Genomic DNA, 56,651 nt, shown 5'->3' with positions numbered 1-56,651 from the left:
CGTAGGAAACGCAACCTGAGACGTGCCACGTTCACTCAGTCCTCGCCCGACGAGCGCCTGACGAACGTTGCATTTCGCTCAGAGGCGGCCTGACAGTTTCGAGAACTCGCCACATCCTAGCTTCCGTACACCACAAATGACCACCTCGACAGACACGCGCAGGGAACTGGAAGCGCTGCTGAAAAGCCGCGTGCCGCTCATCGTCATCGAAACGCGCGACGAGCCGCGCGCAGTCGCCCTGCTCGCCTCGCTGGCGCCGACGCTGGTCAGTAACGCGCACACGCCGGTGTTCCAGTGGACTGTCACGGAAGGTTTGCGCCGGCTAGACATTAGTTTGGCCGGCGCTCAGCAACACAATGCCGAGCCGGACATGGTGCTGAAATCCATGCGCTCCACGCCGACGGCAGGCGTGTACATCCTGCTCGACTTCCATCCATTTCTCGCCGATCCGGTCAACGTGCGCTTGCTGAAGGACATCTGTCAGGACTACGACCGCGTCGCTCGCACCGTCGTGCTGATCAGCCACGAGATCCAGCTGCCGCGCGAGCTCGACCATCTGTGCGCTCGGCTGCGCCTGGCATTTCCAGATCGGAACGAACGTCTCGGCATCGTCGAGCGCGTCGCTTCGGAGTGGTCGCGAACTTACGGTCAACGTGTAAAGACAGATCGCAAGTCTCTGGAACTGCTCGTAGAAAATCTCGGCGGACTGTCCACCGGCGACACCGAGCGTCTGGCGCGCAAAGTGATCTTCGACGACGGCGCGCTGCTGCCCACCGATCTGCCGGCGGTGATGCAGGCGAAATATGAATTGTTAAACCGCGGCGGCGTGCTCGCGTTCGAGTACGACACGGCGCAATTCGCCGACCTCGGCGGCATGACGCGGCTGAAGGAATGGCTGCGATTGCGGAAACCGGCCTTCGACGGCAGCGCGCCGAACCTCGAAGCGCCGAAGGGCGTGCTGCTGCTCGGCGTCCAGGGCTGCGGCAAGAGTGTCGCGGCGAAGGCTGCCGCCGGCATCTTCGGCGTACCCCTACTCCGCCTGGACTTCGCAGCCATCCACAACAAGTACATCGGCGAGTCGGAGCGCAATCTGCGCGAGTCGCTGAACACCGCAGACACGATGTCGCCGTGCGTGCTGTGGATCGACGAGATCGAGAAAGGCGTCTCCATTGGCGACGGCGACAACGGCACCTCGCGCCGTCTCCTCGGCACGTTCCTCACCTGGCTCGCGGAGAAAGAAAATGTCGCGAGTGTTCGTGGTAGCCACCGCGAACGACATCTCCTCGCTGCCGCCCGAGCTGGTACGAAAGGGACGTCTGGACGAGATTTTCTTCGTCGACCTCCCAAGCGCCGCGATCCGGGAAGACATTCTGCGAATCCACGCGAAGAAGCGGAGCCTCACAGTCGCCGACAACCATGTGCGGCAACTGGCCACGGCCTGCGACGGTTTCTCGGGCGCGGAGATCGAACAGGCCGTTGTGTCGGCTGTGTACGCCGCTCACGCCAGCGGCGCACCCGCCTCTGCCCAGCACATCCTCCAGGAGATCCGCGCCACGCGCCCGCTCTCCGTCACCATGGCGGAAAAGATCGCCGAACTGCGCTCGTGGGCCGCCGAGCGCACTGTGCCGGCGGACTAGGCCCTAGTAGCTGATCTCGCGCGCGCAGCGAACAAGATGAACACTCAGCTTCGTAACATCGGAGATGCCGGTGTCCGTGGCGACCAGCTGGCCAAAGAGTATTGGGTCAAAGGGGGTCTCGGTCGAAGACCAGTAAGACCCATGGCTGAGAAATCCCAAAGCGGCTAACGAATGGGCTGTGCCGACGCCGGCGATGCACGTGCCGGTGGGCGCGTCGAGCTGACAAGCCGCTGGCAGGTACCAGGTCCCGGCGGAGACGCCGCCACGAGTGCTGCTCGCGCACGAGCTCGCCGCGTAAGGGCCGTGGCCCAGGGCATTGACGATGGCGTCCGTATTGGCAGCGCCATTTATCAGGGATTGAGCCGCATACCCGACAGCGGTCCCGAACCCGCCCCACGGGGCGTCGGCCAGATTCGCGCTATCCAGAACAGTGGCCTCGGCCACCCCCACGACGAACACCAGATAGCCATCGACGGAAAACGCCAGCGCTGTGCTCGCGCCGGAAGAAACATTGTTGCCGACGATCTCGATCCCGCCTTGCGCGACATAAGGCTGCGTCGATGTGAAGGTCAACGTGCAGCTGCCCAACGGCGCCACCGACGTGCAGTTGCTAGCGTCCTGCGTCACCGCTGTCCATCCCGATGGCAAGGAAGCGCTCACGTTCTGAGCTGTGGTCGTGGTGCTGGTATTAGTCACGGTGAGCGAGACAGAGCCGCTGTTCACTGGGACGATCGCCCTCGCGTCCGCGGAGACCGTGGCCATCTGCGTCGTGCAGCTGACGCTGACGTTGGTGACATTCGACGTGCCCATGATGCCCGTGCCGTTGGAGACAACGCACGTTTGTCCGCCCGGCTGCGACGCTACGGTCACGTTGTAGGGGGCGCCGGCGGCGGTTGGCGTCGAGAACGTGAAGCTGCCGTCCGTGTTAAGGGTGAGACTGTCGGCGCCGTTGTTTTGCAACGTGGCTGAGCCTGACAGACCGGAGAGGGTGCCGCCCACGGTGTACGCGTTGGTCGCGCAGGTCACCGACACATTGGTGACGTTGCCAGCGCCGACCGTGCCGGAGCCGTTGCCAACAGTACACGTCTGAGTCGCTGGCTGAGCCAGCAAGGTGACCGAATACGGACTGCCGTGCGCGAGCGCTGTCGGGAACTGGAACGGGCCGTCGACGTTGAGGGTGAGCGTGTCGCCGCCGTTTACCTGCAGCTGGACGCTTCCGATCAAGCCGGCAACTGTGCCGCCGACGCGGTAAGTATTGGTCGAACAAACGACAGTGACGTTAGTGACATCGGCCGCGCCCATCGTGCCGACGCCGTTGCTGACGCTGCAGGTCTGCGTCGCCGGCTGAGTCTGCACGTTCACTGCAAACGTGGCGCCCGCCGCGACCGGCTTTGGGAATGTGAATGTGCCGTCGGTGCTGGTGGTAATCGTGTCGGTGCCGTTGCTCAGGACCAGCGTACCGATCAGGCCGGTGATGCCGCCGCCAACCAGATGCGTATTCGCTTCGCAGTTGACCGCGATATTCGTTACGTCGGCCGCACCGACGATCCCGCCGCCATCGCTCACCACGCAAGTGGAGCCCGCCGGCTGGCGATGCACGCTCACGTTGTAAGGCTGCCCGGCGCTCAGACGCGTTGGAAAAGCAAACGAACCGTCAGTTGTGACCTCGATGATTTCACCGCCGCTGCCTTGCAGCTCCACCGAGCCCACGAGGCCGGAAACCGTGCCGCCAATGGCGTGCGCGTCCGTCGCGCAGTTGACGAGGACGTTGTAGACCGTAGACGCGCCAACCGTGCCGGCGCCGTTCACGACAACGCACGTCTGCCGAACCGGCTGCGTGACGACGGTGACGGAATAGGACTGGCCCTCAGCCAGGCGCTGGTTGAAAACGAACGGACCGTTACTGGAAATTTGTTGGCGCTCTTCGCCGAGCGCGACAGTCACTGTGCCTGCGAGTCCGGCGACCGTACCGCCGACCGTGGTGATGAAGGGACCGGAACTGTATGAGCTCGAGGAGTCGAAACACCCGCTCAGCCCAAGCGCGAGCGCGCACACCGCCGAAAAACGAACCAACCGCATGACGACTCCGCCTAGACGCGAACGTCGCCACGCCTGAGTTCAAAGAATTTCCTGGGCGCGATTGTGCATAGCACTCGCCCGCGGGAATGTGAACGGAAGCGGATTATTCGTAGCGCGCGGCAGAAACGCCCCGCGCGCTGAGCTTACGTCGGCCCGCCCTCTTCGCCGAAGTCGGCGACCCAGGCGGCGATGTCTTGATCGTAGGTCACAATGTTTTCCGCGCTGGCCGAGCGGCGCAGGCGATCTCGCACGGCGTCCCACTTCTCACCTTCGGGGACTTCTTCGACCAGGATGATCTTCGCCGACGCCTTATCGAGCGTACGCAGATTCGCGTAGAGATTGCGCGCGTAAATCTCCGGCCGGATGCCCGCGTTGATCCACGTCATGAACGGGTTCGCCGTTCCCGGCGGGCGCTGGGCCAGCACCGCGACCTTCTCGTGGTTCGCCGTGAACTCGTTCATCACCGTTTCGAGCCGGCGGCTCGGCACGACGTTGACCGGTGTGGTCGGCGAATAATGTCGCGACGTTGAACCCGGCACGCGCGGCGCGCTCGGATTCGGGCCCATCTGAATCGTCGGCACCACCGCCTTGAGCTGCGAGAGGCTGATGCTTCCCGGGCGCAACACGCGCGGACCATCCGCGAGACAGCTGATGATCGTGGACTCGAGACCGACCTTGCAGTCGCCGCCATCGAGCACAAACTTCACATCGTCGCCGAACTCTTCCCGCACATGTTCCGCCCGCGTCGGGCTGACATGGCCATATTTGTTTGCCGACGGCGCAGCGATGCCGCCGCCGAACGCGTTGAGCAGTTGCTGCGCGACCGGATGATTCGGCACGCGAATCGCGACCGTATCCTGCCCGCCAGTAATCACATCGTTGACCGCCGGTGCCCGTTTCGCGACCAGCGTGAGCGGCCCCGGCCAGAATGCATCGGCGAGCTTCTTCGCCTCCGGCGTCATGTCGCGCACCCAGCGCTGCAGATAGCGCGGGTGATCGATGTGCACGATCACCGGGTGTGTCGACGGCCGACCTTTGACGCGGAAAATCTTACGCACCGCGTCCGGATTGTTGGCGTTCGCGCCCAGGCCGTACACCGTCTCGGTAGGAAACGCCACCAGCTCGCCGGCGCGCAGCGCTTCGACGGCTTCCTGGATCTCCTGTTGTAGAACTCGTCCTATAGCCATGGGGGGAATGATAGCAAGAGGGGCCCAGCCCGTTGGGCACACGCGACGGACGGTCTCATTCGAGCGCCGTCCGGATCCAGCCCTGCGCCGTCCGGCGCAGCTCGTAAGTCGGCCAGAAGCGCTTGTCGAGCTTCAGTGTCATGACTTCGACCGAGCCGTTCCAGGTCACAGTCCGCAGTCTGAGCGAACTGCGATCTTCGCGCCCGCTGACCGCCTGGATGAACTGATCCAAATCGGCGACAGGTTTGCCATCCACCTCGACGATGCGGCGGCCGGCCCACAGCTGATAACGCGTCGCTGGCGAGCCGTACGAGAAGTAGGCGACGAACACGCCGTTCGGATCGATGCCACGCTGCGCAGCGAGCGCACGGTGCGGCTTCTGCAGCACTGCGCCCGCCCACACCACGATGCGATCCAGGTCCCGGCCGCCGAGCGCCACCGTCGGCACCTCGATGACCTGCACGGCCTTGTCACGCCAGACGGTGACCCGCACCGACGGCTTCTGCACGCTTCGCTCCACCTCGCGGAAGCGATTCACGATGGTGCCATCGACATCCAGAATCAGATCGCCCGAGCGCAGCAGCCCGTCCGCGGGCGAGCCGCCGACCGTGCGCACCACACTCAGCACCTGACGGCGCTCGGGGCTGTGTTGTTCCAAACGACGGATCCAGTCGTCCGGCAGATCCTGCTTGCGGGCCGCGGCCAGCGGCACGGGCTGGAGCTCGGCTTCGAGCGAATGCAGGGGCCGGCCATCGCGCACTAGCGGCAACATTTCTTGCGCGAGTTCGGCAGAAATGCCGCGGTTCTCCTGCGCGATCTCACGACCCGCTTCGTACGCGAAGCTGGCCCACGTCGCGATCACGGCGCCGCTCTTGTCGACCAGCACGCCGTCGTAGTCCGACGGTCCATTCACCAGGGAAATGGTTTCCAGGTTCGACTCCCGGAACTGCAGGGTGCGCGACAGCGGGAACCCCACCGGGTCCACCGACGCGACCGTCGCCGAGCGCGACTGCACCTTGCCATCGACGCGCATGCCGACAGCCCACACCTCCTGGCCCGGCTGCACATCGACCGTTTTCAAGGTCGCCGCCTTGGCGGGCGTCGCGCCGATCAGCTTCGGGTCATACGAGATGACGGCGAGATTGTGCAACGGATGGATGTACTCGACGCGCCCCGGCACTTCGATCGAGCCGGCGAACGTGATGCGCACATCGCCCAACGGCGCCGGCACGGTGTTGCGATCGACGATCACCAGGCCGCGTTCCGCATCGACGATCAGGCCGGTGCCGTAATAGCTGCGCTCGGTGATACCCGACACCGAATACGGCATATCGAAGTTCACCAGCACCAGCGACGGCGCGAGCTTGTTGATCAGCGGATCGGAAGTCTTTGCAAAGGTCGTCGTGGCGGGCTCCGGGTTCTTCGCCAGGCCATCCTCACCCCACCGCGTGCACGGCCAGGTGCCCTGCTTGTCGTCGCGTTTGCAGACGCGTGCCGGGAACCAGCGGCGATCCATGCGAACGCTCCGCCACTGCGCGGTCTTGGGATCGTCGATCGTGAAGAAACGCAGCGTGACGCGCTGGCCGCCGCTGAGCTTTGACAGCACTTCCTCCAGATCGCCGAGACCGTTGATGGGCGTACCGCCGGCTTCACTGATGACGGCGCCGCGAGGCACGCCGGCTGCACCGAGCACGTAGCCCGGGTTGGCGACGTACACGCCTTTGATCGGAACATTGATGTGACGCGCCTGCTGCCAGGACAGGTTGTGAACGATGGCGTCGCCGAACTCGAGGAACTCATCCGGCATGACTTCATACATGTCCTGGATCGGCAGCTCGCGCTCCAATGTCTCGCCGCCGCGCTCGATGGACAGCTTCACGGTCTTGCCGACGTTGTCGTCGAGCGTTTTGGCGAGCAGCGAGAAATCCGCGGTGAGCTGGCCATTGATCCGCACCAGTACATCGCCCGGCTCGAGCACGTTCTCGGCGGCCGAGCCCCGCTGCACTTCGGACACGACCAGCATGCCCACAGTGTTCGGAAACTTCTTACGCACCTCGATCTCGGATTCATTACGCAGCCCCAGGCGACGCACTTCATCGAACGGCGTGTAACCAAACACCGTCTGCAGAGTGCCGCGAGCCACCGGCTTGCCCTTCTGAATCGCGTCCAGCGCGCGCGTCACGCGATCCAACGGCAGATAGAAACTCGATGCCGCAGCGTTGCTGCCGCCCGCGTTGAGCGCGAGCACGCGACCGTCGATATCGATCACTGGCGAGCCGGACGAACCGCCCGAGGTGCTCGACGCTGCCTGGAAATAGAAGGTGTTGAAGTCGTTGTACTTGCCGAGACCGTAGTTCGGCGCCTCGCGATCCAGGCGCGCGAGCGTGCCGGCGAGAATCGACAGCTGTTCACCGGCGTCGTTGCCGATGACCCGAATCTCACGACCGACCTGAGCACCCTGCGGGTACAGCTTCAATTCGGTCGGCTTGATGAAACGCAGCTTGGACGGGTCGTACCGATAGAAGCCGAAGTCGTGCACCGGGTCGCGATACACCGGATACAGCGTGACTTCCTCACGATTCAGAAACACCGCGGTGGCCGTCACCGGCCCCGGCGTTACAACGTGACGATTGGTGAGAATCAGACCACGCTCGGCGTCGACGACGAAGCCGGTCGCCTGGCTCGACATATTCCACTCGGTGTCGAACGCGCGGGTTAAATCGACCTGGATGGTGACGACACCGCTGGCGACGCGCTCCAGCGTCCGGGTCCAGCGTGAATCTTCGACATCGGCAACCGGGACGGCGGCCGATGGCACCGGCGCAACCCCTGAGGGGGATCCCGCCTCCTGGGAATGCGAAGGCAGGCAAGCAAGCAGCAGCAGTCCGGCAACGGCAAGAGTTCTATGCATGAGTGAACCGCGTTCGAGGCTGTAAGGAGCCGCGAGCGAGGATTCACGGGAGCGGGCCGGTCAGCCCAGCAGCAGGAACCCCCAGATCACGACCAGGACGCCGAAGGATAGCAGTACGGCGGTCGAGCCGACGTCTTTGGCCAGGCCGGATAGCTCGTGGCGCTCCAGGCCGATGCGGTCGACGACGGTCTCGATGCCAGTGTTCAGCAGTTCCACTACCAGCACTATGAGCACCGAGCTGATCAGCAGGGCCTTTTCTACTGGGTTCTTACCGAGGTAAGCCCCTAGCGGCAGTAAGACCACCGCCAGGGCCACCTCTTGTCTGAATGCCGCCTCAGAGCGGAATGCGCCCCGAAAACCCTTCCATGAATTGACGAATGCGAGCAGGAGCCGGCGCATGCCGGCCAGCTTGGGGCGCTCAGTCGGACTCATTCAGTGTTTCTCATTCCGTAGGTCAGATCGAGTTGCTTGGCGGCGCGCACGTCGTCGAGACGGCGAACCGGCAAATTATAAGGAGCGCCCTTGACCTTGGCTGCATCCTGCTCGGCCTCGGCCTGGATCGCGATCAAGGCGTCGACGAAGCCATCCAGCTCCTCCTTGGCCTCGGTCTCGGTGGGCTCGATCAGCAGGCACTCCGGCACCAGCAGGGGGAAGTACGTGGTCGGTGCATGGTAGCCGTAGTCGAGCAGGCGCTTGGCAAAGTCCATCGCATTCACGCCCAGCTCCTTGGCCTGGCGCTTCATGGTGATGATGAACTCGTGGCTGGCGCGACGCTCCGGATACGCCGCATCGAAGCCCGCCTTCTTCAATCGGGCCAACAGATAGTTGGCGTTGAGCGCCGAGAATTCCGCGACGCGATGCATGCCTTCGCGGCCGAGCATGCGCATATAAACATACGCACGCAGCAGCACGCCGGCGTTGCCCATGAACGCGGACAGACGGCCGATGGTCTGCGGCACGTCCTTTTCATCCAGCCAGCGATAGCTATCGCCTTCCTTGCCCACGGTAGGAATGGGCAGGAACGGCAGCAGACGCTGACCCACGCCGACCGCACCCGAGCCCGGACCGCCGCCGCCGTGCGGCGTCGAGAAGGTCTTGTGCAGGTTCATGTGGATCACGTCGAAGCCCATGTCGCCCGGACGCACCTTGCCGAGAATGGCGTTGAGGTTGGCGCCGTCGTAATACAGCAGGCCGCCGGCGTCGTGCACCAGCTTGGCGACCTCTTGAATGCGACGTTCGAACACGCCCAGGGTCGACGGATTGGTCAACATGATGCCCGCCGTCTTCGGACCGAGCGCCGCCTTCAATGCATCGATATCGATGTCGCCATTCGGCAGCGACGGAATTTCGACCACCGTGCAGCCACACATGGTCGCGGTCGCCGGATTGGTACCGTGCGCAGCGTCCGGAACGATGATCTCGGTACGCTCCAGATCATTTCGTGCGCGGTGATACGCACGAATCATCGCCACGCCGGCGAATTCACCTTGCGCGCCCGCCATCGGCGTGAGCGACACGCCTTTCATGCCCGTCACTTCCTTCAACATCTCCTGCAATTCATACATGCAGGAGAGGAAGCCCTGGCTGGCCGAATTCGGCGCCAGCGGATGACGGCCGAGGAACTCGGGCAACATCGCGAACGCATTACACGCGCGCGGGTTGTACTTCATCGTGCACGAGCCGAGCGGATAGAAATGCGTGTCGATGGAAAAGTTCAGCTGCGACAGCCGGGTGAAGTGACGCACCGCCTGCAGCTCGGATACTTCCGGCAGCGCCGCGCGCTTGCGACGACGAAACTTCTCCGGCACCTCGGCGGTAGCTCCTTGCGGATACTGACCGACAGCGCTGCGCCCGGCGCGCGAATGTTTGAAGATCAACGGTTCGGTGATGTGGCTCACGGCTTGCGCTCCAGGACGTCGGCCAAAATATCGGCAAGAGCTGCGGCATACTGATCCAAGTCCGCATCGGTGCGCATCTCCGTCGCACACACCAGCAGCGCATTGCCCAGCTCGGGATAGAGTTTCGACAAATCCAATCCACCGACGATATTGCGTTTGGCCAAGGCGTCGAGCACATCGCTCACCTTGGTCGGCAGCTGTAACACAGCTTCATGAAAACGGTAACCGTCGAACACGATTTTCACGCCGGGTATGCGTGCGAGCCGTTCGACCAGCTTGCTCGTCTGCCGTTGTGAAGTCGCCGCCACGGATTCCAGGCCCGCCGCGCCGAGCAGCGACATATGGATCGTTGCCGCCGTCACCAGCAGACCCTGGTTGGTGCAGATGTTGGAAGTCGCCTTGCTGCGGCGAATATGCTGTTCGCGCGCCTGCAGCGTCAGCGTGAAGCCCTGCTTGCCATCGAGATCGACGGTGCGACCGATGATTCGTCCCGGCATCTGACGCACATGCTCCATGCGCGTGGTCATGAAGCCGAAGTACGGACCGCCCGAAGACAGCGGCACACCCAGCGGCTGACCGTCACCGACGACGATGTCGACACCCTTCGTGCCCCACTCGCCCGGTGGCTTGAACAACGCCAGCGACAACGGATTCACGACCGCGATCACCAGCGCGTTGTTGGCATGCGCCCAGTCGGTGATCGCATCGACGTCTTCCATCAAGCCGAAGAAATTCGGCTGCTGGATCACAACGGCGGTGATGTCCTCGCCCTTGAGCGCTTCCAGCTTCGAGAACTGCAGCGTGCCCTTGCCCGGCTCATACGGCAGCACCGTGAAGTTGAGGTTCTGACCTTCGACGACCGCGCGCGACACGGACAGATACGTCGGATTCAATGTCGACGGCACGACGATGCGAGCCGACTTCGATCTGCGATGCGCACGCACCGACATCAAGCAAGCCTCGGCCAGTGCCGATGCGCCGTCATAGAGCGACGCGTTCGAGACTTCCATGCCCGTCAGGCTGCTCATCATGGTCTGGTATTCGTACAGCAGCTGCAGCGTGCCCTGGCTCGCTTCCGCCTGATACGGCGTGTACGCGCTGTAGAACTCGCCACGCGTGACGATCGCCCAGACCGCCGCGGGAATGTGATGCTCATAAGCGCCGGCGCCCAGGAAGTTCAGCGGGCGACCGTCTTGCGACGCGCGCTGCTGCATGAGGCGCCCGACTTCCATCTCGCTCAGTGCGTCAGGAATCGCGGCGAGCGATTTGATCCGCAGCGCCGCCGGGATTTCGTCGAACAGCGCATCGATGCTCGGCGCGCCGATGGCGGCCAGCATTTCGCTGATCTCTGTTTCGGTGTGAGGAATGAACGGCATGGCGGCACTCAGTGGGCGGCGTCAGCGACGACCTTCTCGTAGGCCTTGGCATCGAGCAGCTGTTGCAGCTCGCTGTCGTTGCTCGGCTTGAGCTTGAACAACCAGCCGGCGCCATACGGATCGCTGTTGACCAGCTCGGGCGAGCCGCTCAACGCATCGTTCGCGGCGATCACTTCGCCGGACAGCGGGCTGTAGACGTCGGAGGCGGCCTTGACCGACTCGACCACGGCGGCGGCGCCGCCCTTGCTCAGCGACTTGCCCACTTCCGGCACCTCGACGAACACCAGATCGCCCAGCGCGCCCTGCGCATGATCGGAAATGCCGATGGTGACGGTGCCGTCGCTCTCAACGCGCGCCCACTCGTGGGAGTCCAGATATTTCAGGTCGGCAGGAATGTTCGACATGGCGGAAATCCTAGAAGTGACTGATGAATGTTGACTGATGACTGGAGGAATCAGGAAACCAGCGGCTTGCCGTTGCGCACGAACGGATATTTCACGACGCGTGCGGGCAGCAACTTGCCGCGAATGTCGACTTCGACGCGCTCGCCCGTCGCCACCGGCACGCGCGCGAAGCCGATGGATTTCTCCATGGTCGGCGAGAACGTGCCGCTGGTGAGCTCGCCGTCACCGGCTGGGGTCGCGACGCGTTGATGACCGCGGAGCACGCCGCGATCGTCGAGAATCAGACCGACGAGCTTGCGCTTCAGGCCCGCGGCGCGCTGTGCTTCGAGCGCGGCACGACCGACGAAATCGCGCTCCGGCGGATCGAATGCAACGGTCCAGGTCAGGCCCGATTCGAGCGGCGACAGGTTTTCATCCATGTCGTTGCCATACAGGTTCATGCCTGCTTCCAGCCGCAGCGTGTCTCGCGCACCCAGACCGCACTGCGCGACCCCGGCCGCCTTCAGATCGCTCCAGAACTTCGGCGCCTCTGCGACCGGCAACATGACTTCCCAACCATCCTCGCCCGTGTAGCCGGTCCGAGAGATGAAATATTGACCGAACTCACGGCCCGCAAACGCCTTCACTTGTAGCGCTTCGTCGGCGTACTGACCGACCAGTGTCGCGGCCTTGGCGCGAGCATTCGGACCTTGCACAGCGATCATCGCCAGATCGGTACGCGGCTTGATGTCGACGCCGAACTGGTCGGAGAAGCGCTGCAGCCACGCGATGTCTTTATCGCGTGTGCCGGCGTTCACCACGAGGCGGAACCACGATTCGTCGATGAAATAGACAATGAGGTCGTCGACCACGCCGCCGCTCTCGTTGAGCATGCAGCTGTACAGTGCCTTGCCCGAGTCCTTCAGCTTGGCAACGTCGTTGGCCAGCAAATATCGCAGGTAGTCACGCACGCGCGCGCCGGTGACATCCGCGATGAGCATGTGGGAAACGTCGAACATGCCGGCATCGCGACGGACCGCGTGATGCTCTTCGATCTGGGAGCCGTAGTTGACCGGCATGTCCCAGCCGCCGAAATCGACCATGCGGGCGCCAGCGGCGACATGGGTGTCGTAAAGAGGAGTCTTGAAGCCCATCGAATGCTCCGGGATTTGGCCAGTGTAAAGGTCAGCGCCGAACGCCTAGCGTTCAACGCCCCTCTGTCCTGTGACCTGAGAGATCCGGTACCGGCCTGCTGACCGCGCACCTCTCCCCTTCGGTGAACTGCCGACGGCCCGGCACAATGGCCGCAAGCACTGTCGCAGTTTCTCTCCAGAGCCCGCCGAGCGCTGGGCGGAGTTCCGCCCGAGCCACTTGCACGCCGTTCATTTGCCTGAGCGTTTCCGGGCGGTTGCGCCTTCGGCGGCGGGGTCGATCCCGCTCTCTCCGGCCGTGCCTTGCGATGGGTGCGTATATGGTAGCCGAAGCCAGCGATTCGTGTGCGAAGCGTTACAATAACCGCCTCTATGCGCCCTACCCGACGTCACTCCATCCCCGTTCGTATCGGCTCCGTCACTGTCGGCGGCCCCGCGCCGGTCGTCGTGCAATCGATGACCAACACCGACACCGCCGATATCGAGTCCACCACCCAACAGGTCAAAGCCCTGGCGCGCGCCGGCTCCGAGCTGGTACGCGTCACCGTCAATACCGACGAGGCCGCCGCCGCCGTGCCGCACATTCGCGACCGGCTCGCCCAGGTGGGCGTGCACGTGCCCATCGTTGGCGACTTTCATTTCAACGGCCACAAGCTGCTCAAGGCTCACCCTGCCTGCGCCGAGGCGTTGGCGAAATACCGTATCAACCCCGGCAATGTCGGCCGCGGCAGCAAGCGCGACCCGCAATTCGCCGAAATGATCGAAGTCGCCATCCGCAACGACAAGCCAGTGCGCATCGGCGTGAACTGGGGCAGCCTGGATCAGGACCTGCTGACGCGCCTGATGGACGAGAACTCCAAGTCCGCCGAGCCGATGGACGCCCGCGATGTCACGCGCGAGGCATTGGTGGTCTCGGCACTGGAATCCGCAAAGCGCGCCGAAGAGCTGGGCCTGGGCTCCGATCGCATCGTGATCTCGTGCAAGGTCAGCGGCGTGCAGGATCTGATCTCGGTGTATCGCAATCTGGCGAAGCGCTGCGACTACGCGCTGCACCTCGGTCTGACCGAAGCCGGCATGGGCTCCAAAGGGATCGTCGCTTCCACCGCCGGCATGGCCGTGCTGCTGCAGGAAGGAATTGGCGACACGATTCGCGTGTCGCTGACCCCCGAGCCCGGCGGCGATCGCACTCAGGAAGTGATCGTCGCGCAGGAAATTCTGCAAACCATGGGGCTGCGCTCGTTCATGCCCATGGTGGTCGCCTGCCCTGGCTGTGGTCGCACCACATCCACGTATTTCCAGGAGCTCGCCCAGAAGATCCAATCTCACATCCGTCACCAGATGCCGGAATGGCGCAAGCAATACGTCGGCGTCGAAGACATGACCGTCGCCGTCATGGGCTGCGTCGTCAACGGCCCCGGCGAAAGCAAGCACGCCAATATCGGCATCAGCCTGCCCGGCACCGGCGAACGCCCGGTCGCTCCCGTGTATGTGGACGGTGAGAAGGGCCCGACCCTCAAGGGCGAGCACATCGCCGAAGAATTTCAGTCGCTGGTCGAGGACTACATCGCCAAGACCTACGCGCGGAGAGAAACAGCATGACCTCACTTGCCGAACAACGCTGCAAACCTTGCGAAGGCGGCGTCGCCCCGATGACCCTCGAGGAAGCGCAGGGCCTGATGAAACAGGTCAGCGATGCCTGGAAACTCGCGCCCGATGGCCGCAGCATCCGCGGCGAATGGAAGTTCCGTAACTTCTATCACACCATGAGTTTCGTGAACGCCGTCGCCCACATCGCCAACGCCGAAGACCACCATCCCGATATGGAAGTCGGCTATGGCTATTGCCGCATGATCTTCAACACGCACGCCATTGGCGGGCTGTCGCAGAACGATTTCATCTGCGCCGCCAAGGTGGACGCCTTGCCCCGCACCTAGCCGGAGAAACTCACATGCGCCGCGCTACGTTAGGTCGACTCGTTCAGCACCTGCGTATCTGGGCGGCATGTACCGCTGCCCTCCTGTACGTCACGCCCGCTGCGGCAGTCTCGGTGACGGCGCTGTCCTATGACCCGGCCAAAGACCAGCTGGTCATGACCATCGCCTACCGCGGCACGAATGCGGATCATCAGTTCAACGTGCAATGGGACGCGTGCAAGCGGCTCGACGATGAGCGGCAGCAGATTCTTGGATTGCTGGTGGACAGTCAGCCCGATGACCACGCCCGCCAGGAATTCACCAGGCCGATGCGCATCGACATGCGGGACTTCAGCTGCCGGCCGGCGAAGGTGACGATCAGAACGTCGGCGGGATTCTTCGCATCGGTGGATGTGCCGGCGCCGAAAAGCAAATGGTCGCCGCCTCAGCCTGCTGCGGAGTCTCGAAACGCGCCTTGAGGCGCAGCTCAGGCAACGCTGACGACACCTTCGGGAGCGAGTACCGGCCCAACGGGATGACGAAACTCCCGTTGCGCGAAAGCAATGCGCTCAGGCACCGCCGCGTCGAAGTTGGCGCGCTCGTCGCAAATCTTCAAGCGACGTAACAACCCCTGCCGATTGGCAATCTGAATCGCCAGCCCCGGCCGGGCATTCAACTCCAGCACCAACGGTCCCAGATCGCGATCGAGCACGATGTCGACGCCAATGTAACCCATGCCGGTCAACTCATAACAGCGCGCCGAGATATCCAGGATGACATCCCAGTCCGGAATCTTCAGCCCGGCAATCGCGTGCACCGAATCCGGGTGATGCGTCACGACCCGCGTGCCCACCACACCGTCCAAAGTCACGCCGCTGGTCAGATCGATCCCTGCCCCGACCGCACCCTGATGCAAGTTCGCTTTGCCATGCGACGCTCGCGTCGGCAGACGCACCATCGCCATGATCGGGAAGCCGCGATACACGATCACCCGAATGTCCGGCACGCCCTGAAAACTGATGCGCTCGAACAGCGGCGAGAAGCGCACCATGTATTCGACGATGACCACATCCTGCACACCGCCCAGACTGAACTGTCCGTTGATGGCATTGGAGAGGTGATGCGACAGGAAATCGTCATCGAGCAGCGTGCCGCTGATCGTTCGATAGAGTTCCGAGCTACGGCCGGAAATGACGACGATGCCGTCCCCACCGCTGCCGTGCGCCGGCTTCAGCGCGAACTCCGGATGATCCTTCACGATCTGCGGCAGGCGCCGGATGTCGTGCTGAGTCTCGATCACGCCATACAACTGCGGAACCGCGATGCCGGCAGCGAGCGCCAGCCGTTTGGTCTTGAGCTTGTCGTCGACCAGGGGATACAGCCGCCGGGGGTTGAACCGCAGGATGTAATCGCCGTTGCGCTTGTTGAGCCCAAGCACGCCCTCGTCGGCCAACCCTCGGTAGCGACCGAACACTACGGGCTGCTCCCGGACGGAGCCAGCGCTTTGAAACGGCGCAGTTCGAGCAGGCGATAACCCGTGTACCGACCGGCCAACAGCGACATCGCGATCACCAGCAGCAGCAGCTCTGGGAACACGAAGATCAGGTGCTCCAGCCACGCGATGCCCATGACGACGTACGCGACCGCCGCAACCACCAGGCTGCCGATGCCTTCCTGGAGGGCTTCCGACGCGCCACGCTCCTCCCACACGATCGACATGCGCTCGATGGTCATCGACAGAATGACCATCGGGAACAGCGCGATCGACAAGCCCGGCTGCAGCTCCAGTTTCTCACTCAGCACGCTGATGCCGGCCATCAGCAGCACGACCACGGTGAGCACGGTAGTCAGGCGTGGCACCAGCAGCAGTCGCAGCTTTTCCAGATAGAACCGGATCAACAGTCCCAACGAGACGATGATGGCGAACAGCACGATGCCCCACAGCAGCCGCGTCTCACGAAACGCCAGCGCGACCAGCACCGGCATGAACGTGCCGAACGTCTTCACGCCGATGAAGTTACGCAGCAGCATGATCACCAGCGCGCCGATCGGGATCATCATCAGCACCGCGTACACAGCCTGCGTCGCGATGGGCAACGCGAACAGCGAGAAGTCCATGGCGTGCGAGCCGGACAACTCGGCCCGACGCTCGGCGACCACCAGCGAGTCCAGCAGGTTCTGCTGAACCGCCAGGGTCACATCCAGTCTGCCGCCGCCTTCGAGACTGGCGATCGGCTCATCGCCGCGCCACCAGATCAGGAAGTCCGGCGGCAACCCCTGCTCCAGCGTCTTGGGATCGAAGTACAACCATTGCACGCCGTCGTGCACTTCCAGCAACTGCTGGGACTGCACCGGCCCTGTCACGGCACGCAGTTGGATACCGTGCGCGATGCGCGCCGGAATCTGAGCGCCGGCAAGAAAGATGGTCGCCAGCTCAGCTGCATCCGCCCGCGCTCGGCCCCGGCTGATGAACAGGCTGACGTACGGATCGCGCTCGGCGTGATTGATATGACGAAGCAGCTCGGTGGTAAAGCTCGCCACGTCCGCCGACTGCCGCCGCACTTCAGCGATCAATCCTTCCATGGCGATACGCGACGGCTCATCGAGCGTCGGCTGTTCGGGAAAAGGCGGCGTCGTGTCCTCCGCCATGCGGCTGGCATCGCGATACACCTGCGCGCGGTAATACAGCGTCTGCGGCCCCATCGCCTGACGCAGTGTCCATTGCGATTCACGGCCCGCCGGCGCGGACCGGGTCGCATGACCGAAGCCGCGCGAAATGAAATTCTCGTCCAGGATGGAAAAGCCCGGCGTCAGATTGGGAATGCGCAGTGTCGCTTTCACGGCGGCCGGCCCCGGATCGAAGCGCACGGCCGCCTCGACGGTCCAGACGTGCGTCTCCTCCTGCGGCTGCAGCGGAAAGCCGAGCACCCGCGACTTGTACGCAAACAGCGACAAGCCGATCAGCGCCAGCACCGCTGACAGCACATAGATGTGACGATTGTTCATTCGATCAGGCGGGCGGAATCTTCGCTATTGATATCCACGAGCAAATCCACGGGCGCGGCGGCAAACCGGCAGGCCGCAGCCACATCGCCAGCCGCCGCGGTCGCTCCAGCATGTTCGACCAGCAACGCCAGCTCCAGCGCGCGCCCCAGAGTCATCGCCACCCGGCGGGCATTGGCCTGCAGACGGCGCGGGTCGTTATTGTGACTCAACCAGCTCGACACATGTTCAACGGCAGCCAGAGCCTGCTGCCCGACCTTGGCCAGGCGCGGGTCGTTCGGGGTCGAGATACCTTGCTCGATCCGTTGTCGCAATGCCGGCAATCCGACGCTGAGCTCTCCGCGCAGCAGGGTATCCAATGCCAGCACGTTCGTGGTGCCTTCCCAGATCGGCAACACCTGGGCATCTCGTAACAGCACCGGCAGACCAGTATCTTCTACATAACCGGCGCCGCCGAACGCTTCTATGCACTCGCTCACAACGCTGACAGCCTGTTTGGCAGTCAGCAGCTTGGCGATGGGCGTGATCACTCGGAGCAGCGCCTTCTGGGCAGCATCGATCTCGCCCGCCTCCTGACGACCCAGCAATTCGACCAGTTCGAAGGCCAGCAGGAACGCGCCCCGGGTTTCCGCTTCCAGCCCAGCGAGTGTGTCGACGTGCAAGGGCAGCTCATCCAGCTTCGCACCGAACGCGCGCCGCTGACTGGCATAAGCACGCGCCAACGCGAGCGCACGGCGCATGAAGCTGACCGAAGTCACGCTGTTCCAGGCACGGGTCACTGTCAGCATGGGCTCGATATTTCGAGTGCCATGCCGGGTGTCGCCGACCAGAACGGCACGCGCACCCTCCAACGTGAGCTCCGCAGTTGGGACCTTGCGGGTTCCCAACTTATCTTTCAGGCGCTCGACGCGGATGCCATTCAAGCTGCCATCGAGGTTGTGAGTCTCGACGTAGAACATGGCGAGACCGCCGCCGCCCGGGCCGTTGCCTTCGGGACGAGCCAGTGTCAGTGCCATTTGTGACGTGATGGCCGAGGTGAACCATTTCTTGCCATACAGCCGCCATTCGCCGGATTGATCGCGCACTGCTTGCGTGAGCGAGGCACCCACATCGGAGCCGCCAGTCGCTTCGGTCATCCATTGACCGCTGGTCCAGGCTTGCGCGGGATCACGATGGGTCAAGCGAGTGACCGCGCGCTCGATGAGCGATCGATTGCCTGAAACTGTCAGCGTGCGGGCGGCACCATCGGTCATCGCCAACGGGCAGGTATAAACATCCGACGAAGGATGGAACAGATAAACCGCCGCGAACTGATGGATGCGGGAGTAGCGACCGTGATGTCGCTCATAGGGAATCGCGATCAGCCCGTGGCTTGCCGCGATGTCGGCAGCCCGACGCCACAACGGGGTCACTTCGATGCGATCGATGCGGTTGCCCCAAGCATCCCACTGCGTCAGCGTCGGCTCGTTGAGCCGGTCCTGCAATTGCAGTCGATACAGCTCGCCACCGGCCAGCGCCCCCAACTCGGTCAGTGACGGCTCGATCTGCGTCAACATCGCGGCGGGCAGACGTCGCTGCAACCAGGCACGCAAAAAGGGATCGTCGCCATACTGGTTGCCCAGCAGCGGCGGGGATTGGATGAATAGCGTGCTTTGCATCCCCGACCCTTATGACTTGCGTCCGTTCAGTTTAACGATGCGAGCGAACCAGCGCTGGCGCCGCGCCGCGAATTCCGAGCGCACGCCCCATCAGAAAACGCTTGGCGAACAGATGGCCGTCCAAAATGCTCAGACCGGTGCGACGCGCCCAGCCAAGCGTCTCGGCACGGCTGCCGAAAAGTTTGTTCAATCCATCGACCAGTCCCAGCGCCACCGCGTTCTCACTCTTGCGCCAGCGTTCGTAACGGCGCAGAACACGTCGCTCGCCAATAGCCGCGGGCGGCAGGCCACCCTCCAATTCCTCCGCCAGCACCTCGACCAAGGCAGCGCTGTCGAGGAAACCGAGATTCACACCCTGCCCCGCCAACGGATGGATGGCGTGAGCTGCATCGCCGACCAGCACAAAACGCTCGCGGCAATAATCTCTGGCGTGAGTCAGCCGCAATGGAAATTGCCCGCGAGGTCCTGCCAGCTCGACCTTGCCGAGCATGCCATCGAGCGCCAACGCCAATTCCGTCGCGACTTGCTCTGGAGCTTCACTGACCAGACGTTCGGCATGCTCGGGCGTGGTCGTCCACACGATGGAGCTGCGGCCATCGGCGAGCGGCAGGAATGCGATCGGCCCGTCCGGCAGGAATCTCTGCCACGCAGTGCGCGCATGCGGATGCTCGGTGCGCACGTGAGTAACGAAGGCGCGCTGGTCGTACTCCCAGCCACGAGTCTCGATCCCTGCAAGCTTGCGACTCAGAGAGGCGGAGCCATCCGATCCCACGATCAGCGCCGCATCGATACGACGACCGTCGCTCAGAATCGCGGTGGCGCGATCGTCCTCGAACTCCAGCCCGCTCAGCTCACCACGCAGCAATGTCACTCGATTGCGAAAGGCGGCGCAGTCGTAGATCGACCACAGCACGCGGCGGTTCTCGACGATATATCCCAGATTCGGCTCGCCCGATTCGCTCGCGGAGAAGTGAATCGAGCCGGGACCGCGCGGCTTGCCATCGGCGTCCCATACGCACATGTCGTCGTACGCGCAGACATGCTGGCTCGGGATCGACTGCCACGCGCCGATCTCACTCAGGATGCGCTCTGAAGCGCGTGAGATCGCGGATACGCGCAGATCGATATCATCGACTGCATCAGGCGGCGGAAGCGTTGGCGGCTTCGCCTCGAGCACAGCGATGCGCAGGTCGGCGAAGTGACGATTGCTCGCAGCCAGCGCGGCGACGCAAGCGCCGACCATGCCGCCGCCAATGACGAGGATGTGGAAGCCTGACTTCATTTGGTAAGCGGCGCGCCTCGCGCCAGACGTGGCACCCGGCCCGCTGCGCCCAACGACAACTGCGACAGCGCGTCCTTGGCCGCCGGCATCAGATCGAACGCCAGCATGCCCGCATTGCGCAGCAGCTTGATCGGACCCAGCGGCTGAGAAAACAACCTCACCAGACCATCGGTGAAGCGCACGATGTTGCTGCGATCGGCGGCTCGCCATTCGCGATAGCGCTGCAGCCACATGCCGTCGCCTGCATCGAAGTCCGTACCCCCTTGCGCAAGCCCGTCCGCGAGCACTTCCGCGAGGCTCACGGCATCGCGCAGGCCGAGATTGAATCCCTGCCCAGCGATCGGGTGCAGCGTCTGAGCAGCGTTCCCAACGATGGCCAGACGCTCGGCGACGTATTCATCCGAACGCGTCAACGACAGCGGATACAACTGACGCTGCCCCACTCGCGTAAAGCGGCCAAGACGAAAGCCGAATGTGTCCTGCAGACGCGCGAGGAACTCAGTGTCGCTCAGGGCCGTCATTTCTTTGGCGGTGTCCGGACGGAAGGTCCACACCACGCCCAGCCGACCTTCGGTCAGCGGCAGCAGCGCCAACGGGCCCGCATTGGTGAAACGCTCGTACGCGACGTGATCGTGGAAGTGCTGTGAGAGCACGTTGCTGACCAGCGCGACCTGCTCGTAATCCCAAGTGCTCGAGCCGATGCCGGCCGACTGCCGCAAGGTGGAACGGGCACCGTCGGCGGCGATCGCGAGTTTCGCTTCCACGATGCGCAGGCCAGCGTCAGTTCTGCACTCAAGGCGCTGGCTGTGCGGCTGTAACTGCATCGACTGCACTTTGGCCGGCGCCAGCACCGTGATGGATGACTCGGCATTGAGTCGGCGCCACAACCCCGCCCCCATGACGCGATTGATCACGACGTAGCCCAGCGCGCTCAGCCCCTGTTCCTTCGCATCGATGCGCGTGAAACCGAAGCGCCCTTGATCGGAAACATGAATGCGACGGATCGCGGTGGCCTCGCGCTCGATCAGCGGCCAGACCCCGAGCGCTTCGAAAATGCGACGGCTGCCGTTCGATATCGCAGTACTGCGGTCGTCGAAACTCGGTTGCTCGGCGGAGCCGAACGGGGCCGCCTCGATCAGCGCAACTTTGAGCTGCAGTTTCGCCAGCGCGAGCGCCAGACTGGCGCCGACCAGACCGCCGCCGGCAATGGCGACATCGACGATCAGGGGCGTGGAGTCGGAGTCACTCATGCATTCATCAACTGTTCGATGCCGTCGGCGTCCTTGACCAGCGCGGCGGTCAGCACCTCGTTGCCGTCTTTGGTCACGACCACGTCGTCCTCGATACGCACGCCGATATTCCACCAGCGCTTGGGCACACCCTTGCTGCCGGCGGGAATATAGATACCGGGCTCGACCGTCATTGCCATGCCCGGCTCGAGCACGCGCCATTGTTCGCCGATCTTGTAGTCGCCGACATCGTGCACATCCATCCCCAGCCAGTGACCGGTACGGTGCATGTAGAAACGGCGATAGGCGCCTTCCTTGATCAGGTTCGGCACTTTGCCCTTGAGCAGGCCGAGCTTCACCAGCCCCTGTGTGATGGCTTTCACCGCCGCCTCGTGCGGCTCGTTCCAATGATTGCCCGGCAGGGTCTTCTCGATGGCGGCGTGCTGCGCCTCCAACACGACCTCATACACGGCCCGCTGCTCGGGCGTGAAGCGGCCGCCGACTGGAAAGGTGCGCGTGATGTCGGACGCATACAGCTGGTACTCGCAGCCGGCATCGATCAACAGCAGATCGCCGTCGCGCAGCTCTTCCGAATTCTCGTGATAGTGCAGGATGCAGGTGTTGGCCCCGCCGCCCACGATGGGGTGATACGAGATATCCGCATCGTTCATCCTGAACTCGTGCAGCAACTCGGCCATCACCTGGTATTCCTTGCGGCCCGGCTCAACGAACTGCATTGCACGTTTATGGGCAGCGACGGCAATACGGGCCGACTCGCGCATCGCGTCCAGCTCGGGCCGCGACTTGTACAGACGCATGTCGTGGAGCAAGTGATCGAGCGCGACGAACTCCTGCGGTGGCAGCACCCCAGTGCGCGCCTGAGCCTTGAGCGTGTTGACCCAGCCGATCACGCGTTGATCGAATTCCTGGTGCAGGCCCATCGTGTAGTAAACCCGCGAGCAGTGCTCCATCAGTCCTGGAAGGATGTCGTCGATGTCGTTGATAGGAAACGCATCGTCAGCGCCATAGTCGCGTACCGCGCCCTCCGGCCCCGCACGTCTGCCGTCCCATGTTTCGCGAGTGGCATCGCGCTCACGAGTGAACAACACATATTCGGCATGTGCGCGTCCCGGTATCAGTACAGCGACCGATTCCGGCTCGGCGAAGCCAGTCAGATAGAAGAAATCGCTATCGGGCCGATAGTGATAGCTGACGTCGCTGTTGCGCGTCTTCTCGGGAACGGCCGGTAGAATGGCGATGGCACCCCGGCCCATCATCTTCATGAGCTGCCGGCGCCGGCGGGCGAATTCATCTTTGCGCATGTTCTACGCTATTGGTGGCTTGGGTGACCCGGTTGCGACTTACGAGCGCGGCCGGGCAATCAATGCAGGGTTCCCGGATCGCCGTCATCATCCAGATCGGCATTGTCCTGGTCTTCATCTCCCACCTCGATCCGGTGGGCTGCGGCTGGAATCAATTCATCGTGTATCAGCTGCACGCCGACGCGCACGTATTCGACCACCTCGGCGTAGGCTTCCTCTTCGCTTTCGTTGCCTTCACCCTCCAGCTCGACGCTGGCGCGACCGATGTGAGTCAGGTCGTTGAGAATCTCGTTGACGTTGCCGGGCAGCTCTTCCTGCTTCACCGCCGGATTGTCGACCTGACCGGTGCCGAAGCCATACAGAAATCCCTGGCACCACTGCGACAGGCCGGCGGCGCGCGTGGCGAGCGCAATATCGTCATCCGGCAATAGAGCTTCGAAGTCCATGTCCTCGCCGCGCAACGCATTCAGCGTGTCGGCATACAACAGACGCAGCGCCTGCTGGTCGTCGCCGTCGCGCAGGTCGGCATCGGGAATGACTTCTTCCAGCCAGCGCTCCAGCGGATAGTGGGGCGAAGTGCACAACGCGCCGACCAGACAACCGTGGGCTTCCGCCGCCGGCACCGACGAGCCCAGTCCTTCCAGGACGCGAGCGACTTCAGCGAATGTGACTTGCAACATCCCCGCTATCTTAGCACTGTGCCTCCCGGACGATGGATTTGACCGATTCCGGGCGTGGTTTGACCGGTTCGGGAGCGGGCCGCATAATCGGCTCGTATGAATCCCCTGTCTTCCCGGGCCAACGTCGATCAAGAGCTGAAGCAGCTCGAACGGCGCGTGGATGAGCTGGTCGCGCTGGTCTCCCAGTTGCAGGAAGAGAACCGCGCCTTGCGTCAGCGACAGGATTCGATGATGACTGAGCGTGCCACGCTGCTACAGAAGAATGAGCAGGTGCGCGCGCGGGTCGAAGCGATGATTGGCCGCCTGAAGGCGATGGAGCACAACGCATGAGCGACCGTTTGGTCCGTGTCAGTGTGCGCATCCTGGAAAAGGAGTACCAGGTCGCCTGCCTGCCCGAAGAGCGCTCGGAGTTGCTCGACTCGGCGGAATTTCTCAACGGCAAGATGCGCGACATCCGCGATGCCGGCAATATCGTCGGTCTGGACCGGATCGCGGTGATGGCGGCGCTCAACCTGGCTCACGAGCTGCTCAAGCGCAATCGTAACGAGGCCATCGAGAGCGAAGTCAGCGAGCGCGTCCGCCAGATGCGCGAGCGCGTGGAATCGGCCTTGAGCCGAGGACAGCAATTGCCGTTATAGGCATTGAAGCCGAGAATATTCGACCCAGATATCGGGGCGACCCAGATATCGAGGCACGGTGAATCCTCTCGTCGAAGCATCGATCGGCTTGGGATGAACTTGGGACTGCGGATGCGCGTTACAGACGCAGACTCAGAAACGATTTTGTTATGGCGCTGCCTGCGGTGTTCGACGTGTGTCGGGTTACCTCTCGACCCTAACGTTAATACCCCAGGGATTCGGTTTCGTGGTAGCCGTGTGCAAGTCCGTCTCGAACGGAAAGCCTTAGCTACTATGGCTGCGTCCCACCTATTGCTCCGTGTCGAGAGCAATGGCTCATGACGGCACAGGCGGGTAGCGCCTCCTCTCTCTCCTCCGCATCGGCCAGCTTGCTGGAACGTCAGCAACTGCGCCGACAGATGCGGCAACTCCGGCGCGCGCTCTCGCCTGCGCTACGCGATCATGCTCATCGACAATTCGCCCGCGCCCTGAGTGGCACGTGTCACTTGCGGCCCGGGCAGCGTGTTGCGGTGTACTTCGCGTACGGTCACGAGGCCGACCTGCGCTATGTGATCGACGTCGCACGTCGTCATCGCTGCCTGCTGTACTTACCGGTCATCACCGACTTTCGTCGTAGCCGCATGCGCTTCGTGCGATATCGCACCGATAGTGTGATGCGCGTAAACCGGTACGGCATCGCCGAACCCGATCCGCGCCATGCCGAAGTCATTCCAGTGCGGGGACTCGACCTGATTCTGCTGCCGCTGGTCGCGTTCGATGAGCGCGGCTGGCGCCTGGGCAGCGGCGCGGGGTTCTACGATCGCAGTCTGCATCATTTGCGCGAAGGGCGTGGCTGGCGACGGCCGAAGCTGATCGGCGTCGGCTACGAATGCCAGCGCGTCGCTGGCCTGCAACCGGATCGTTGGGATGTGCCGCTGGACGGGATCGTGACTGAACGCGGACTGCAACGCTTCGTGCGTCGAGCCGGGTACGATTGCACCCTGTAGATCTACGGGAGTCGTCATGAACTACTGGTTGATGAAGTCCGAACCGTCCGTGTTCGGCATCGAGCAGCTCGCCAAGGCCAAGAACAGCACCACCGGCTGGGATGGCGTGCGCAATTTCCAGGCGCGCAACTATCTGAAGGAAATGAAGCAGGGCGACCTGGTGTTCTTCTATCACTCGAGCTGCGAAATCCCTGGAATTGCCGGCGTTGCCACCGTACAACGCGAGGCGTACCCCGACCCTACGCAGTTCGACAAGAAGAACGATCACTACGATGCCGCCAGCGATCCGGAGAAGCCGCGCTGGTACATGGTCGATGTGAAGCTCGTCAGGAAATTCGACAGAGTCATCGCGCTCGATGAGCTGCGCAAGCATGCCGCAGGCAAGCTCAAGGACATGATCGTGCTCAAACGCGGCAACCGACTGTCGATCACACCGGTCACCAAGAGCGAATGGAGCTTCATCGAGTCGCTCGAATGAGCGATGCACATGCGTGCGATGACGCATCGACATGTGCGCGACGAGGCTCGTCATTGAGAACGGGCACAACAAAATCGCACGCACCCCTTGCTTGCCATTTTTAATTTATGTATATACTGCGCCCGGACTAACTCGACATGGAGATCTAGTATCATGGCAACGAAAGCAAAGAAGTCTGCGAAGAAGAAAGGCGGCAAGAAGAAGGCTGCCAAGAAGAAGTAAGTTCTTCTGAGTAGATGATGATGAAGACTGTGCCCGCGAAAGCGGGCACAGTCGTTTCCGGATCCTGGAAAATTAGGCTTTTCCGAACACTCGAAGCCACCGAGCCGCACCATGAACGCCGATCAGTTGAAGCAGCAAGCCGCCCTCGCCGCCCTCACCCATGTCGAAGAGGACTCCATCCTCGGTGTCGGCACCGGGTCCACGGTCGATCTCTTCATCGACGCGTTGGCTGCGCAAAAGGTGCGCATTCGGGGCGCAGTCTCCAGTTCCGAGCGCTCGACGACGCGGTTACGCCGGTACGGTATCGATGTGCTCGACCTCAACACCACGGGCGAGCTGGACCTCTACATCGATGGCGCCGACGAGTCCGATCGTCACCGTCGGCTGATCAAGGGTGGTGGGGGCGCGCTGACCCGCGAGAAGATCGTTGCCGCCGCATCGCGGCGCTTCATCTGCATCGCCGATGAATCCAAGCTGGTGAGCGTGCTCGGCAAATTCCCTTTGCCGGTCGAGGTGATTCCGATGGCGCGCTCGTATGTCGCCCGGCAGTTGGTTGCTCTGGGGGGACAGCCGGTCTATCGCGAAGGCTTCGTCACCGATAACGGCAATCAGATCCTCGACGTGCACGGCCTGTCGATCGTCGATCCAGTGACGCTGGAGAGCGAGATCAATCAGCTCGCCGGCGTGGTAACTGTTGGCCTGTTCGCGCGGCGCCCCGCAGATCTGCTGATTCTGGGCTCTACGTCGGGCGTGCAGACTTTGTGAACGAGCCGACCGCGGCAAGAATCTCTGTGACCAGCTTTGGACCGCGGTAAATGAGGCCGGTGTAGATCTGAATCAGATCTGCACCTGCCTGCAAGGCAGCAACCGCCGCCGCCCCTGAATCGATCCCTCCCACCGCGATCAGCGGCACATCCTTACCCAGATGCTCACGCAGGATGGGAATGGATTGCAGCGCCAACGAACGAATCGGCGCACCGCTCAAGCCACCTTGCTGCTCGCTGTTCGGCACGCCCTTCACCACCTCACGCGTGATCGTGGTGTTGGTGGCAATCACACCATCGATACGCAGCTCGCGAACCAGTCGCGCGATCGCGGCGAAATCCTCACTCGACAGATCGGGCGACACCTTCACCAATATCGGCAGCTGCTTCCCTGAGCTTGAGACCAATTGCACGCGAGCTTCGAGCAGCGCATCGAGGATGGGACGCAACTGATCGACCTGCTGCAGCTGTCGCAAGTTGGCGGTATTGGGCGACGAAACGTTGACGGTCACATAGTCGGCATGAGGCGCGACGACGCGAAAACATTCCACGTAATTTCGCGCGGCATCTTCGAGTGGAGTCGTCGCGTTCTTGCCGATGTTGATACCGCAGGGTCCTTTGAACCTGCGCTGCGCGAGACGCTGCGCAATCACCTCGGCGCCTTCGTTGGGAAAGCCCATGCGATTGATGAGCGCACCTGCTTCGGGAAGCCGAAACAAACGCGGCTTGGCATTACCCGCTTGTGGCTGCGCTGTGACCGTCCCCGCTTCGATAAATCCAAAACCGAGTGCACCGAGTGCATCGATGTGACGCGCGTTTTTATCGAGACCTGCGGCGAGACCGACGCGGTTTGGAAAGCGCAGCCCCATGAGCGTCACACCCTCTTCCGGTCGCGACTCATGCGCACCGAGCAGACCCAGCTTGTGAGCTGTCTCGAGCATGGAGAAGGTCACTTCATGCGCGCGCTCCCCTTCGAGCGAAAACAGGAGCGGACGGATGAGTGGGTAGAGAGCGTTGATCATTTCGTTCGGCTTCGGTGGTTGAGGCGCGGCGCGATTATCGCAGAGGACGCGTCGGTGGCTTACGGAGAAGAGGCGTCGGTGGCTTACGGAGAAGAGGCGTCGGTGGCTTACGGAAAAGAGGCGTCGGTGGCTTGCATCGCCAGGGGTGGGTATCTCCTCCCGGCGCCGGGCACGGCCGGAGCGCTAGCGCTCCTACACCGCACATCCATGATGAGCCCTGCTGTTGCGACCCCGTCCATGTGTCGCAAAGCCGCCGGGAGGAGATACCCACCCCTGGCGATGCCGACATGTTCGTGGCGGTCGAGAGCATCAGAGGGAGATCACGCGACTAACCCGCGTGCGTTTTTTCCACGCATCCGAACGGGCGCGGCCTGCTCTGGGCAGGGCGAGGTGATTTTTTTGAATCGCCGCTGAATTACGAGCTGCCGCTGACTCCTCTCCGAGCAAGCTTGGCTGCCACAGCAGCGCTGTAGGCAGCGCCTGGGGGAGGGATGTCCTCCCCGGCAAATGGATCCATCCAGGGATGGTGGTCCATTAGCAGCCACAGGGATGTGCAGCAAAGTCGCGCGCGATAGCGCGAGCGAAGCGGAGCGACGGCGTGTGTCGCGGTGCCGGGGAGGACATCCCTCCCCCAGGCGCTGCCGGCCACCGACGTCGAAGGCCGCCAACGACAACCACCACTCAAAAGACAGATGCCCAAAAACAAACAGGCCCACCGAAGTGGGCCTGCATGTGTTGGTTGGGGGACTAGGATTCGAACCTAGGTTGACGGAGTCAGAGTCCGTAGTCCTACCGCTAGACGATCCCCCAATAACTGGCGCCAGTAAATTGGAAAATCAGCGCTTCGAGAACTGGGTACCGCGACGCGCCTTGCGGAAGCCGACCTTCTTACGCTCGACTTCGCGGGCGTCGCGGGTCACGTAACCAGCGTCGCGCAGCGTCTTGCGCAGGGTCTCGTCGTACTCCATCAACGCACGGGTCAGACCGTGACGGATCGCGCCAGCCTGGCCGGTGATGCCACCGCCCTTGACCGTCACTTCCACATCGAAAGTGCTGTCCATGCTCACGGCTTCCAGCGGCTGACGCACGATCATGCGCGCGGTCTTGCGGCCGAAGAACTCATCGAGCGTACGGTTGTTCACGCGGATGTTGCCGGTGCCCTTGCGCAGGAACACGCGGGCAGTGGAGGTCTTGCGGCGGCCGGTGCCGTAATTGGTCTGAGTGGCCATGTCGGTGCGATTACCTGATTAAATCTCGAGGGCCTTCGGCTGCTGGGCGGTGTGGGGGTGCGTGCCACCCGCGAACACGTGCAGCTTTTTGAACATCTTGCGACCGAGCGGGTTCTTCGGGAGCATGCCCTTGACCGCGAACTCGATGGCGCGCTCGGGGTGCTTGTCGAGCAGCTTTTCCAAGCTGGTGGTCTTCAAGTTACCCATGTAGCCGGTGTGATGATGATAGAACTTGTCCGTCAGCTTGCGACCGGTCACGCGGATCTTGCCCGCATTGACGATGACGATGTGATCGCCGGTGTCGCAGTTGGGCGTGTAAGCCGCCTTGTGCTTGCCGCGCAGACGCGTGGCGACCTGGGAAGCCAGGCGGCCCAGGGTCTTGCCGGTCGCGTCGACCACATACCAGTCACGACGGACCGTTTGCGCATTGGCGAAGACGGTACTCATTGAAATCTCCGGGAAAACTTATGCGCCCCTGCCAGCCAGGGGGCGAAAAGGCCGGCAAGTCTAATGGACGACCGAGGCCAATGCAAACGCAGTAAGCGTTGGATTTGAGAAGGTTTCCCCTGACCCGCACAGGGACACCCCGGAACCGGCCACCGGCGGGGGACATATATAATGAATCCCATGGAATCCTCTAGCTCCGGCCGCCGCTATACCCTCCTCGATCGCCTGCTGGCCCCGGCCGATCAGACGCTGCGGACCCTGTTCGCCAGCCATGTGGCCGCCCGGCCCAACCCGGCCGACAACCAGCCCGAGACACCCGAAATTGCCGACAACCCGGCGGCTCGCCGTCAGGTCGCCGCGCTCATGCGGATCAATCACTCCGGCGAAGTGGCCGCGCAGGCGCTGTACCAGGGCCAGGCATTCGTATCGCGGGCCGAGGCAACCAAGACCTCACTGATGGAAGCGGCCCGCGAGGAGACCGACCATCTGGCGTGGTGTGCCGAGCGCATTCACCAGTTGGGCGGACGCACCAGCGTGCTGAATCCGCTGTGGTATGCGGGTTCTTTCACCATCGGCGCCCTCGCCGGCCTGGCCGGTGACAAGGTCAGCCTGGGATTCGTGGCCGAGACCGAGCGCCAGGTGGTCGAGCATCTCGAGGGGCATTTGCAGCGCTTGCCGGCCGAAGACGCGCGCACGCGCGCCATCATCCAGCAAATGAGCGCCGACGAAGAACGTCATGGGCGCAATGCTGAACTGGCGGGCGGGGCCGAGCTGCCGCAGCCGGTGCGGGCTTTGATGAAGCTGAGCGCCAAAGTGATGACACGCACCGCGTACTGGCTCTGAGAATGTGACCAAGTCGACACATTGGCCTGAATGACGTTGGGTCTTGCCGTCAAATAGTCGACGTAAAGATTTGCCGTGCAAGCAAAAGCTTGCGGTGTTGGGTCATACTGTATTAAAAGGCGCGGCAAGACATATTGTCGTCAAGTCATCCCACTAAAGTCATTTAGTTACAAGCACAAGGCGAATAGGGGCGGGTATGGAAGAGGGTGCAAGGCCATTGAGCGATATTCCGGCGATCAACCGGTTCCTGAGCTACTGCCGGATTCGCACGGTGCCTTCCAAGACCGTTGTCATCCATGCCGGCGACCTGCCGGACGTGCTGTACTACATCGTCAGCGGCTCGGTCGAAGTCATGATCGAGGACGAGGAAGGCAACGAGATGGTGCTCGCCTACCTCAACAAGGGGCAGTTCTTCGGTGAGATGGGCCTGTTCTACGAACAGCCCACGCGCAGCGCCTGGGTCCGCACGCGTCAGCAGTGCGAGCTGGCCGAAATGACTTATCCCCGCTTCCGTCAGCTCGCGGCCGAAAGCCCGGGCCTGGTGTTCGAGCTCGCCACGCAGCTCGCCACCCGCCTGGATCGCACCAACCGCAAGCTCGGCGATCTCGCCTTCGTCGACGTCACCGGCCGCGTCGCGCACGCCATCATGGATCTGTGCAGCGAGCCCGATGCGATGACTCATCCGGAAGGCATGCAGATCAAAGTGAGCCGTCAGGAGCTGTCGCGCCTGGTCGGCTGCTCGCGTGAAATGGCGGGCCGCGTGTTGAAGGTGCTGGAGGATCAGGGCCTGCTGCGCGCGACTGGCAAGACCATCGTCGTGTTCGGCGCCCGGCCGAAGATGAAGACCAAGCCGCCGCTGGCCGCCGCCGCGGGTCGCGCTGGCGCTGCAACGGCCGCCACGTCACCAGCCAATCGTCGCACGGATGACGACGACGATGATGACGATGACTTCGACGATGAGGACGAGGAATAAGATTCCAACAGAGGCCGCGCAAGCGGCCTCTGTGCTTTCAGGCGATCACTTCGTCGCCTTGGCAATCTCGGCGCGCATCTCGGCGATGGTCTTCCGGTAATCCTTCGAGCCGAAGATGGCCGAGCCCGCGACGAACGTGTCGGCGCCGGCCGCGGCGATCTCGCCGATGTTGTCGACCTTCACTCCCCCATCGATCTGCAGGCGGATATCGCGACCGCTCGCGGCAATCATCTCGCGCGTTTTCTTCAGTTTGGTGAGCGCGGAAGGAATGAACTTCTGCCCGCCGAAGCCCGGGTTCACCGACATGAGCAGAATCATGTCGACCTTATCGAGCACGTAGTCGAGCACGTTCAACGGCGTCGCAGGATTGAGCACGATGCCGGGATGGCAGCCATGCTCGCGAATCAAACCGATGGTGCGATCGACATGCTCGCTCGCTTCGGGATGAAAGCTGATCCAAGTGGCGCCAGCCGCTGCAAAGTCGGGGATGATGCGATCCACCGGCTTGACCATCAGATGCACATCGATGGGCGCGGTCACGCCGTACTTGCGTAACGCCTCGCACACCAGCGGCCCGATGGTGAGATTGGGCACATAGTGATTATCCATCACGTCGAAGTGGACGGTGTCGGCGCCGGCCTCGAGCACCGCTTTCACTTCTTCGCCGAGACGCGCGAAGTCGGCCGAAAGAATGGACGGAGCAATCCAGGGTTGATGTGACATGGGAGAAACCTCGTGATCTATCGCATCGCGCGCGCTTCGCGCAGCACTTCGTAAGCAGCGCGCACTTGCCGGGTTTTTTCCTCGGCAACTTTCATCATCGACTCCGGCAGGCCGCGTGCGACCAGCTTGTCGGGATGATTTTGATTCATCAAGCGGCGATATGCCTTCGTGACTTCGGCATCGGATGCATCGCGGGTGATGCCGAGCACCTCATACGCCTGCGCAACCTTATCGACCTGGGGACGCGCTTCGGGCGGCTGACGGGACGACTGCTGCATGCGCAGTAGCGCCTCCATCTGCACGACCTCGTAAGCCGACACGCCGAGCGACGCTGCAACGCGCGCCATCACTTGTCGCGCTGCCGGAGAAAAGCTGCCGCTCCACAAAGCGGTCTGCAGCTGAATCTGGATGAACATGCGCAGCACGTCGGGCCGGCTGCCCAGCATCCGGCGCAGGGTGCGCAGCGTGGCTTCCAGCGGAAAGTCCTTCTCCTTGCCCTGCGTGAACAAGTTGATGGCGAACTGCACTTCACGCTCGCCAAGGCGAAACTCGGCCATGATGGCGCGCGCGGCGCGGATCTCATTTTCGGAAACGCGCCCGTCCGCCTTCGCCATGTGCCCCATGACTTGGAACGTGGCGCGAAAGAAGGCTTCCTGCACGCCTACGCCGGACAGTTGGGACGCAGCCGCATCGTCCTCGGCATTGCCGCCGAGGCGAGCGCCAACCCCGCTTTCGGCATGCGCATCGAACAGGTGACCGATGAAGGTGCCGACCAATGCGCCGAACGGACCCGCAGTCGCCACGCCGATCAGCGCACCCAGTGCTTTACCTTGCCAGAACATCGATGCTTGAAGCCCTCGTCACCCGCTGCGAGAATCCACTTTTTGGAGAACTAACCGTTGGTGGACACAATCCACCATTGGTTGGTTGCTGTGCCGTATGGTAGCAGCCTCGTGCTGCGCCACCATTCGCCCGACGCTCAACAGTGTTTTTCCTCTCATTTTCATCGAGTAAACCAGTGACTCAGCCCTCCCCGCCCATGCTCGAGTCGCGTTTGAGCGGCCTCAAGCGCATCCACCAGGGCAAAGTCCGCGATATCTACGCCATCGACGACCGCCAGATGCTGATCGTCACCACCGACCGCCTGAGCGCGTTCGACGTGGTGCTGCCCGATCCGATTCCCGGCAAGGGCGCGGTTCTGACCAAGATTTCGCGCTTCTGGTTCGACCGCACCAAGCACATCGTGCCCAATCACATCCTGGACACGCCGCTGGAGAGTGTGGTCACTGACCCCGCCGAGCGTGCGACGATTGCCGATCGCAGCATGATCGTGAAGCGCCTCAAGGCGCTGCCCATCGAAGCGGTGGTGCGCGGCTATCTGATCGGCTCGGGTTGGAAGGATTACCAGCAGACCGGCAAGGTCTGCGGCATCGAGCTGCCCGAGGGTCTGCGCCAGGCGGATCGCTTGAGCGAGCCGCTGTTCACGCCGGCCACCAAAGCCGACCTCGGCGAACACGATGAGAACATCGATTATGACCGTATGGTCGCGATCATCGGCCGCGGCCTGGCCGAACAAGTGCGCGCCACGGCGCTCGCGCTGTATCGCTTCGCCGCCGAATACGCGCTCACGCGCGGCATCATCATTGCCGACACCAAGTTCGAGTTCGGCATCGACGATGCCGGTCACCTGACGCTGATCGATGAGGCGCTGACGCCCGACTCGTCGCGTTTCTGGCCGACCGACACTTATCGGCCCGGCACCAGCCCGCCGAGCTTCGACAAACAATTCGTGCGCGACTATCTGGAAACGCTGGTGTGGGACAAGCGTCCGCCCGGCCCGAAGCTGCCGCCCGAGGTGGTCCAGAAGACCGGCGAGAAATACGCCGAAGCGCTGCGCCGTCTGACCACTTAACGGCGCACTGGCAAGTCGAGCGCTCATGCCAAGAACGATCGCATTGATCTATCTGGCGGCCGGCGCCATCTGGATTTTCGTCACCGATCGCTGGCTGGCCTGGCTGGATCTGGATCCGCGCACGATGCAGATCCTGCACACGGCCAAAGGCTGGCTGGCCATTTTCGGCTCGGCCGTGCTGCTGTACATCCTGCTCCGCCGCCACAAACGACGCGACGAAGCCGCCGTCTCCGCGCTGCTGGAATCGCAGCGCGAAGTGCAGCAGATGAATGCCGACCTGGAAAAGCGTGTGGCCGAACGCACGCGCCAGCTGCAAGCGGCGAATCGCGAGCTGGAGTCGTTTGCTTACGCCGTCTCTCACGATCTGCGCGCCCCCTTGCGCAGCCTCTCCGGTTTCAGCCAGATCCTGCAGGAAACCGCCACGGATCAGCTCGATGAAAAGTCGCTGCACTATCTGCGGCGCATTCACGATGCGAGTCAGCGCATGTCGAGTCTCATCGAAGCGCTGCTCGGTCTGTCCCGCATCAGCACCGCCGAACTGAACATTCGGCCCGTGAATCTCACGCAAGTTTGCATGGACGCCGCCGCGGCGCTGCGCGATAAATTTCCGGGTCACGACGTGCAAGTCGACATCGCACCCAACATGCACGTCGAAGGCGACGCGCGCCTGCTGCGCATCGCGATGGATTGCCTGCTGGCGAATGCGTGGAAATTTACGATCAAAGCCGCGCGACCGATGGTGAGCGTCGGTGTGCAGACCGGCGTCACCGGCGGTCATATCTACTTCGTGCGTGACAACGGCGTCGGCTTCGACATGGCTTATGCGAACAAACTGTTCGTGCCATTTCAGCGGCTGCATCCGGACACGGAATTCCAGGGCAGCGGCATCGGGCTCGTCACCGCCCAACGCGTCATCGCACGTCACAACGGCCGCATCTGGGCCGAGGCGCAGGTCGACGAAGGCGCGACGTTTTATTTCACGATCAACACGCCGCTGTCCCCGCCTGCCACGCCTTGAGGACCTTGTGAATTGCGGTGATGCCGTCGGTCAGCGCCGCCGGCCCCGGCTGCAAAATAATCGATGACTTGATCTCGTGCAGCTGCTGGTTGGCGACAGCGGGCACTGCGCCCCAACCGGCGCGCGCAGCGACGTTCCTGGGTTGAAACTTCTTGCCGCACCACGAGCCGAGAATGATGTCGGGCGCGCGTCGCACGACCTCCTGCGGGTCGGCAATGATGCGATTCTTCGCCAGCGACTGACGCGAGTTGTCTTCGAAACAATCGTCACCGCCGGCGACACCGATCAGCTCCGACACCCAGCGGATGCCCGAAATCATCGGCTCATCCCATTCTTCGAAATAAACGCGCGGCCGGGTCGTGAACTGCGCCGCCGACGCGCGAATGCTGTCGAGATTGGCCGCGAGTCTGGCGCACAGCTGCGCCGCTTTCGCTTCGCAGCCAATCATCCCGCCGAGGATGCTGATCATGCCGAAGATGCCGGCAATGTCGCGGTGATTGAAAATGTGCACGTTCAAGCCGTGGCGCACCAGGTCGGCGGCGATATCGGCCTGCAGGTCGGAGAAGCCCAGCACCAGATCGGGCTCGAGCTCCCGGATGCGATCGACCTTGGCACTGGTGAACGCCGACACCTTGGGCTTTTCCTTGCGGGCCCGGGCGGGGCGCACGGTAAAACCCGAAATACCTACGATGCGCCAGTCCTCTTCGAGCAGGTACAGCGTCTCGGTAGTCTCCTCGGTGAGGCAGACGATGCGGGATGGAAAGTTGTCTTCTGGTCGAAACAGGCCGAGGCCGTTTCGACGGGAGCCGGGTGTGTCATTCATAAACTTGCTCGTCTGCCGCGCGCGTGTCAGGCTGCTCTTGCATGATCGCGCTGCTGCTAGCCCGTCTGGAACATTGGCTGTTCGAGCCGCCGGAATCCATCATCGGCCGGCCGCTGTGGAAACTTACGCGGATTCTGCGCTATCCCTACGCACTGATACGCGACATCACCCTCGGTGAGCTCACGCTCCGCGCCATGAGCCTGGTGTACACGACGCTGCTGTCGATCGTGCCCATCATCGCCCTGTCCTTCTCGGTGCTCAAAGGCCTGGGCTATCACCGCGAGCTCGAGCCGGTACTGTACAGCTTCCTGGAGCCGCTCGGCGACCGCGCCTACGAAATCACCCAGCAGGTGATGGGCTTCGTCGATAACGTGCGTGGCGGCGTGCTCGGCTCCCTCGGCTTGATGTTCCTCCTCTACTACTTGATCTCGACCGTGCAGAAGGTCGAAGAAAGCTTCAATTTCGTATGGCGTGTCGAGCAGCCTCGCAGCATCGGGCGCCGCTTCAGCGAGTATCTCAGCGTCATGGTGGTCGGGCCGGTGGTCATCGTCAGCGCGTTTGGCTTGATGGCGACGCTCGGCAGCAGCAGCTTCGTACAAACGCTGTCGCATTACCGGCCCTTCGACACGGTGGTGCTCCTCTTGGGTCGTCTCACGCCATATCTGCTGGTCTCGGGCGTATTCACATTCATGTACGCCTTCGTGCCCAACACCAAAGTGCGCATGAGCGCCGCATTGATCGGCGGTGTCGCTGCCGGTGCGGCATGGGCTTTCGGTGGCATGGTGATGGCTAGATTCGTCTCGAGCACGACCACCACCACGATCATCTATGCCGGCTTCGCCATCGTCGTCGCGGCGCTGATCTGGGTGTATATCTCCTGGCTCATCCTGCTGCTCGGCGCGCAGCTGGGGTTCTATGTGCAGAACCCGCAGTACCTGCGGCCAGGGCGCGGCGTGATCGCGCTGAACTCGAGCCTGCGCGAGCGCGTCGCGCTGTCCATCATGTATCTCATCGTCAACGACTACCGGACGGCACAGCATCGCTGGACAGTGAATCGTCTCGCCGACCATCTGGATCTGCCGGGCGCTGCGCTCACGCCGATCATGGACGCGCTCGAAGAGCGCAAGCTGTTGCTGGTTGCTGAAGATGACAGCTGGGTACCGGCGCGCGATCCGCATGCGATCGAATTGAACGACGTGCTGGACGCCGTCCGTCACGACACCGCGGGGCCGCGCCTCGCCAAAATCAGAGATATCGCGCCGGCAGTGGAAGCGGCGCGGATTGCCGAGCAGGCGCTACAGAACAGCTTGAAAGGAAAGACGGTGGCGGAGCTGGTCGAACAGACCAACAACGTCCGCCACCTGCCCACTCATCAGGCGTAACTACTCGCCCGCGATCGTCATCTTCTCGAGCAGCACCGAGCCGGTTCGAATGCCGCCGCGCGCATCGACGTCGCTGCCGACGGCAACGATCTCGCGATACATGTCCTTGAGGTTGCCGGCGATGGTGATCTCGTTCACCGGATATTGAATCTCGCCGTTCTCGATCCAGAAGCCGGCGGCGCCGCGCGAGTAGTCGCCGGTCACGCCGTTGATGCCCTGGCCCATCAGCTCGGTGACCATCAGGCCGCGGTTCATCCTCTTCAGCAGCGCCTGAAAGTCATCGGACCCCGAGGAGACGATGAGATTGTGAACACCGCCGGCATTGCCGGTGGTGCGCAGCCCGAGCTTGCGGGCCGAATAGGTGCTCAGCACGTAGCCGGTGAGCACGCCGTCCTTGATCAATTCGCGATCGCGCGTGACCACACCTTCGCTATCGAAGGGCGAGCTGGCGAGCGCTTTGGGAATATGCGGCCGCTCCGAAATCTGCAGCCACGACGGAAAGAGATCTGTTGACCGGCGGCGTCGAGCAGGAACGACGCGCGTCGATATTGGCTGCCGCCGCGAATCGCACCGAGGAAATGCCCCATGAGACCGCGAGCCAGCTCGGGGACGAACAGCACGGGCGCAGTCAGCGTCGACAGCTTCTTCGCATTCAAACGACGCAACGCGCGCGCTGCAGCCGTCTTGCCGATGGACTCGCCATCTTCGAGCTCGCGCCAGTCGCGCACCGAGCTATACCAGTAATCCCGTTGCATCTCGCCGTTTTCCTGCGCGACGACCACGCAGCTCAGGCTGTGAATGCTGCTCGGAAAGCCGCCGAGGAATCCGAGTGAATTGCCGAACACGCGCAGGCCTTGATGACTCGACAGCGTCGCGCCTTCGGAATTGCCGATGCGCTTGTCGGCTTTGAGTGCCGCCGCTTCGCAAGCCACCGCCAGATCGCGTGCAGCGTCGGGCTCGATGCCCCACGGATGCGACAGCTGCAGATCGGGAAACTCACGCGCCAGATCCTCGGGATCAGGCAAGCCGGCGCACTCATCTTCCGCCGTGAAGCCGGCGATGCTGAATGCTTTAGCAACGGTCTCACGAATCGCTTGAGGGCGCAGATCGCCGGTGCTCGCCGTGCCTTTGCGCTTGCCCCGATAGACGGTGATGCCCATGCCGCGATCGCGCTGATACTCGAGCGTCTCGACTTCGCCGAGACGCGCGGTGACCGACAGCCCGGTGTCGACGCTGACACCGACCTCGGATTCAGTCGCGCCGAGCCGACGCCCCTCCTCGATCGCTAAGGCAACCAGGTCCTGCAGGTCCTGTTGCGAGTGGCTGAGCTGGGTGGATGAGGTGCTGGGAACTTGAGCCATGGCCGGATTGTATCAGTCGGCATGGTTCCACCGCGGCCAGCTGAGACCGACGACTTGCATGGGGGCCGTCGGGCACGCATCCTTGCGCCCCCAGAAACGGCCTGTCCTGACATGACCGACGACGCCGACGAGAACGGCTCCTACGACGAGCGCCCCAGTAAAAGCGCGCGCAAGCGGCAGAGCGACGACCTGCAGGCGCTAGGCGAAGCGCTGATCGCGCTGTCGGACAGCGAGCTGGACGCCCTGCCCCTGCCCGAACAACTGCGCGATGCCGTGGTGCTGGCCCGTCGCATCACCGCCCATGGCGGCCTGTACCGGCAGAAACAGTACATTGGCAAGCTGATGCGCAAAATCGACGCCGAGCCGATCCGCGAGGCCCTGAACGCCAGGCGCGACCGGGAGCGCGTCGAAGCCATTCGGTTCCACCGCATCGAGCAATGGCGCGACCGGCTGCTGCGTGAAGGCAGCGAAGCGCTGGCCAGCTTCAAAACCGAGTTCCCGCACATCGACAGCAACGCCATCGGCAAGCTGACCGAGCGGGCTCGCAAGGAACAGCTGCAGGCGGCGCAAAAGGTCACACCCGCCGGCCGCGAGCTGTTTCGCGTGCTGCGTGACGCGCTGTCACGCGAGCCCGAATAAGCGTCATCCATCCACCCCTGCTTGCTACAATCACGCGTATGAAACCGTTGGTCGGCATCATCATGGGCTCGAAGTCCGATTGGGAGACTTTGCAGCCTGCTGCGGACACCCTGCAGCGCCTTGGCATCGCATTCGAGACACGCGTGGTCTCGGCCCATCGCACACCGGACTTGCTGTTCGAGTACGCCGAGACGGCGCGCGAGCGCGGTCTGGAGGTCATCATTGCCGGCGCCGGTGGCGCTGCCCACCTGCCGGGCATGACCGCTGCCAAAACCAGCCTGCCCGTGCTGGGCGTGCCGGTGCAGTCGCGGATGCTCAGCGGCATCGATTCATTGCTGTCCATCGTGCAGATGCCGGCCGGCATTCCGGTCGGCACGCTCGCGATCGGTCAGGCTGGCGCGACCAACGCTGCGTTGTTTGCCGCTTCGATCCTCGCCAACAAATACGAGCCGGTGCGCACCGCGCTCGACAAGTTCCGGGCCGACCAGACCGCGACCGTGCTGGCCAACCCCGACCCGTCCCTCACTGCCGCCTCCCGGCCATGAAGATCGGCATCATCGGTGCGGGCCAGCTGGGACGCATGCTGGCCCTGGCGGGTTATCCGCTCGGCCTGCGTTTCGTGTTCCTGGATCAGAGCAGCGACGCGCCCGGCGGCCAGGTCGGCCGCATCATTCCCGGCGCCTTCGACGATCCGGACAAGCTGGCCGAGCTGGCCGATGAAGTCGATGTCGTGACCTTCGACGTCGAGAACGTGCCGGTCGCAGCGGTCGAGCCGATCGCAGGCCGAAAACCTTTCCTGCCGCCGGTGCAGGCGCTCGGCGCCTCGCAGGACCGGTTGCACGAGAAAACATTGTTCCGGCAGTTGAAGATTCCGACGCCGCAATTCATGGCAGTCGACTCGCTCGAAGATCTGCGCGTCGCCGTTGAAAACATCGGCTTGCCCGCTGTGCTCAAGACGCGCCGTCTCGGTTATGACGGCCGCGGCCAGTTCTATCTGCGCAAACCCGCAGACATCGAAACGGCATGGCAGACACTCGGCACCGTGCCGCTGATCTACGAAGGCTTCGTCGACTTCTCGCGCGAAGTTTCCATCATCGGTGTGCGCAGCACGCGCGGCGAGACAGTGTTTTATCCGCTGTCGGCGAACACACATTCGCAAGGCATTTTGCGCCATTCAATTGCGCCGTATCGCAACGCCTCGTTGCAGAAGCAGGCGGAAACATACATGCGCCGGCTGCTGAAACATCTGGACTACGCCGGGGTGCTCACCATCGAGTTCTTCGTGCGCGGCGGCAAGTTGATTGCCAACGAGATGGCGCCTCGCGTGCACAACTCGGGGCACTGGACCATCGAGGGTGCACAGACCAGTCAGTTCGAGAATCACGTGCGTGCCATCCTCGGCTTGCCGCTGGGAAGCACTCGTCCGAACGGTCACTCGGCCATGATGAATTTCATCGGTAGCATTCCCGAGCTGGGGAACATTCTGAAGGTGTCGGGCGTACACTTCCACAGCTACGGTAAAGAACCGCGCCCTAACCGCAAGCTAGGACATTGCACCATCAACGCCCCATCGCCGGCCGCCAGGGATCGGGCATTGCAGCAGTTGCTCCGGCTGAAGATGTAACTCGAGCGATTTCGTCAATCGCCAGATTCTGGTGAATTGACATCGGGATTTTTGTGTCCGGCTACGGTTCTTGCGTAAACTTGCATCGCCTCGACGGCGGGCTTTCGGGGCGGTCCCGCCCGCCAAGCCCTCCCCCGACAGGCCTACGGAACTGATCCAACGCCGCAATGTATCTCGAACTGTTCAAGCTGCACGAACTGCCGTTTCGGCTGACTCCGGACCCGCAGTTCCTGTATCTGTCCAAGCACCATGCCCGCGCCAAGGCGTACATGGAGTCCACCATCTGGTTCACCGACGGCTTCGTGGTGATCACCGGTGAGATCGGCTCGGGCAAGACCACCCTGATCGAAACCTTCCTCAAGGAGCTGGAGAAGGACGTGGTGGTGGCGCAGATCAATCAGACCCAGGTCACCGCCATCGAATTCCTGCAGAGCGTGCTGGTGCAGTTCGGTTTTTCGCCGTTCAAGATGAAGAAGGCCGAGCTGCTGGCGACCTTGAACGAATTCCTGGTCGAGCAATATGCCAACGGCCGGCGCGTGCTGCTGATCGTCGATGAAGCCCAGAATCTGTCAAACAAGGTCCTGGAAGAGATCCGCATGCTGTCGGGCGTGGAGACCACCAAGGAAAAGGTCCTGCGCATCATCCTGGCCGGTCAGCCGGAGCTGAACGACAAGCTCAACGCGCCGGGACTGGTACAGCTGGCACAGCGCATTCGTCTGCGCTTCCATCTGACCGCGCTGTCCAAGACCGATATGGCCGCATACATCCAGCATCGTCTGGAAGTGGCTGGCTCGCAGGGCCGGCAGATTTTCGATCCGGAAACATTCCCGCTGATCTATCGCTATACGGGCGGCGTGCCGCGTCTGGTGAACACACTCGCCGATACGGCGATGATGGCCGCGTTCGCGCAGGATCGCGCCTCCGTGACGGTCGACGATGTGAAGGCGGCGGTCGAAGAGCTGCAGTGGGTCGAATACGCCGAGCGTTCCGTGAAGTTACAGGCGCTGCATGGCATCCCGGGCAGCATGAATGGCGGCATGCACGGCGGCATGAACGGCGGAGAAGAACCAACCGGCGCGCGTCGCATCGTGCTCGGTCGTATCCTGGTCGGCTTCAACGGTCAGACTATCGCCGAGCGCGAGCTGACGCCCGGCCGCTTCATCATCGGTCGCACGCCCGACAACGATCTGCAGATCGACAGCAAATTCATCAGCCGACACCACGCGCAGATCATCACTTCGATTCATACATCGGTGCTCGAAGACCTGAACAGCACCAATGGAATTTACGTGCGCTCCAAGCGCGTCCGCCGCCGCATGCTGAACGATGGCGACGTGGTGCAGATCGGTCAGCACGAGATCATGTATTTCGACGAGCGCACCAATCGCAGCCGCACGGCGTTCCACGAAATGGACGACGATGCGCAGCCCATGCATGACGGCCCGGACCGCGGCCACGCGGCCACGCTTGCACAGGACGACGGTTCCTCCTTGGAGGAACGGGCGGAACGCGAGGAAGAAGAGGAAGAGCAGCGCGCGAACGAGTTCGGCGGCGGCCGCTGAGGTCGTTAGATTTTATCGTCGAGCGAGCGGCTGTCGTATTCGGCCTGTTTGGTCCGGTAGTCCTTCCGGCGCAGCCACAGCACCAGCCCGCCCATCAGGCTGAGCGCGCCCACCGCAAGAAACACACTGGGCCAGGTCTTGGCCTCGATCAGCCAGGCCGCCCCCAATAGGCCGGCGCCCACCAGCATGTACAGGTAGGGCAGCAGCTCGTAGAGGGGACGAGAAATCCACATAGGAAACGGACTGAGACCGGCGACCGCGCAATCGTATCAGCGCGGCCGCCGTCCGGGGTAACTGACAGAGCGAAGGTACTAAGCGGCGGTACCGCCGACGGTCAGCCCGTCGACGCGCAGGGTCGGCTGGCCGACTCCCACTGGAATGTCCTGCCCTTCCTTGCCGCAGGTACCGACGCCCTCGTCCAGCTTCAGATCGTTGCCGACCATCGACACCCGGCGCATCACCTCTGGGCCGTTGCCAATCAGCGTGGCGCCACGCACCGGCGCGCCCAGTTTGCCGTTTTCGATCAGATACGCCTCGCTGGCCGAGAACACGAACTTGCCGGAGGTGATATCCACCTGGCCGCCGCCGAAGTTGCGGCAATACAGACCCTTCTGCACCGAGCCGATGATTTCCTGCGGATCGTGCTTGCCGGCCAGCATGTATGTATTCGTCATGCGCGGCATGGTCATGTGCGCGAACGATTCGCGGCGACCGTTACCTGTCGGCGCAACCCCCATCAGTCGGGCATTCAGCTTGTCCTGCATATATCCACGCAGGATGCCGTTCTCGATCAGCGTCGTGCACTGAGTCGGCACACCTTCGTCATCGATGTTCAACGAGCCGCGACGCGAGCCAAGCGTGCCGTCGTCCACGATGGTGCACAGCTCGGAAGCGACCTGCTCGCCGATGCGGCCGGAGAATGCCGAAGTGCCCTTGCGATTGAAGTCGCCTTCCAGACCGTGGCCCACGGCTTCATGCAACAGCACGCCCGGCCAACCCGGACCGAGCACCACGGTCATCGTACCCGCCGGCGCCGGCACGGCATCGAGATTCACCAACGCACCGCGCACTGCTTCGTGCACCAGCTCTTTCCAACGATCTTTTTCCAGGAACTTGGCGAAGCCATAACGACCGCCCGTACCCGCGTAACCCTGCTCGCGCCGACCGTCCTTCTCGACGATCACAGAAACATTCATTCGCACCAGGGGACGCACGTCGGCGGCAACGGTGCCATCGCTCGCCATCACGAGCACGACTTCATGCGCGCCGGACAAGCTCGCCATCACCTGCGTCACACGCGGATCGATACGACGCGCTTCGCGATCGACGCGTTCGAGCAATTCCACTTTGTCGGTGTCGCTCAAGCCTTCGAGCGGATCGAACGGCAGATACAGCTGATGGCCGGCGGTCGAGCGCCACGCCTGCATGGATTTGTTTGCTCCGCTGCGTGCGATGGCCCGCGCCGCGAGCGACGCTTCGGTCAGCGCCGGCAACACGATCTCATCCGAATAGGCAAAACCGGTTTTCTCACCGGCGAGCGCGCGCACGCCAACGCCCTGCTCGATGCTGTGTGAGCCGTCCTTGACGATGCCGTCTTCGAGCGACCACGACTCCTCGCGGCTCAGCTGAAAATACAAATCGGCGTAATCCACGCTGTAGCCCATCACGCTACCGAGCACGCCGGCGATACGATCTTCATCCAGCCCCGAGGGCGCGAGAATGGCCTGGCGCGCCACATCCAGCGGCTGTGAAGCGCTGAATGCCTTGGGCAATTCCAGATGCAGACGGTCGTGAACGGCGCGGGTCGTGGTGCTCATGCGTGTGGGTATTCCTCGTGATCGGTCCGCGGGGGATTATCGATCGGTCAGGGGCGGCGGCGCGATTGTAAAACGCCGATGCGACAGGGCCGGGAATCGTTCGCGGAGTTCTTGTTGCACAGTGCGGTCGATTTCCGCCACTGCAAGGCCGGGACCGGCCTCGGCGACGCGGGCAACGACCTGGCCCCAGGGGTCCACGATGAGCGAGTCTCCCCAGGTCTCCCGCCCATTGGGATGGATGCCACTTTGCGCTGGGGCCAGGACGTAGCACAGATTCTCGACCGCCCGCGCGCGCATCAACAATTCCCAATGCGCCTTACCGGTAGGTGCGGTAAACGCTGAAGGCAGGCTGAGGATTTCCGCCCCCTGCTCCTGCAACACCCGAAACAGCTCCGGAAAGCGCACGTCGTAGCACACCGCCATGCCAATTCTACCCAGGGGAGTCGGCACGACGGCGGGCTGACTGCCCGGCGCCACCGTGGCGGATTCCCGATAGCGCTCATCGCGCTGGGGCGCGTCGCGATTTGGCCGATCTCGATTGGGAATGGCTACATCGAACAAATGAATCTTGTCGTAGCGCCCGACGCAGCGGCCCTGTTCGTCGAACACCAGCGATGCGGCGGCGACGCGCTGCGGCTCATTCTCGACGCGTAGGGGAATCGTGCCGCCGACGATCCACAGACCCAGCTCGCGCGCGCAGCGGCCTAGAAACGCCTGAATGGGCCCCTCGCCGGGGATTTCGGCCACCTCGACCTTATCGGTCTCCTTGCGGCCCATGATGGCAAAGTTCTCAGGCAGCGCCGCCAGCGTCGCGCCTGCGGCGTGCGCACGCTCCAACAAGCTGCGCGCCATCGCCAGATTGGCTTCGACCTCGGGGGTCGAGGTCATTTGCAGTACAGCTACACGCGTCGGGGAAAAGTCGCGCCTTTTGCCCGACGCGTCAAAAGGGCCTTGGCCACTTTTGATCATGGAAGCAGTTGAATCAGTCACCCGTCACTTCCGCCTTGGCATCCGCCGCATCGACTCGTTCGACCACTGGGGAATCCCAGGGTCCGGTGATGCGATAGTAGCCGCGGGTGATGCCCTTGAGGGGCTCCTTGAATACCTGTGAGAACAGCAACACCGCCGCACCCACGACCGGACCGCCAGCCAACGCCCCAGCCACCGGCAAGGAAGCGCCGAGATTGCCGGTCACGACCGCGGTCTGGTCATAGTCGCGCGAGCCCAGGCCAGTACGGCCCGCGATGCCTATCTCCGCAGCCGGGCCTCTGAGCAGCAGATTGTTCGTATAGGCATTGCCATCGCGTAATTCGAAATCGCCGTGGATGGTATCGAACGCCAGCCCTTTCTCGGTGAGGTCGCTGAAGTCGAGTGCCAGTCGACGCGGCAACGCGCCCACGCTGAACAAGCCGAGCACGCGACCTGCGCCGGGTTGCACATTCGCAATCTGACCGCTCTCCGCCTCGACGCTGATCGCACCCGAAGCATGTTCGAGAATGTTGCTGTCGAAGCCGCCATTCCACGCCACGTCCGCTGTGATCTCGCCGCGCTTTGCTTCGATGAATGGCGTGTAGCCGAGCGCTTTCAGCGTGGCCGCGACATCCTTGCTTGCAATGGTCGCATCCAGAGTGGATCGCGGACCATCCACAGTCCTCAACCACTGCCCCCGTGCGTCCGCGCGCACTGATTCGGCGAGGATGGTGGCGTTGTCGAAGCGAATACCTTGCGAGACTCGAGTCGCTTTCAAATCGACCGCGCCGACGTTTCTGCTGCCGACAAGAAAGTTGCTCACGTAAATCTGCATGTTCGGCAGATTGCGTGGATCCACGTCGTCATCGTCATCGTCTGCTGCTGGAGTTCCTTCCGCTGCGGGCACCTTGTTGATGACCAGCCGCTCCATGGTCGCGCGCAGCGGCTGTGTTCCAGTGAACGATTCGGGAATCAACACCTGGCCCGCGGCATTGTCGCCGCTCACATCGACGCGCCAACCGCTCTGAGTCGCCTGCAACACGCCGCGCAGATCGGCGAAGCGATAACCGAATATTTGAAAGTCGGCGACTCGCACGTTCGCGGCCTGGAGATAGTCCGACAGCTTCGGACCTTCGTCGTCGCTGGCAGCGCCTCCGGGCGTCGCGTCCGTGCCTCGCAGCGCCAGCCAATCATCCAGCACGAACCGTTGCACGTTGCCTTCGATCCGCAGTCCGCGATGGCTTGGTAATGCCGGCGCCACCGCATCGGCACGCACACCGCCGCGATCCAGAGCCCAACCATTCTTCGACTCACGCAGCCGGATCAACGCCCTCACATCGCCATAAGCGGTGCGCGACAGCAGCTGATCGTCATCGATCTCCAATGCGACCTGCAGCGGCCGCTCGTCCGCAATGCCCTTGCCCAGCGGCTCCGGCAAAGTGACTCCGAGCCCGCGCAGATTGGAATCGATTTTGATGTGGAGCCGTTTTGCGGCTTCAGTGTCGCCGCTCGCGATCGGCATGCTCACGCGGTAGTCGCTGGCGCCACTGAGCTTGACCGTCGCCGGCAGGGAGAACAGTGCATGCAGCTCGGACGCCTCTGCATGACCTTGCGCCTCCAGCTGTGCAGTCTTGGCACTGCTCTGCTCGATCTTCAACGCCATCGGCCCGCCCAGGAATCGACCTTTCAGGTCCGCCGCGGCGATCAATTCGTTCTTGACGGTCAGCTCACCGGTCAACGACTGCACCGGCGCCGAGACCCTTTGCACCGTCACGGTCGCATCGGCGATACGCGCGGTGACGTCGATCTTGCGATCGTCGAGATGCTCCAGCGGCAAGTCCAAGTGCACGTCCGCGGTCATCGGCCCTCGCCCGCGCAATCGCGCAAACGTTTCACCCAGGCTCGGGCCGATCGGGCTCTCACGCACGAAAGCGAGCCCGGCGTCCACATCGCTCGCAGCCGCCGCCTTGATCGACAGCTCGCCGTGTTTGAGATCGGGAATCTCGGCCGTCGCTTGAGTCAGACGCAGATTCCCGACCGTGCCCGTCGTGGCGTGGATGCGCATACCTTCGTTGCGGAACTCGACTTCAGCCGCGACATCGCGCGCCGGCTGCCAGCCTTCCTGGTAATCGAACAGCGCGTTGTCGACCTGCGCGCGCACCAGGAATGTTCCTTCGTCGTGGCGGAACGGGAACTGACGCATCGGTCCTTTGTATGTGAACTCCGCCGTGGAGACGTGCCCGTCGACCAAGGCCTGATCGAACCACTCCAATGTCTTCGGCCCGAGCTTGTCGGCCGGCAGGTACTTGTGCGTCGAGCCGACTTTCAGATCTTCGCCCTGTGCGAACAGATCCATCATCGGCGAGGTGCCATCGCTGGGCAGCGTCAAATGCATGCGAGCCACGGCGCGGCCATCGTCCCCCTGCACTCGCACCTGGTCGGTGTCAATCACCAGACCCGCGTCATTTCGCTGCCACGACACAGTACCGTCAACCGAGGACGCGACCAGCACGCTGCGAAACATTCGCGGCAGGTTGAACTCGACGACCTTGGTCGCCAGCCGCAGTTGACCGCCACGATCGTTGGCCTCGATGCTGCCAGAGATGCCGGCGAGCCCCGGCACCTGCAACACCGGCGCGAACTGGATGCCATCGAGCTTCGTTTGCACCGAGTAAGTGGCAGGCACATCGGCCGCCGTGCGCGCGAACGAGAACTTCACGTCGGTCAACGCACCTCGCGTCTGCATGGCGCGCACGCGCGCCATCGCTTCGCTTTCCGGCACATACGCAAGCCAGGGCCAGATGTTTTCGAGCACGAGTCGATCCGCCTCGCCGCTGACCTCGAGCATGCCCTGATCGTTATGCGACCAGCGCGCCACGATTTTCTTTGCCTGCCATGACGAGTCGGAGCGGATCGCATCCAGGTCGGACAGAGTGACATTCCACTGCTGGTTCGACTTCTGCGCGTTCAGCGCAAACGCCAGTCGCGAGTAACTCAGTATTTGCGGCGGCGGTGGCTGGTAAGGCTCTTCAGCGACTGGTGGTGGCGGCGCGGGCTCGATGGGATGTTTGGGTGCGTGTTTCGGCTCATCGTCATCGTGGTCGGGCGGCACCAATGGCGCCGCTGCCGGCAGCGGAATCGACCACACGGGCAACTCTGTAGTGAGCTGGCCCACATCGACGGCTGCTGACACCTGCAACAACTCAGTGCCTTTCAACGTGCCGCTCACGCTCACGGCGCCGTGACCGCTCTCGGGCGCGGGCCACGCATCGGGCAACAGATCGGCCCAGCCCGCCAGATCCAACTTCTGTCCCTGCACGCTGAAGGTCGAGAGCAGCGCGCTGGAGTTTTGAAGCGCACCTTCGGCCGTCGCCGAGAACTTCAGCTGGTCGCCCAGGGCCGGCGGCAGTGAGGCCGTGCCATGCAACTCCATCGATTGCGTGCTGCGCGCGAGCTCGAAATTCACTCCCGACAGCGACCAAGGTCCGCGCCCAGTGATGGCATCACGGAAACTCACCACCGCGTCATGCACGACGAAGCGGCCAGTCGGTAATTGTTCCAACGAGATCGGCTTGATCTCGCGCTCGGGCAGCGCGCTTTGCCCCAGCAATTGAATCTTGCCCTCGCGCGTGCGGATCAGCGCGATCTCCGGCGCCTCGAGTGCGAAGCGCCCTCCGGTCAGTCGACGATTGACCAGGGAGGTCCACAGATCGAAACCGACACTGCCCCGACGGGCAACGAACAAGGTGCGAGTGCGATCCGGCGTGCGCACGACGGCATCATCGAACACCAGCTCCGGGCCATACAGCCGCAGGCGCGCGCTCAGCGTCCGGAATTCGACGATCAGCCCGCTGCGCTCGCCGATCCAGTCCTGCAGCTGTACTCGATATTCCGGCACCCGCCCGACGATGAAGCCGAACAGGGCAAACAACAGGCCCACGACGACCACCAGCACCACCAGGGTGCCGAGCAGCCATTTAAGGATTTTGCGTGGGCGTGGGGACATTACCGGAAGGCATTACACTGCAATCACATCAACACCACATCGTATTGATCCTGTTGGTACAGCGCTTCGGTCTGAAGACGGATAGGCTTGCCCGTGTGCACTTCCAGCTCGGCCAGCGCCGCCGACTCCTCGTCGAGCAGCCGCTCGATCACATCCTGATGCGCCAGCACCATCAGCTCCTGGAACTGGAACTGGCGTGACTGTCGCAGAATCTCGCGGAAGATCTCGTAACAAACTGTTTCCGTAGTCTTGACGAAGCCGCGGCCCTCGCAGGTTGGACAGGCCGAGCACAGCATATGTTCAAGGCTCTCGCGCGTGCGCTTGCGCGTCATCTCCACCAGGCCCAGCGGCGACACGGACGAGATGTGATTCTTCGCATGATCGGCGGCCAGCGACTTCTCCAGCGCCTGCAACACCTGCTTGCGATGCTCCTCCTCTTCCATGTCGATGAAGTCGATGATGATGATGCCGCCCAGGTTGCGCAGGCGCAGCTGGCGCGCGATCGCCACGGCCGCTTCCAGGTTGGTGCGGAAAATCGTCTCTTCCAGGGAGCGCTGGCCCACATAGGCGCCGGTGTTCACATCGATGGTGGTCATCGATTCGGTCTGGTCGAAAATCAGATGGCCGCCGGATTTGAGCGGCACTTTGCGCTCCAGCGATTTCTGGATTTCGTCCTCGACGCCGTACAGATCGAAGATCGGCCGATCGCCCTTGTACAACTCGATGCGCTCGCTCATCTCGGGCATGAAAGTGCGCGCGAACTCGATCATGCGCTGATGGGTCTCGGGCTGATCGACACTGACGTGTTCGATGCCAGTGGACACCACGTCGCGCATGACGCGTACCGGCAATGGCAAATCCTCGTGCACCAGATTGCCCGGCCGGGTGCCGGCCGCTTTCTCGCTGAGCACGGTCCACAGTTTCTGCAGGAACATCATGTCGGCGCGCAACGCGTCTGGCGTCGCGCCCTCAGCAGCAGTACGCACGATATAACCGCCGGGTTCATCGGGCCGCACGAACAGGCTCGCGGCCTCGCGCAGGCGCTGCCGCTCCGCTTCATCTTCGATGCGCGCCGAGATTCCGATGCCCCGCCCCTTGGGCATGTAAACCAGGTAGCGTGACGGAATCGTAATGAACGTCGTCAGGCGCGCGCCCTTGGTGCCCAGCGGATCCTTCAGCACCTGGACCAATATTTCGCTACCTTCGCTGACTAGCGTCTGAATATCCGGCGTGCGCCCTTCATCGACCGGCAGATCGGGACTGCCGTTCTCACCCACCGCCGGATGCACGATGTCGGAAGCGTGTAGAAACGCAGTGCGCTCCAGGCCAATGTCGACGAATGCGGCCTGCATGCCCGGCAGCACCCGGGACACTCGTCCCTTGTAAATGTTGCTGATGAGGCCGCGCTTGTTGGCCCGCTCCAGGAAGATTTCCTGCAGCACGCCGTTTTCCACCAGCGCGGCGCGCGCTTCGCGCGGGCTGATATTGATGAGGATCTCGGCCGTCATCCTTGAACCTCACTGGTGATTTGATGCGCGGCGAGCAATTCGGCGGTCTCGAACAAGGGCAACCCCATGATGCCGGAGTAACTGCCGGCGATATGACGAATGAACACGGCGCCGCGCCCCTGGATGGCGTAGCCACCCGCTTTGTCGGCAGGCTCGCCGCTGCGCCAGTAAGCCCGCATTTCCGCCTCGGCGAGCTTTCGAAAAGTCACATCGCTGATGCTCAAACGCACTTCACTGCCGTGAGCACTGCGAACCGCCACGGCGGTGTGCACCTGATGCGTACGCCCCGACAACAGCTGCAGCATGCGCACACAGTCGTTTTCGTCGGCCGGCTTGCCGAGGATGGCCTGATCGACAACGACGGTGGTGTCCGAGCCGAGCACCGGCAGCCGCTCGTTCTGCGGCAGCGTGTCCCAGAGCGTGTCGGCCTTCAGCGCGGCGAGTCGTGTGACATATTTCTCCGGCGCTTCGGCCCCGGCCACGGACTCGTCGACGGACACCGGCGCGACCCGGTGCGCGACCCCGATCTGGGCCAGCAAAGCGCTGCGCCTGGGCGACGCCGAGGCCAAGTAGATCAACGGCTTGGCAGATGAAGTTGCAGGTTCTGACATGCGCCGAAGGATACAGGCCAGAGCGCGTCAGGAACATTGTTCAGTCGCAGTATTCACTGCGACTGAGGCCCGTTTTTGAACTTGGGCCGCGACTAGAACTGCTGATTCGCAAGGAACACGTCGCGATCGGCATCCGAGAAGAACACCAGTGACACCCGTTCGATCGCGTCGGCCTGCGACAGCGCCTCCATGATCGCGGTCGATGCGACCGCGGCCGCTTCGTCCTTCGGGTAGCCATACGCGCCGGTGGAAATGGCCGGGAACGCCACCGAGCCGAGCGCATGATTCGCCGCCAGCGCAATGGATTTCTTGTAGCAGGACGCGAGCAGCGTCTGCGCCTGCTGATCGCGACCCCAGATCGGGCCGACGGTATGAATGACGAAACGCGCCGGCAGATTGCCCGCGGTCGTCAGCACCGCCTCACCGGCCGGCAAGCCTTGCGGATAGGACGTTTCGCGCAGCTCCCGACAGGCCCGCAGAATTTCCCCGCCGCCGCGCCGATGAATGGCGCCGTCGACGCCGCCCCCGCCCAGCAACGAGGCATTGGCCGCATTCACGACGGCATCGACCCGCAACCCGGTGATGTCACCGGTGCAGACCTCGACCCGGCCGTTCAGGAATTCGTGACTCATGGGAGCTTTCGGTCGGTCTTGCCCTTGCGCCCAGCGCAAAGCGGCGGCCGGCTCCTCGAACATGCGCATCCTTATGTCCGAGCCGACGGCCTCGCTGATGAGAATTAGGACGTGCCCGGCGGCCGCCAGGTTCCCCGGTTTGACAATTGCGGCCCAGCGCACTTCGCAGGGGACGGCAATGTGCACCAGGTAGTCGCGCAGGCGCTGGATTTCGCTGTAGTCCCAATTGCCATACGCTTCGCGATAATCGGCGATGGCATGCATGCCGGGGACATATTCCGGATCGGCGCGTGCCTGATTCAGCAACTCCATCAACGAATCGGTCGTCAACTCGCCCCAGACTTTGAGCCTGATCAGGTTTGCACTGGCGTCGATTGAGTAGCTGGACTCCATGACTATCGCCATATCCTCGATCCCGTCCTGGCCAATGCCGTGGCCGCTTCCTATCATAACCTCGTCACGTTCATTTGCGACTGCTTCAGTGGCAACGGATGTGCGGCGAAAATCAACTCAGGATGTTCTATACATTGCTTCCGACCGATGTCGAGTCAACGTGAATAGGGTCAAGGATGCGCCCCGAGGATAAAAAAGTTCCCGGCAGTCGGCAGCGCGCGGCGTTTCCGACCATTCCCGGTTATCGTTTCCTGCAAACCATCGCGCGCTCGCCGAAGTCCGAGGTGCACGTGGCGTTGTCGGTGGAGCTGGGCCACAACGTGGCCATCAAGGTGCTGCGCACCGGCCCGCTGTCGACCCTCGAAGCCGGCGAAGAGGAGCGCTTCGAGCGCGAGCGCGAGCTGCTGATGCGCATCAAACACCCGGCCATCGTCGATGTTTACGACTGGGGCCACGGCGAGGACTTTCGTTACATCGTCACCGAGTACTTCCCGGGCGGCAGCCTCGAGCTGCGCATTCGCAACTTGATGACGGCGAAAGACAGCGTGGACATCTTTCTGCAGATCGCCGCGGCTTTGCAGGTTGTGCACGCCGCCAACCTCTGTCATCGCGATCTGAAGCCCGCCAACGTCATGATGCGACCCGACGGCCGCATCGTGCTCATCGACTTCGGCCTGGCCAAACATCTGGGCACTTCACACACCAACGCCGGCGAAGTGCGCGGCTCGCCCTACTACATCAGCCCGGAACAGGCGGAAGGCGCCGAGGTCGATCAGCGCAGCGACATCTACAGCCTGGGCATCATGTTCTATGAAATGCTGACCGGGCAGCGGCCGTTCAAAGGCGGCTCGGTGATCGCCATCATCCAATCCCATCGCAACGACCCGATCCCGGTGTTGCCGGAGTCGCTCAGTCGCTTCCAACGTTTGATCGATGGAATGCTGGCGAAGGACCCGAACGAGAGGTTTCCGACCGTTGCGTCTGCGGTGGCGGAGCTGGCTCGCTTGAAAGTTTGAGGTCGGTGGTTCGCGTCGACGTGCTGTCAGAGGCGTCGGTGGTTCGCGTCGACGTGCTGTCAGAGGCGTCGGTGGTTCGCGTCGACGGGAGCGACCTACCTCCGCCCGGCACCGGGCACGGCCGGAGCGCACTGCGCTCCTCACCGCACGTCCATGATGAGCCCTGCTGTTTCGGTCCCGTCCCTGTACCGAAAAGCTGCCGGGCGGAGGTAGGTCGCTCCCGCCGACGCCGAAAGGTCTCAGGCGCGTTGCGCGTGACTCTGCTCCGACCACCAGCCCTCAATTGAAAATTTGAGCTCGCGCGTTGTCGCAACGGCAGTTGCGGCCGCGCTAAAGCGCGGCCGCTCCGGTGAGCTCACTTCAGTTCGTTCGGGGCGGTGGCTGTCGGGGGTCTCGGGAAGTTCGCAAGCACCGTGACGCTAAGCCCGCCGCCATTCGAGCAAACCGTTGCACGCTGGCAGTACCTCCGCCGCCGCGCGTTGCAGCTCGCAGCGCGATAGCGCGTTAAGGGCGAGCGACACTGACCGTGACGCAGCCACTGACCAAATCGTGCGGCAGCCATCGACGCACAGCCCACCAGCAGTAAAGACGCTCGCGAGTTTCCCGAGACCCCCGACAGCCACCGCCGAGCCACCAACGCTCTCATCCGGCACTTCAAGCCCGATGGTAAGGATGCCCCTTGATAATCATCACCGCGCGATACAGCGCCTCAGCAACGACAACGCGTGCGAGCGCGTGCGGCAAAGTGAGCGCGGAGAGGGACCACTTGAAGTCCGCACGTGCGTCGACGTCAGGCGCCAGGCCTTCCGGCCCACCGATGCAGAAAACCACATCGCGACCGTCGCGGGCGCGCTGTTGGAGAAACTGAGCCAGCTGTTCGCTGGATATGTTCCGGCCACCCACCTGCAGGGCTACGACATACGCGCCTTGGGGAATGGCAGCGAGCATCTTCTCGCCTTCTTTGGCGATGGCTTGCGCCGGGGGGCTGGACCCGGCGCGTTGACCGAGCGCGATTTCTTTGAGTTCTAGCTTGTAGTCGCGCGTGAAGCGGCCCGCGTATTCCTGGAAACCGGCGTTGACCCAGTCAGGCAGCTTTGTCCCAGCAGCTGCGACGATCAACCGCATGAGTTGTTCACACGTTCGGGTTCAGGCGCTCTGCTCGGCCGCTTCGCGGCGCGCGGCACTCACGTCCCACAGGCTTTCGAGCCGGTAGAACTCGCGCACCTTCGGCAGCATGATGTGGACGATCACGTCGCCTATATCGACCAGCACCCACTCGCCGTCGCGCTCGCCTTCCACGCCCATCGGACGGAAACCCGCCTTCTTCGCGAATTCGACCACGCGATCCGCGATCGAGCGCACGTGACGATCGGAGTTGCCGCTGGCGATGACCATGGTGTCGGTGATGTCGGTGAGCTTGTTCACCGCCAGCACTTTCACGTTGACCGCCTTCATCTCATCGAGCGCGTGCTCGACAACGCTGACGACCGGCTGCCGCTTCGGTGCCGCAGCTGCGGGCGCCTTGCTTTGAGTGGCTTTCTTCTTCGCTGCCGGCGCCGGCCCCTTACTCGCGAGCTTCTTTCGGGCGGTGCTCAGCTTGGTGACTTTGGCAGGCGCCTTGGCAGCCTTCTTTTTGGCGGATTTGGCTTTGGCACCAGCACTGGATCGGGAAGTTTTTGCTCGCTTGACGGCCATGCTCACCTCTTGGGTTGCGACTTGTAACAGCCGGTCTGCTCGATGATCGCCCGGACCGAATCGGGCATCAGATAACGTGGATCGCGGCCCATCGCGATCAGCTTGCGCACTTCGGTGGACGAAATTTCCAGCTGCGTCACCGCGTGAATGTAGATGCACCCGGCGCGCTGCTCGTGCAGATCGTTGATGCGGCCGGTGCCGCGATCGACGAGGAGCTCGCCCAGCGGCCCCATGCTCGGGGCGCGCCAGCCGGGACGGTGGGCCACGACCAGGTGCGCCAGCTCCAGCAGTTCACGCCACTGGTGCCATTTCGGCAAGCCTAAAAATGCGTCCATGCCGACGATCAGGCACAGCGAGTGGTCGGGAAAGTCCGCTCGCAAGGTCCGCATGGTATCGACCGAATAAGACAGTCCTTCGCGTCGGATCTCGCGATCGTCGACGGTGAAGCCCGGCTGGCCTTCGGTCGCAGCTTTGACCATGGCGAGGCGCTGCTCGGCATCGGCCACCGTGGTATCACGATGCGGGGGCGTGCCGGCCGGCATGAAGCGCATTTCGTTCAAGCGCAGCGCTTGCAGCAATTCAAAGGCGGTGCGCAGGTGACCGAAATGAATCGGATCGAAGGTGCCGCCGAAAATACCGATCGTCGTCATGGGAAGGTTATGCAGCTTTAGGCAGCGGTCGCGAGCCTGACGCCGGCGAGTCCTGCGACCAATCGTTCGAATTCCAGCCACGGATTGCTGCGGATCACACCCTTGATCATGCGATCGGCGCGCTCGGCGCTGAGCAGCAGCTCGCGCACGGTTTTCGGCTTCAGGCGCGACAGCGCATGCTTCATGGCTGGCTGACGATTGCGCCACACGTAGAGTGCATTCATGGCGCTGTCGGCGCTCTGGCCTCGACGCATCAGATGCTGACAACGTGCGATCCACTGCAAATCCTTGTTGAGCGCCCAGAGCACGATCGGCGGCTCGACATCTTCGCCGCGCAGTCCTTCCAGGACGCGCAAGGCTCGCGCCGCATTGCCTTTCATGGCCGCGTCACCGAGTTGCAAAACATCGAAGCGCGCGCTGTCGGCGACCGCATCGATGATCGTGTCGGCGCTCACGGGGCCTGGCGGCAACAACAGCGCCAGTTTTTCGACTTCCTGGTGGGCGGCCAGCAGATTGCCTTCCACTCGCTCCGACAGCAGCGTCGCCGCTTCGGCATCGGCTTTGAGATTTTGTTTGGCGAGGCGATCGCGGATCCAGGCGGGCAAGCGGGCCAGCTCCACCGGCCAGATCTGCACCACCACGCCATGCTTTTCGATGGCGCTGACCCAACGCGAGCCTTGCACGCGACCGTCCATCTTGCCGGTGACGATCAGCACCAGGTTGTCGGCCGACGGCTCGGTCGCCAGCTCGATGATGGCATCGGCGCCCTGCTCGCCCGGGGTCGGATTTGGTCATTCCGGATCTCGATGATCTTGCGCTCGGCGAAACAGCGACAATTTTGCCTTTGCTGTTTGGCGAGCAGCGCCTGCCAGTCGAAGCCACGCTCGACCACATGCAATTCACGCTCGGTAAAACCCTGGCTGCGGGCACGCGCACGCACGGCGTCGGCCGCTTCGTTCACCAACAGCGGTTCCTGTCTCTTATACACATCTCCGAGCC

The 56,651-nt window shown here is 62.9% G+C and carries 50 protein-coding genes, 1 tRNA gene, 1 other RNA gene, 4 pseudogenes and 2 riboswitches; of the genes and pseudogenes, 21 read left to right on the top strand and 35 right to left on the bottom strand.

Annotation, left to right across the window (positions count from 1 at the left end):
• Positions 1 to 136: 136 nt before the first annotated feature.
• Together D0550_RS25740 and D0550_RS37350 are read left to right on the top strand one after the other, a co-directional pair.
• A pseudogene (locus D0550_RS25740) lies at positions 137 to 1,280 on the top strand (AAA family ATPase); the annotation flags it as partial.
• On the top strand, positions 1,257 to 1,637 hold the full coding sequence (locus tag D0550_RS37350) for a hypothetical protein (protein WP_479687847.1): 381 nt from the start codon (positions 1,257 to 1,259) through the stop codon (positions 1,635 to 1,637). The pseudogene D0550_RS25740 and the gene D0550_RS37350, both read left to right, overlap by 24 nt.
• 3 nt (positions 1,638 to 1,640) lie before the next feature.
• On the opposite strand, the gene D0550_RS25735 is transcribed toward D0550_RS37350, so the two are convergent.
• From D0550_RS25735 to gcvT, 8 genes are all read right to left on the bottom strand, one after another.
• A complete protein-coding gene (locus D0550_RS25735; RefSeq protein WP_116812067.1) occupies positions 1,641 to 3,716 on the bottom strand; it encodes a DUF4369 domain-containing protein in 2,076 nt (691 codons plus the stop codon).
• 143 nt (positions 3,717 to 3,859) lie between these two features.
• The gene (locus tag D0550_RS25730; RefSeq protein WP_116812066.1) at positions 3,860 to 4,903 is read right to left on the bottom strand and encodes an L-threonylcarbamoyladenylate synthase; all 1,044 of its coding nucleotides are present in this window, start codon (positions 4,901 to 4,903) and stop codon (positions 3,860 to 3,862) included.
• Between the two features lie 55 nt (positions 4,904 to 4,958).
• Positions 4,959 to 7,814 (bottom strand): trypsin-like peptidase domain-containing protein, encoded by a 2,856-nt coding sequence (locus D0550_RS25725; protein WP_116812065.1) that lies wholly within the window; start codon positions 7,812 to 7,814, stop codon positions 4,959 to 4,961.
• A gap of 60 nt (positions 7,815 to 7,874) precedes the next feature.
• Complete coding sequence (locus tag D0550_RS25720; protein WP_116812064.1) at positions 7,875 to 8,246, bottom strand: diacylglycerol kinase; 372 nt, start codon at positions 8,244 to 8,246, stop codon at positions 7,875 to 7,877.
• Entirely contained in the window at positions 8,243 to 9,703 is a 1,461-nt protein-coding gene (gene gcvPB, locus D0550_RS25715) for an aminomethyl-transferring glycine dehydrogenase subunit GcvPB (protein WP_116812073.1), read from the bottom strand. Before gcvPB ends, D0550_RS25720 begins: the two co-directional genes overlap by 4 nt.
• Before the next feature lie 5 nt (positions 9,704 to 9,708).
• The gene (gene gcvPA / locus D0550_RS25710; RefSeq protein ID WP_116812063.1) at positions 9,709 to 11,088 is read right to left on the bottom strand and encodes an aminomethyl-transferring glycine dehydrogenase subunit GcvPA; all 1,380 of its coding nucleotides are present in this window, start codon (positions 11,086 to 11,088) and stop codon (positions 9,709 to 9,711) included.
• Positions 11,089 to 11,096: 8 nt separating this feature from the next.
• Positions 11,097 to 11,492 (bottom strand): glycine cleavage system protein GcvH, encoded by a 396-nt coding sequence (gene gcvH / locus D0550_RS25705; RefSeq protein WP_116812062.1) that lies wholly within the window; start codon positions 11,490 to 11,492, stop codon positions 11,097 to 11,099.
• Positions 11,493 to 11,542: 50 nt separating this feature from the next.
• Positions 11,543 to 12,625 (bottom strand): glycine cleavage system aminomethyltransferase GcvT, encoded by a 1,083-nt coding sequence (gene gcvT, locus D0550_RS25700; RefSeq protein ID WP_116812061.1) that lies wholly within the window; start codon positions 12,623 to 12,625, stop codon positions 11,543 to 11,545.
• A 53-nt stretch (positions 12,626 to 12,678) separates the two neighbouring features.
• Positions 12,679 to 12,814, bottom strand: a riboswitch (glycine riboswitch).
• 26 nt (positions 12,815 to 12,840) lie between these two features.
• Positions 12,841 to 12,928, bottom strand: a riboswitch (glycine riboswitch).
• Positions 12,929 to 12,994: 66 nt separating this feature from the next.
• On the opposite strand from gcvT, the gene ispG reads away from it, so the two are divergent.
• Genes ispG through D0550_RS25685 form a run of 3 tightly spaced genes read left to right on the top strand, consistent with a single transcriptional unit; the run spans position 12,995 to position 15,014 of the window.
• Positions 12,995 to 14,221: a flavodoxin-dependent (E)-4-hydroxy-3-methylbut-2-enyl-diphosphate synthase gene (ispG, locus tag D0550_RS25695; RefSeq protein ID WP_116812060.1), complete on the top strand. Its 1,227-nt coding sequence runs from the start codon at positions 12,995 to 12,997 to the stop codon at positions 14,219 to 14,221.
• The gene (locus D0550_RS25690) at positions 14,218 to 14,556 is read left to right on the top strand and encodes a 4a-hydroxytetrahydrobiopterin dehydratase (RefSeq protein WP_116812059.1); all 339 of its coding nucleotides are present in this window, start codon (positions 14,218 to 14,220) and stop codon (positions 14,554 to 14,556) included. Before ispG ends, D0550_RS25690 begins: the two co-directional genes overlap by 4 nt.
• Before the next feature lie 14 nt (positions 14,557 to 14,570).
• Positions 14,571 to 15,014 (top strand): hypothetical protein, encoded by a 444-nt coding sequence (locus tag D0550_RS25685; RefSeq protein ID WP_116812058.1) that lies wholly within the window; start codon positions 14,571 to 14,573, stop codon positions 15,012 to 15,014.
• An 8-nt stretch (positions 15,015 to 15,022) separates the two neighbouring features.
• Here the strand turns inward: D0550_RS25685 and D0550_RS25680 are convergent, their stop codons facing one another.
• From D0550_RS25680 to D0550_RS25650, 7 genes are read right to left on the bottom strand one after another with little or no spacing between them, the layout of a single operon-like run.
• Positions 15,023 to 16,009 carry an alpha-L-glutamate ligase-like protein gene (locus tag D0550_RS25680; RefSeq protein ID WP_116812057.1) on the bottom strand — a complete coding sequence of 329 codons (987 nt, stop codon included), beginning with the start codon at positions 16,007 to 16,009 and terminating at the stop codon, positions 15,023 to 15,025.
• A complete protein-coding gene (locus D0550_RS25675) occupies positions 16,009 to 17,541 on the bottom strand; it encodes an inactive transglutaminase family protein (protein ID WP_116812056.1) in 1,533 nt (510 codons plus the stop codon). The genes D0550_RS25680 and D0550_RS25675 overlap by 1 nt, the downstream gene beginning before the upstream one ends.
• Positions 17,538 to 19,196 (bottom strand): acyl-CoA dehydrogenase family protein, encoded by a 1,659-nt coding sequence (locus D0550_RS25670; protein WP_116812055.1) that lies wholly within the window; start codon positions 19,194 to 19,196, stop codon positions 17,538 to 17,540. Before D0550_RS25670 ends, D0550_RS25675 begins: the two co-directional genes overlap by 4 nt.
• Positions 19,197 to 19,227: 31 nt before the next feature.
• Positions 19,228 to 20,478 carry a UbiH/UbiF/VisC/COQ6 family ubiquinone biosynthesis hydroxylase gene (locus D0550_RS25665; RefSeq protein ID WP_116812054.1) on the bottom strand — a complete coding sequence of 417 codons (1,251 nt, stop codon included), beginning with the start codon at positions 20,476 to 20,478 and terminating at the stop codon, positions 19,228 to 19,230.
• The gene (gene ubiH / locus D0550_RS25660) at positions 20,475 to 21,728 is read right to left on the bottom strand and encodes a 2-octaprenyl-6-methoxyphenyl hydroxylase (RefSeq protein WP_116812053.1); all 1,254 of its coding nucleotides are present in this window, start codon (positions 21,726 to 21,728) and stop codon (positions 20,475 to 20,477) included. Before ubiH ends, D0550_RS25665 begins: the two co-directional genes overlap by 4 nt.
• Positions 21,725 to 23,029 (bottom strand): Xaa-Pro aminopeptidase, encoded by a 1,305-nt coding sequence (pepP, locus tag D0550_RS25655; RefSeq protein ID WP_116812052.1) that lies wholly within the window; start codon positions 23,027 to 23,029, stop codon positions 21,725 to 21,727. The genes ubiH and pepP overlap by 4 nt, the downstream gene beginning before the upstream one ends.
• 59 nt (positions 23,030 to 23,088) lie before the next feature.
• Complete coding sequence (locus D0550_RS25650; RefSeq protein ID WP_116812051.1) at positions 23,089 to 23,709, bottom strand: UPF0149 family protein; 621 nt, start codon at positions 23,707 to 23,709, stop codon at positions 23,089 to 23,091.
• Positions 23,710 to 23,805: 96 nt separating this feature from the next.
• Between D0550_RS25650 and D0550_RS25645 the strand changes: the two genes are divergently transcribed.
• The 6 genes from D0550_RS25645 to rpiA all read left to right on the top strand — a co-directional run bounded on the left by D0550_RS25645 (position 23,806) and on the right by rpiA (position 26,798).
• Positions 23,806 to 24,039 carry a TIGR02449 family protein gene (locus tag D0550_RS25645; protein ID WP_116812050.1) on the top strand — a complete coding sequence of 78 codons (234 nt, stop codon included), beginning with the start codon at positions 23,806 to 23,808 and terminating at the stop codon, positions 24,037 to 24,039.
• Positions 24,036 to 24,347 (top strand): cell division protein ZapA, encoded by a 312-nt coding sequence (locus D0550_RS25640; RefSeq protein WP_116812049.1) that lies wholly within the window; start codon positions 24,036 to 24,038, stop codon positions 24,345 to 24,347. The genes D0550_RS25645 and D0550_RS25640 overlap by 4 nt, the downstream gene beginning before the upstream one ends.
• Before the next feature lie 153 nt (positions 24,348 to 24,500).
• Positions 24,501 to 24,687: non-coding RNA, 6S RNA (gene ssrS, locus D0550_RS25635), on the top strand.
• A gap of 28 nt (positions 24,688 to 24,715) precedes the next feature.
• The gene (locus D0550_RS25630) at positions 24,716 to 25,333 is read left to right on the top strand and encodes a 5-formyltetrahydrofolate cyclo-ligase (protein ID WP_275129285.1); all 618 of its coding nucleotides are present in this window, start codon (positions 24,716 to 24,718) and stop codon (positions 25,331 to 25,333) included.
• Positions 25,334 to 25,349: 16 nt separating this feature from the next.
• Positions 25,350 to 25,811, top strand: coding sequence for an EVE domain-containing protein (locus D0550_RS25625; RefSeq protein WP_116812047.1), 462 nt, complete (start codon positions 25,350 to 25,352; stop codon positions 25,809 to 25,811).
• Positions 25,812 to 26,144: 333 nt separating this feature from the next.
• Positions 26,145 to 26,798, top strand: a complete 654-nt coding sequence (rpiA, locus tag D0550_RS25620; RefSeq protein WP_116812046.1) for a ribose-5-phosphate isomerase RpiA — start codon at positions 26,145 to 26,147, stop codon at positions 26,796 to 26,798.
• Here rpiA and D0550_RS25615 read toward each other — a convergent pair.
• From D0550_RS25615 to rplM, 4 genes are all read right to left on the bottom strand, one after another.
• A complete protein-coding gene (locus D0550_RS25615; protein WP_116812045.1) occupies positions 26,773 to 27,819 on the bottom strand; it encodes a quinone-dependent dihydroorotate dehydrogenase in 1,047 nt (348 codons plus the stop codon). The two genes, rpiA and D0550_RS25615, sit on opposite strands and share 26 nt — an antisense overlap.
• A gap of 736 nt (positions 27,820 to 28,555) precedes the next feature.
• Positions 28,556 to 28,629, bottom strand: a tRNA-Gln gene (locus tag D0550_RS25610).
• Between the two features lie 26 nt (positions 28,630 to 28,655).
• The gene (gene rpsI / locus D0550_RS25605) at positions 28,656 to 29,048 is read right to left on the bottom strand and encodes a 30S ribosomal protein S9 (protein ID WP_116812044.1); all 393 of its coding nucleotides are present in this window, start codon (positions 29,046 to 29,048) and stop codon (positions 28,656 to 28,658) included.
• Positions 29,049 to 29,066: 18 nt separating this feature from the next.
• The gene (gene rplM, locus D0550_RS25600) at positions 29,067 to 29,495 is read right to left on the bottom strand and encodes a 50S ribosomal protein L13 (RefSeq protein ID WP_116812043.1); all 429 of its coding nucleotides are present in this window, start codon (positions 29,493 to 29,495) and stop codon (positions 29,067 to 29,069) included.
• Between the two features lie 171 nt (positions 29,496 to 29,666).
• On the opposite strand from rplM, the gene coq7 reads away from it, so the two are divergent.
• Positions 29,667 to 30,338 (top strand): 2-polyprenyl-3-methyl-6-methoxy-1,4-benzoquinone monooxygenase, encoded by a 672-nt coding sequence (gene coq7, locus D0550_RS25595; RefSeq protein WP_241520927.1) that lies wholly within the window; start codon positions 29,667 to 29,669, stop codon positions 30,336 to 30,338.
• Between the two features lie 196 nt (positions 30,339 to 30,534).
• Positions 30,535 to 31,170, top strand: a pseudogene (gene crp / locus D0550_RS25590) (cAMP-activated global transcriptional regulator CRP); the annotation flags it as partial.
• 186 nt (positions 31,171 to 31,356) lie between these two features.
• Here the strand turns inward: crp and rpe are convergent.
• Positions 31,357 to 32,034: a ribulose-phosphate 3-epimerase gene (rpe, locus tag D0550_RS25585; RefSeq protein ID WP_116812040.1), complete on the bottom strand. Its 678-nt coding sequence runs from the start codon at positions 32,032 to 32,034 to the stop codon at positions 31,357 to 31,359.
• 17 nt (positions 32,035 to 32,051) lie between these two features.
• Positions 32,052 to 32,876: a co-chaperone DjlA gene (djlA, locus tag D0550_RS25580; protein ID WP_116812039.1), complete on the bottom strand. Its 825-nt coding sequence runs from the start codon at positions 32,874 to 32,876 to the stop codon at positions 32,052 to 32,054.
• A gap of 197 nt (positions 32,877 to 33,073) precedes the next feature.
• On the opposite strand from djlA, the gene D0550_RS25575 reads away from it, so the two are divergent.
• Positions 33,074 to 33,946 (top strand): phosphoribosylaminoimidazolesuccinocarboxamide synthase, encoded by an 873-nt coding sequence (locus tag D0550_RS25575; protein WP_116812038.1) that lies wholly within the window; start codon positions 33,074 to 33,076, stop codon positions 33,944 to 33,946.
• 25 nt (positions 33,947 to 33,971) lie between these two features.
• Positions 33,972 to 34,964, top strand: a complete 993-nt coding sequence (locus tag D0550_RS25570; protein ID WP_116812037.1) for a sensor histidine kinase — start codon at positions 33,972 to 33,974, stop codon at positions 34,962 to 34,964.
• Here the strand turns inward: D0550_RS25570 and D0550_RS25565 are convergent.
• A complete protein-coding gene (locus D0550_RS25565) occupies positions 34,930 to 35,787 on the bottom strand; it encodes a cobalamin-binding protein (protein WP_116812036.1) in 858 nt (285 codons plus the stop codon). The two genes, D0550_RS25570 and D0550_RS25565, sit on opposite strands and share 35 nt — an antisense overlap.
• Before the next feature lie 41 nt (positions 35,788 to 35,828).
• Between D0550_RS25565 and D0550_RS25560 the strand changes: the two genes are divergently transcribed.
• On the top strand, positions 35,829 to 37,169 hold the full coding sequence (locus tag D0550_RS25560; RefSeq protein WP_116812035.1) for a YihY/virulence factor BrkB family protein: 1,341 nt from the start codon (positions 35,829 to 35,831) through the stop codon (positions 37,167 to 37,169).
• On the opposite strand, the pseudogene pmbA reads toward D0550_RS25560, so the two are convergent.
• Positions 37,170 to 38,530: pseudogene (pmbA, locus tag D0550_RS25555) on the bottom strand (metalloprotease PmbA).
• Between the two features lie 111 nt (positions 38,531 to 38,641).
• On the opposite strand from pmbA, the gene yjgA reads away from it, so the two are divergent.
• The 4 genes from yjgA to D0550_RS25535 all read left to right on the top strand — a co-directional run bounded on the left by yjgA (position 38,642) and on the right by D0550_RS25535 (position 42,355).
• Positions 38,642 to 39,169 carry a ribosome biogenesis factor YjgA gene (gene yjgA / locus D0550_RS25550; RefSeq protein WP_161966051.1) on the top strand — a complete coding sequence of 176 codons (528 nt, stop codon included), beginning with the start codon at positions 38,642 to 38,644 and terminating at the stop codon, positions 39,167 to 39,169.
• 38 nt (positions 39,170 to 39,207) lie between these two features.
• Complete coding sequence (gene purE / locus D0550_RS25545; RefSeq protein ID WP_116812033.1) at positions 39,208 to 39,714, top strand: 5-(carboxyamino)imidazole ribonucleotide mutase; 507 nt, start codon at positions 39,208 to 39,210, stop codon at positions 39,712 to 39,714.
• Positions 39,711 to 40,793, top strand: coding sequence for a 5-(carboxyamino)imidazole ribonucleotide synthase (locus D0550_RS25540; protein ID WP_116812032.1), 1,083 nt, complete (start codon positions 39,711 to 39,713; stop codon positions 40,791 to 40,793). Before purE ends, D0550_RS25540 begins: the two co-directional genes overlap by 4 nt.
• Before the next feature lie 167 nt (positions 40,794 to 40,960).
• Positions 40,961 to 42,355, top strand: a complete 1,395-nt coding sequence (locus D0550_RS25535; protein WP_116812031.1) for an AAA family ATPase — start codon at positions 40,961 to 40,963, stop codon at positions 42,353 to 42,355.
• A 5-nt stretch (positions 42,356 to 42,360) separates the two neighbouring features.
• Here the strand turns inward: D0550_RS25535 and D0550_RS25530 are convergent, their stop codons facing one another.
• The 7 genes from D0550_RS25530 to D0550_RS36145 form a co-directional block, all read right to left on the bottom strand.
• Positions 42,361 to 42,588 carry a hypothetical protein gene (locus tag D0550_RS25530; RefSeq protein ID WP_116812030.1) on the bottom strand — a complete coding sequence of 76 codons (228 nt, stop codon included), beginning with the start codon at positions 42,586 to 42,588 and terminating at the stop codon, positions 42,361 to 42,363.
• 78 nt (positions 42,589 to 42,666) lie between these two features.
• Positions 42,667 to 44,172 (bottom strand): metalloprotease TldD, encoded by a 1,506-nt coding sequence (gene tldD, locus D0550_RS25525; RefSeq protein WP_116812029.1) that lies wholly within the window; start codon positions 44,170 to 44,172, stop codon positions 42,667 to 42,669.
• Between the two features lie 36 nt (positions 44,173 to 44,208).
• The gene (locus D0550_RS25520) at positions 44,209 to 45,141 is read right to left on the bottom strand and encodes a carbon-nitrogen hydrolase family protein (protein ID WP_116812028.1); all 933 of its coding nucleotides are present in this window, start codon (positions 45,139 to 45,141) and stop codon (positions 44,209 to 44,211) included.
• A 13-nt stretch (positions 45,142 to 45,154) separates the two neighbouring features.
• A complete protein-coding gene (locus D0550_RS25515; RefSeq protein WP_116812027.1) occupies positions 45,155 to 49,147 on the bottom strand; it encodes a YhdP family protein in 3,993 nt (1,330 codons plus the stop codon).
• Positions 49,148 to 49,170: 23 nt separating this feature from the next.
• Positions 49,171 to 50,655: a ribonuclease G gene (gene rng, locus D0550_RS25510; RefSeq protein WP_116812026.1), complete on the bottom strand. Its 1,485-nt coding sequence runs from the start codon at positions 50,653 to 50,655 to the stop codon at positions 49,171 to 49,173.
• Positions 50,652 to 51,266, bottom strand: a complete 615-nt coding sequence (locus D0550_RS25505; RefSeq protein WP_116812025.1) for a Maf family protein — start codon at positions 51,264 to 51,266, stop codon at positions 50,652 to 50,654. The genes rng and D0550_RS25505 overlap by 4 nt, the downstream gene beginning before the upstream one ends.
• Positions 51,267 to 51,358: 92 nt before the next feature.
• Complete coding sequence (locus D0550_RS36145) at positions 51,359 to 52,303, bottom strand: O-acetyl-ADP-ribose deacetylase (protein ID WP_241520923.1); 945 nt, start codon at positions 52,301 to 52,303, stop codon at positions 51,359 to 51,361.
• A gap of 164 nt (positions 52,304 to 52,467) precedes the next feature.
• Between D0550_RS36145 and D0550_RS25495 the strand changes: the two genes are divergently transcribed.
• On the top strand, positions 52,468 to 53,307 hold the full coding sequence (locus D0550_RS25495) for a serine/threonine protein kinase (RefSeq protein WP_116812024.1): 840 nt from the start codon (positions 52,468 to 52,470) through the stop codon (positions 53,305 to 53,307).
• Between the two features lie 654 nt (positions 53,308 to 53,961).
• Here the strand turns inward: D0550_RS25495 and rlmH are convergent.
• The 5 genes and pseudogenes from rlmH to D0550_RS37210 all read right to left on the bottom strand — a co-directional run bounded on the left by rlmH (position 53,962) and on the right by D0550_RS37210 (position 56,592).
• Positions 53,962 to 54,432 (bottom strand): 23S rRNA (pseudouridine(1915)-N(3))-methyltransferase RlmH, encoded by a 471-nt coding sequence (gene rlmH, locus D0550_RS25490; RefSeq protein WP_116812023.1) that lies wholly within the window; start codon positions 54,430 to 54,432, stop codon positions 53,962 to 53,964.
• Positions 54,433 to 54,453: 21 nt separating this feature from the next.
• On the bottom strand, positions 54,454 to 54,903 hold the full coding sequence (gene rsfS / locus D0550_RS25485) for a ribosome silencing factor (RefSeq protein WP_414717341.1): 450 nt from the start codon (positions 54,901 to 54,903) through the stop codon (positions 54,454 to 54,456).
• A 101-nt stretch (positions 54,904 to 55,004) separates the two neighbouring features.
• A complete protein-coding gene (nadD, locus tag D0550_RS25480; protein WP_116812021.1) occupies positions 55,005 to 55,652 on the bottom strand; it encodes a nicotinate-nucleotide adenylyltransferase in 648 nt (215 codons plus the stop codon).
• Positions 55,653 to 55,669: 17 nt separating this feature from the next.
• Positions 55,670 to 56,413: pseudogene (holA, locus tag D0550_RS25475) on the bottom strand (DNA polymerase III subunit delta); the annotation flags it as partial.
• Entirely contained in the window at positions 56,362 to 56,592 is a 231-nt protein-coding gene (locus D0550_RS37210; RefSeq protein WP_414717340.1) for a hypothetical protein, read from the bottom strand. The pseudogene holA and the gene D0550_RS37210, both read right to left, overlap by 52 nt.
• Positions 56,593 to 56,651: the final 59 nt, after the last annotated feature.

This window comes from Steroidobacter cummioxidans (assembly GCF_003104955.1).
Note: the sequence above shows the minus strand (reverse complement) of the source record. Positions and strands in the feature narration are given on the sequence as shown.

Excerpts from the sequence above, each read along its gene's own strand:
- D0550_RS25735 (WP_116812067.1), bottom strand. The coding sequence starts at position 3,716 with ATGCGGTTGGTTCGTTTTTCGGCGGTGTGCGCGCTCGCGCTTGGGCTG.
- D0550_RS25730 (WP_116812066.1), bottom strand. The coding sequence starts at position 4,903 with ATGGCTATAGGACGAGTTCTACAACAGGAGATCCAGGAAGCCGTCGAA.
- D0550_RS25725 (WP_116812065.1), bottom strand. The coding sequence starts at position 7,814 with ATGCATAGAACTCTTGCCGTTGCCGGACTGCTGCTGCTTGCTTGCCTG.
- D0550_RS25720 (WP_116812064.1), bottom strand. The coding sequence starts at position 8,246 with ATGAGTCCGACTGAGCGCCCCAAGCTGGCCGGCATGCGCCGGCTCCTG.
- gcvPA (WP_116812063.1), bottom strand. The coding sequence starts at position 11,088 with ATGCCGTTCATTCCTCACACCGAAACAGAGATCAGCGAAATGCTGGCC.
- gcvH (WP_116812062.1), bottom strand. The coding sequence starts at position 11,492 with ATGTCGAACATTCCTGCCGACCTGAAATATCTGGACTCCCACGAGTGG.
- gcvT (WP_116812061.1), bottom strand. The coding sequence starts at position 12,625 with ATGGGCTTCAAGACTCCTCTTTACGACACCCATGTCGCCGCTGGCGCC.
- ispG (WP_116812060.1), top strand. The coding sequence starts at position 12,995 with ATGCGCCCTACCCGACGTCACTCCATCCCCGTTCGTATCGGCTCCGTC.
- D0550_RS25690 (WP_116812059.1), top strand. The coding sequence starts at position 14,218 with ATGACCTCACTTGCCGAACAACGCTGCAAACCTTGCGAAGGCGGCGTC.
- D0550_RS25685 (WP_116812058.1), top strand. The coding sequence starts at position 14,571 with ATGCGCCGCGCTACGTTAGGTCGACTCGTTCAGCACCTGCGTATCTGG.
- D0550_RS25675 (WP_116812056.1), bottom strand. The coding sequence starts at position 17,541 with ATGAACAATCGTCACATCTATGTGCTGTCAGCGGTGCTGGCGCTGATC.
- D0550_RS25670 (WP_116812055.1), bottom strand. The coding sequence starts at position 19,196 with ATGCAAAGCACGCTATTCATCCAATCCCCGCCGCTGCTGGGCAACCAG.
- D0550_RS25665 (WP_116812054.1), bottom strand. The coding sequence starts at position 20,478 with ATGAAGTCAGGCTTCCACATCCTCGTCATTGGCGGCGGCATGGTCGGC.
- ubiH (WP_116812053.1), bottom strand. The coding sequence starts at position 21,728 with ATGAGTGACTCCGACTCCACGCCCCTGATCGTCGATGTCGCCATTGCC.
- pepP (WP_116812052.1), bottom strand. The coding sequence starts at position 23,029 with ATGCGCAAAGATGAATTCGCCCGCCGGCGCCGGCAGCTCATGAAGATG.
- D0550_RS25650 (WP_116812051.1), bottom strand. The coding sequence starts at position 23,709 with ATGTTGCAAGTCACATTCGCTGAAGTCGCTCGCGTCCTGGAAGGACTG.
- D0550_RS25645 (WP_116812050.1), top strand. The coding sequence starts at position 23,806 with ATGAATCCCCTGTCTTCCCGGGCCAACGTCGATCAAGAGCTGAAGCAG.
- D0550_RS25640 (WP_116812049.1), top strand. The coding sequence starts at position 24,036 with ATGAGCGACCGTTTGGTCCGTGTCAGTGTGCGCATCCTGGAAAAGGAG.
- D0550_RS25625 (WP_116812047.1), top strand. The coding sequence starts at position 25,350 with ATGAACTACTGGTTGATGAAGTCCGAACCGTCCGTGTTCGGCATCGAG.
- rpiA (WP_116812046.1), top strand. The coding sequence starts at position 26,145 with ATGAACGCCGATCAGTTGAAGCAGCAAGCCGCCCTCGCCGCCCTCACC.
- D0550_RS25615 (WP_116812045.1), bottom strand. The coding sequence starts at position 27,819 with ATGATCAACGCTCTCTACCCACTCATCCGTCCGCTCCTGTTTTCGCTC.
- rpsI (WP_116812044.1), bottom strand. The coding sequence starts at position 29,048 with ATGGCCACTCAGACCAATTACGGCACCGGCCGCCGCAAGACCTCCACT.
- rplM (WP_116812043.1), bottom strand. The coding sequence starts at position 29,495 with ATGAGTACCGTCTTCGCCAATGCGCAAACGGTCCGTCGTGACTGGTAT.
- coq7 (WP_241520927.1), top strand. The coding sequence starts at position 29,667 with ATGAATCCCATGGAATCCTCTAGCTCCGGCCGCCGCTATACCCTCCTC.
- rpe (WP_116812040.1), bottom strand. The coding sequence starts at position 32,034 with ATGTCACATCAACCCTGGATTGCTCCGTCCATTCTTTCGGCCGACTTC.
- djlA (WP_116812039.1), bottom strand. The coding sequence starts at position 32,876 with ATGTTCTGGCAAGGTAAAGCACTGGGTGCGCTGATCGGCGTGGCGACT.
- D0550_RS25575 (WP_116812038.1), top strand. The coding sequence starts at position 33,074 with ATGCTCGAGTCGCGTTTGAGCGGCCTCAAGCGCATCCACCAGGGCAAA.
- D0550_RS25570 (WP_116812037.1), top strand. The coding sequence starts at position 33,972 with ATGCCAAGAACGATCGCATTGATCTATCTGGCGGCCGGCGCCATCTGG.
- D0550_RS25565 (WP_116812036.1), bottom strand. The coding sequence starts at position 35,787 with ATGAATGACACACCCGGCTCCCGTCGAAACGGCCTCGGCCTGTTTCGA.
- D0550_RS25560 (WP_116812035.1), top strand. The coding sequence starts at position 35,829 with ATGATCGCGCTGCTGCTAGCCCGTCTGGAACATTGGCTGTTCGAGCCG.
- yjgA (WP_161966051.1), top strand. The coding sequence starts at position 38,642 with ATGACCGACGACGCCGACGAGAACGGCTCCTACGACGAGCGCCCCAGT.
- purE (WP_116812033.1), top strand. The coding sequence starts at position 39,208 with ATGAAACCGTTGGTCGGCATCATCATGGGCTCGAAGTCCGATTGGGAG.
- D0550_RS25540 (WP_116812032.1), top strand. The coding sequence starts at position 39,711 with ATGAAGATCGGCATCATCGGTGCGGGCCAGCTGGGACGCATGCTGGCC.
- D0550_RS25535 (WP_116812031.1), top strand. The coding sequence starts at position 40,961 with ATGTATCTCGAACTGTTCAAGCTGCACGAACTGCCGTTTCGGCTGACT.
- D0550_RS25530 (WP_116812030.1), bottom strand. The coding sequence starts at position 42,588 with ATGTGGATTTCTCGTCCCCTCTACGAGCTGCTGCCCTACCTGTACATG.
- tldD (WP_116812029.1), bottom strand. The coding sequence starts at position 44,172 with ATGAGCACCACGACCCGCGCCGTTCACGACCGTCTGCATCTGGAATTG.
- D0550_RS25520 (WP_116812028.1), bottom strand. The coding sequence starts at position 45,141 with ATGATCAAAAGTGGCCAAGGCCCTTTTGACGCGTCGGGCAAAAGGCGC.
- D0550_RS25515 (WP_116812027.1), bottom strand. The coding sequence starts at position 49,147 with ATGTCCCCACGCCCACGCAAAATCCTTAAATGGCTGCTCGGCACCCTG.
- rng (WP_116812026.1), bottom strand. The coding sequence starts at position 50,655 with ATGACGGCCGAGATCCTCATCAATATCAGCCCGCGCGAAGCGCGCGCC.
- D0550_RS25505 (WP_116812025.1), bottom strand. The coding sequence starts at position 51,266 with ATGTCAGAACCTGCAACTTCATCTGCCAAGCCGTTGATCTACTTGGCC.
- D0550_RS36145 (WP_241520923.1), bottom strand. The coding sequence starts at position 52,303 with ATGGCGATAGTCATGGAGTCCAGCTACTCAATCGACGCCAGTGCAAAC.
- D0550_RS25495 (WP_116812024.1), top strand. The coding sequence starts at position 52,468 with ATGCGCCCCGAGGATAAAAAAGTTCCCGGCAGTCGGCAGCGCGCGGCG.
- rlmH (WP_116812023.1), bottom strand. The coding sequence starts at position 54,432 with ATGCGGTTGATCGTCGCAGCTGCTGGGACAAAGCTGCCTGACTGGGTC.
- nadD (WP_116812021.1), bottom strand. The coding sequence starts at position 55,652 with ATGACGACGATCGGTATTTTCGGCGGCACCTTCGATCCGATTCATTTC.